The organism is Campylobacter concisus (assembly GCF_002092855.1).
Taxonomy (GTDB): Bacteria; Campylobacterota; Campylobacteria; order Campylobacterales; family Campylobacteraceae; genus Campylobacter_A; species Campylobacter_A concisus_AI.
This window is the reverse complement of record NZ_LVLC01000001.1, coordinates 575,970-633,640: the sequence shown is the minus strand read 5'-3', so window position 1 is coordinate 633,640 and position 57,671 is coordinate 575,970. Positions and strand designations below refer to the sequence as shown.

At 36.9% G+C, this 57,671-nt stretch carries 61 protein-coding genes, 1 tRNA gene and 1 pseudogene (2 of these 63 cut by a window edge); 48 read left to right on the top strand and 15 right to left on the bottom strand.

Annotated features, from left to right (window positions below; all coding sequences use genetic code 11):
- The 20 genes from A3223_RS03235 to A3223_RS03140 all read left to right on the top strand — a co-directional run.
- Positions 1-587, top strand: the 3' portion of a protein-coding gene (locus A3223_RS03235) for a biotin--[acetyl-CoA-carboxylase] ligase (protein WP_084108831.1). The gene continues 49 nt to the left of window position 1, outside the view; 587 of the gene's 636 nt are visible here — the last part of the coding sequence; the start codon falls outside the window, past its left edge; it ends in the stop codon at positions 585-587.
- Positions 584-1,366, top strand: coding sequence for a ParA family protein (locus A3223_RS03230; RefSeq protein WP_084108828.1), 783 nt, complete (start codon positions 584-586; stop codon positions 1,364-1,366). Before A3223_RS03235 ends, A3223_RS03230 begins: the two co-directional genes overlap by 4 nt.
- 15 nt (positions 1,367-1,381) lie before the next feature.
- Positions 1,382-2,242 (top strand): ParB/RepB/Spo0J family partition protein, encoded by an 861-nt coding sequence (locus A3223_RS03225; protein WP_084108825.1) that lies wholly within the window; start codon positions 1,382-1,384, stop codon positions 2,240-2,242.
- A gap of 95 nt (positions 2,243-2,337) precedes the next feature.
- Complete coding sequence (locus tag A3223_RS03220) at positions 2,338-2,760, top strand: FoF1 ATP synthase subunit B' (protein WP_084108822.1); 423 nt, start codon at positions 2,338-2,340, stop codon at positions 2,758-2,760.
- A gap of 9 nt (positions 2,761-2,769) precedes the next feature.
- Positions 2,770-3,282, top strand: coding sequence for a F0F1 ATP synthase subunit B (locus A3223_RS03215; protein ID WP_084108819.1), 513 nt, complete (start codon positions 2,770-2,772; stop codon positions 3,280-3,282).
- Entirely contained in the window at positions 3,282-3,812 is a 531-nt protein-coding gene (locus A3223_RS03210) for a F0F1 ATP synthase subunit delta (RefSeq protein ID WP_084108816.1), read from the top strand. The genes A3223_RS03215 and A3223_RS03210 overlap by 1 nt, the downstream gene beginning before the upstream one ends.
- 14 nt (positions 3,813-3,826) lie before the next feature.
- A complete protein-coding gene (atpA, locus tag A3223_RS03205; protein WP_084108813.1) occupies positions 3,827-5,344 on the top strand; it encodes a F0F1 ATP synthase subunit alpha in 1,518 nt (505 codons plus the stop codon).
- Between the two features lie 9 nt (positions 5,345-5,353).
- Positions 5,354-6,241 carry an ATP synthase F1 subunit gamma gene (atpG, locus tag A3223_RS03200; RefSeq protein ID WP_084108811.1) on the top strand — a complete coding sequence of 296 codons (888 nt, stop codon included), beginning with the start codon at positions 5,354-5,356 and terminating at the stop codon, positions 6,239-6,241.
- Positions 6,242-6,252: 11 nt separating this feature from the next.
- Entirely contained in the window at positions 6,253-7,650 is a 1,398-nt protein-coding gene (atpD, locus tag A3223_RS03195) for a F0F1 ATP synthase subunit beta (RefSeq protein WP_002939420.1), read from the top strand.
- An 18-nt stretch (positions 7,651-7,668) separates the two neighbouring features.
- On the top strand, positions 7,669-8,058 hold the full coding sequence (gene atpC / locus A3223_RS03190; RefSeq protein ID WP_084108809.1) for an ATP synthase F1 subunit epsilon: 390 nt from the start codon (positions 7,669-7,671) through the stop codon (positions 8,056-8,058).
- Positions 8,059-8,643, top strand: coding sequence for a MotA/TolQ/ExbB proton channel family protein (locus A3223_RS03185; protein WP_051288435.1), 585 nt, complete (start codon positions 8,059-8,061; stop codon positions 8,641-8,643).
- Positions 8,644-9,042 carry a biopolymer transporter ExbD gene (locus tag A3223_RS03180; protein ID WP_021090535.1) on the top strand — a complete coding sequence of 133 codons (399 nt, stop codon included), beginning with the start codon at positions 8,644-8,646 and terminating at the stop codon, positions 9,040-9,042.
- Between the two features lies 1 nt (position 9,043).
- The gene (locus A3223_RS03175) at positions 9,044-9,991 is read left to right on the top strand and encodes a TonB C-terminal domain-containing protein (RefSeq protein ID WP_084108806.1); all 948 of its coding nucleotides are present in this window, start codon (positions 9,044-9,046) and stop codon (positions 9,989-9,991) included.
- A 24-nt stretch (positions 9,992-10,015) separates the two neighbouring features.
- Positions 10,016-11,272 carry a Tol-Pal system protein TolB gene (gene tolB, locus A3223_RS03170; RefSeq protein ID WP_084108803.1) on the top strand — a complete coding sequence of 419 codons (1,257 nt, stop codon included), beginning with the start codon at positions 10,016-10,018 and terminating at the stop codon, positions 11,270-11,272.
- A gap of 64 nt (positions 11,273-11,336) precedes the next feature.
- Positions 11,337-11,843, top strand: a complete 507-nt coding sequence (locus tag A3223_RS03165) for an OmpA family protein (protein WP_021090913.1) — start codon at positions 11,337-11,339, stop codon at positions 11,841-11,843.
- Positions 11,844-11,950: 107 nt separating this feature from the next.
- The gene (locus A3223_RS03160) at positions 11,951-12,703 is read left to right on the top strand and encodes a tetratricopeptide repeat protein (RefSeq protein WP_257639232.1); all 753 of its coding nucleotides are present in this window, start codon (positions 11,951-11,953) and stop codon (positions 12,701-12,703) included.
- Positions 12,704-12,759: 56 nt separating this feature from the next.
- Positions 12,760-13,362, top strand: a complete 603-nt coding sequence (locus A3223_RS03155; protein ID WP_223154487.1) for an FKBP-type peptidyl-prolyl cis-trans isomerase — start codon at positions 12,760-12,762, stop codon at positions 13,360-13,362.
- Between the two features lie 9 nt (positions 13,363-13,371).
- Positions 13,372-14,301, top strand: a complete 930-nt coding sequence (fabD, locus tag A3223_RS03150) for an ACP S-malonyltransferase (protein WP_084108797.1) — start codon at positions 13,372-13,374, stop codon at positions 14,299-14,301.
- Positions 14,298-14,981, top strand: coding sequence for a 5'-methylthioadenosine/adenosylhomocysteine nucleosidase (locus A3223_RS03145; RefSeq protein WP_084108794.1), 684 nt, complete (start codon positions 14,298-14,300; stop codon positions 14,979-14,981). The genes fabD and A3223_RS03145 overlap by 4 nt, the downstream gene beginning before the upstream one ends.
- Entirely contained in the window at positions 14,978-15,736 is a 759-nt protein-coding gene (locus A3223_RS03140; protein ID WP_021090654.1) for a tRNA 2-thiocytidine biosynthesis TtcA family protein, read from the top strand. Before A3223_RS03145 ends, A3223_RS03140 begins: the two co-directional genes overlap by 4 nt.
- Positions 15,737-15,967: 231 nt before the next feature.
- Here A3223_RS03140 and recO read toward each other — a convergent pair whose 3' ends face one another.
- The 7 genes from recO to bamA form a co-directional block, all read right to left on the bottom strand.
- Positions 15,968-16,582 (bottom strand): recombination protein RecO, encoded by a 615-nt coding sequence (gene recO / locus A3223_RS03135; RefSeq protein WP_084108792.1) that lies wholly within the window; start codon positions 16,580-16,582, stop codon positions 15,968-15,970.
- Positions 16,583-17,506, bottom strand: coding sequence for a tRNA dihydrouridine synthase (locus A3223_RS03130; RefSeq protein WP_084108789.1), 924 nt, complete (start codon positions 17,504-17,506; stop codon positions 16,583-16,585). It abuts the gene before it with no gap.
- Positions 17,503-18,501, bottom strand: coding sequence for a uroporphyrinogen III synthase HEM4 (locus A3223_RS03125; RefSeq protein WP_084108786.1), 999 nt, complete (start codon positions 18,499-18,501; stop codon positions 17,503-17,505). Before A3223_RS03125 ends, A3223_RS03130 begins: the two co-directional genes overlap by 4 nt.
- A gap of 9 nt (positions 18,502-18,510) precedes the next feature.
- Positions 18,511-18,867 (bottom strand): RNA polymerase-binding protein DksA, encoded by a 357-nt coding sequence (gene dksA, locus A3223_RS03120; RefSeq protein ID WP_035167251.1) that lies wholly within the window; start codon positions 18,865-18,867, stop codon positions 18,511-18,513.
- A 10-nt stretch (positions 18,868-18,877) separates the two neighbouring features.
- A complete protein-coding gene (locus A3223_RS03115) occupies positions 18,878-19,333 on the bottom strand; it encodes a 23S rRNA (pseudouridine(1915)-N(3))-methyltransferase RlmH (protein ID WP_084108783.1) in 456 nt (151 codons plus the stop codon).
- Positions 19,334-19,335: 2 nt separating this feature from the next.
- A complete protein-coding gene (accD, locus tag A3223_RS03110; RefSeq protein ID WP_084109277.1) occupies positions 19,336-20,250 on the bottom strand; it encodes an acetyl-CoA carboxylase, carboxyltransferase subunit beta in 915 nt (304 codons plus the stop codon).
- Between the two features lie 129 nt (positions 20,251-20,379).
- A complete protein-coding gene (gene bamA / locus A3223_RS03105) occupies positions 20,380-22,635 on the bottom strand; it encodes an outer membrane protein assembly factor BamA (protein WP_084108780.1) in 2,256 nt (751 codons plus the stop codon).
- Positions 22,636-22,724: 89 nt separating this feature from the next.
- Here bamA and A3223_RS03100 point away from each other — a divergent pair, with 89 nt between their 5' ends.
- From A3223_RS03100 to ribD, 12 genes are all read left to right on the top strand, one after another.
- On the top strand, positions 22,725-23,555 hold the full coding sequence (locus A3223_RS03100; RefSeq protein WP_084108777.1) for a prephenate dehydrogenase: 831 nt from the start codon (positions 22,725-22,727) through the stop codon (positions 23,553-23,555).
- Positions 23,556-23,617: 62 nt separating this feature from the next.
- Entirely contained in the window at positions 23,618-24,988 is a 1,371-nt protein-coding gene (locus A3223_RS03095; RefSeq protein ID WP_084108774.1) for a M23 family metallopeptidase, read from the top strand.
- Positions 24,989-25,049: 61 nt separating this feature from the next.
- On the top strand, positions 25,050-25,934 hold the full coding sequence (gene lpxC / locus A3223_RS03090) for a UDP-3-O-acyl-N-acetylglucosamine deacetylase (protein WP_084108771.1): 885 nt from the start codon (positions 25,050-25,052) through the stop codon (positions 25,932-25,934).
- Positions 25,935-25,975: 41 nt separating this feature from the next.
- Positions 25,976-26,377 (top strand): glycoprotease, encoded by a 402-nt coding sequence (locus tag A3223_RS03085; protein ID WP_084108768.1) that lies wholly within the window; start codon positions 25,976-25,978, stop codon positions 26,375-26,377.
- 8 nt (positions 26,378-26,385) lie between these two features.
- Complete coding sequence (gene thrB, locus A3223_RS03080; RefSeq protein WP_084108765.1) at positions 26,386-27,270, top strand: homoserine kinase; 885 nt, start codon at positions 26,386-26,388, stop codon at positions 27,268-27,270.
- Positions 27,271-27,291: 21 nt separating this feature from the next.
- Complete coding sequence (locus A3223_RS03075; RefSeq protein WP_084108762.1) at positions 27,292-27,546, top strand: hypothetical protein; 255 nt, start codon at positions 27,292-27,294, stop codon at positions 27,544-27,546.
- Positions 27,533-30,181: a translation initiation factor IF-2 gene (infB, locus tag A3223_RS03070; RefSeq protein ID WP_084108759.1), complete on the top strand. Its 2,649-nt coding sequence runs from the start codon at positions 27,533-27,535 to the stop codon at positions 30,179-30,181. The genes A3223_RS03075 and infB overlap by 14 nt, the downstream gene beginning before the upstream one ends.
- The gene (gene rbfA, locus A3223_RS03065; protein WP_084108756.1) at positions 30,178-30,543 is read left to right on the top strand and encodes a 30S ribosome-binding factor RbfA; all 366 of its coding nucleotides are present in this window, start codon (positions 30,178-30,180) and stop codon (positions 30,541-30,543) included. Before infB ends, rbfA begins: the two co-directional genes overlap by 4 nt.
- Positions 30,536-30,952 carry a ribosome maturation factor RimP gene (rimP, locus tag A3223_RS03060; RefSeq protein WP_084108753.1) on the top strand — a complete coding sequence of 139 codons (417 nt, stop codon included), beginning with the start codon at positions 30,536-30,538 and terminating at the stop codon, positions 30,950-30,952. The genes rbfA and rimP overlap by 8 nt, the downstream gene beginning before the upstream one ends.
- 1 nt (position 30,953) lies before the next feature.
- Positions 30,954-32,603 (top strand): formate--tetrahydrofolate ligase, encoded by a 1,650-nt coding sequence (locus A3223_RS03055; protein WP_084108750.1) that lies wholly within the window; start codon positions 30,954-30,956, stop codon positions 32,601-32,603.
- A gap of 11 nt (positions 32,604-32,614) precedes the next feature.
- Positions 32,615-33,166 carry a hypothetical protein gene (locus A3223_RS03050; protein WP_084108747.1) on the top strand — a complete coding sequence of 184 codons (552 nt, stop codon included), beginning with the start codon at positions 32,615-32,617 and terminating at the stop codon, positions 33,164-33,166.
- A gap of 15 nt (positions 33,167-33,181) precedes the next feature.
- A complete protein-coding gene (gene ribD / locus A3223_RS03045) occupies positions 33,182-34,243 on the top strand; it encodes a bifunctional diaminohydroxyphosphoribosylaminopyrimidine deaminase/5-amino-6-(5-phosphoribosylamino)uracil reductase RibD (RefSeq protein ID WP_084108744.1) in 1,062 nt (353 codons plus the stop codon).
- Here the strand turns inward: ribD and A3223_RS03040 are convergent.
- The 3 genes from A3223_RS03040 to A3223_RS03030 all read right to left on the bottom strand — a co-directional run bounded on the left by A3223_RS03040 (position 34,240) and on the right by A3223_RS03030 (position 35,592).
- Entirely contained in the window at positions 34,240-35,103 is an 864-nt protein-coding gene (locus tag A3223_RS03040) for a VIT1/CCC1 transporter family protein (protein ID WP_084108742.1), read from the bottom strand. The genes ribD and A3223_RS03040 overlap by 4 nt on opposite strands.
- A 55-nt stretch (positions 35,104-35,158) precedes the next feature.
- Positions 35,159-35,243: transfer RNA gene (locus A3223_RS03035), tRNA-Leu, on the bottom strand.
- Positions 35,244-35,289: 46 nt separating this feature from the next.
- Complete coding sequence (locus A3223_RS03030) at positions 35,290-35,592, bottom strand: F0F1 ATP synthase subunit C (protein WP_004317263.1); 303 nt, start codon at positions 35,590-35,592, stop codon at positions 35,290-35,292.
- 205 nt (positions 35,593-35,797) lie between these two features.
- Between A3223_RS03030 and A3223_RS03025 the strand changes: the two genes are divergently transcribed.
- The 7 genes from A3223_RS03025 (at position 35,798) to pckA (ending at position 45,325) form a co-directional block, all read left to right on the top strand.
- Complete coding sequence (locus A3223_RS03025; RefSeq protein ID WP_084108740.1) at positions 35,798-37,144, top strand: sodium-dependent transporter; 1,347 nt, start codon at positions 35,798-35,800, stop codon at positions 37,142-37,144.
- A complete protein-coding gene (locus A3223_RS03020) occupies positions 37,141-38,472 on the top strand; it encodes a sodium-dependent transporter (protein ID WP_084108737.1) in 1,332 nt (443 codons plus the stop codon). The genes A3223_RS03025 and A3223_RS03020 overlap by 4 nt, the downstream gene beginning before the upstream one ends.
- The gene (locus tag A3223_RS03015) at positions 38,472-39,812 is read left to right on the top strand and encodes a sodium-dependent transporter (protein ID WP_084108734.1); all 1,341 of its coding nucleotides are present in this window, start codon (positions 38,472-38,474) and stop codon (positions 39,810-39,812) included. Before A3223_RS03020 ends, A3223_RS03015 begins: the two co-directional genes overlap by 1 nt.
- Positions 39,813-39,821: 9 nt before the next feature.
- Positions 39,822-40,331: a TRAP transporter small permease subunit gene (locus tag A3223_RS03010; protein WP_021090735.1), complete on the top strand. Its 510-nt coding sequence runs from the start codon at positions 39,822-39,824 to the stop codon at positions 40,329-40,331.
- Positions 40,331-41,719, top strand: coding sequence for a TRAP transporter large permease (locus tag A3223_RS03005; RefSeq protein WP_084108731.1), 1,389 nt, complete (start codon positions 40,331-40,333; stop codon positions 41,717-41,719). The genes A3223_RS03010 and A3223_RS03005 overlap by 1 nt, the downstream gene beginning before the upstream one ends.
- Before the next feature lie 122 nt (positions 41,720-41,841).
- A complete protein-coding gene (locus A3223_RS03000) occupies positions 41,842-43,644 on the top strand; it encodes a biotin/lipoyl-containing protein (protein WP_084108728.1) in 1,803 nt (600 codons plus the stop codon).
- A 106-nt stretch (positions 43,645-43,750) separates the two neighbouring features.
- The gene (gene pckA / locus A3223_RS02995; protein WP_180378694.1) at positions 43,751-45,325 is read left to right on the top strand and encodes a phosphoenolpyruvate carboxykinase (ATP); all 1,575 of its coding nucleotides are present in this window, start codon (positions 43,751-43,753) and stop codon (positions 45,323-45,325) included.
- A 353-nt stretch (positions 45,326-45,678) separates the two neighbouring features.
- Here pckA and A3223_RS02990 read toward each other — a convergent pair whose 3' ends face one another.
- Genes A3223_RS02990 through A3223_RS02980 form a run of 3 tightly spaced genes read right to left on the bottom strand, consistent with a single transcriptional unit; the run spans position 45,679 to position 48,259 of the window.
- Entirely contained in the window at positions 45,679-47,034 is a 1,356-nt protein-coding gene (locus A3223_RS02990) for a cation:dicarboxylate symporter family transporter (RefSeq protein WP_084108722.1), read from the bottom strand.
- Positions 47,035-47,045: 11 nt separating this feature from the next.
- Positions 47,046-47,540: a peptidylprolyl isomerase gene (locus tag A3223_RS02985; protein ID WP_084108719.1), complete on the bottom strand. Its 495-nt coding sequence runs from the start codon at positions 47,538-47,540 to the stop codon at positions 47,046-47,048.
- An 11-nt stretch (positions 47,541-47,551) separates the two neighbouring features.
- On the bottom strand, positions 47,552-48,259 hold the full coding sequence (locus A3223_RS02980) for a YebC/PmpR family DNA-binding transcriptional regulator (RefSeq protein WP_021090734.1): 708 nt from the start codon (positions 48,257-48,259) through the stop codon (positions 47,552-47,554).
- Between the two features lie 152 nt (positions 48,260-48,411).
- Here A3223_RS02980 and A3223_RS02975 point away from each other — a divergent pair, with 152 nt between their 5' ends.
- The 4 genes from A3223_RS02975 to A3223_RS02960 are packed head-to-tail and all read left to right on the top strand — an operon-like array spanning position 48,412 to position 51,888.
- Positions 48,412-48,966: a GNAT family N-acetyltransferase gene (locus A3223_RS02975; protein ID WP_084109275.1), complete on the top strand. Its 555-nt coding sequence runs from the start codon at positions 48,412-48,414 to the stop codon at positions 48,964-48,966.
- Positions 48,963-49,166, top strand: a complete 204-nt coding sequence (locus tag A3223_RS02970; RefSeq protein WP_084108716.1) for a heavy-metal-associated domain-containing protein — start codon at positions 48,963-48,965, stop codon at positions 49,164-49,166. Before A3223_RS02975 ends, A3223_RS02970 begins: the two co-directional genes overlap by 4 nt.
- A gap of 1 nt (position 49,167) precedes the next feature.
- A complete protein-coding gene (locus A3223_RS02965) occupies positions 49,168-51,345 on the top strand; it encodes a heavy metal translocating P-type ATPase (RefSeq protein WP_084108713.1) in 2,178 nt (725 codons plus the stop codon).
- Positions 51,346-51,348: 3 nt separating this feature from the next.
- Entirely contained in the window at positions 51,349-51,888 is a 540-nt protein-coding gene (locus tag A3223_RS02960) for an oxidoreductase (RefSeq protein ID WP_084108710.1), read from the top strand.
- 2 nt (positions 51,889-51,890) lie between these two features.
- On the opposite strand, the gene A3223_RS02955 is transcribed toward A3223_RS02960, so the two are convergent.
- Positions 51,891-52,280 carry a hypothetical protein gene (locus A3223_RS02955; protein ID WP_084108707.1) on the bottom strand — a complete coding sequence of 130 codons (390 nt, stop codon included), beginning with the start codon at positions 52,278-52,280 and terminating at the stop codon, positions 51,891-51,893.
- Between the two features lie 205 nt (positions 52,281-52,485).
- Between A3223_RS02955 and argH the strand changes: the two genes are divergently transcribed.
- From argH to A3223_RS09985, 3 genes and pseudogenes are all read left to right on the top strand, one after another.
- The gene (argH, locus tag A3223_RS02950; RefSeq protein ID WP_084108704.1) at positions 52,486-53,898 is read left to right on the top strand and encodes an argininosuccinate lyase; all 1,413 of its coding nucleotides are present in this window, start codon (positions 52,486-52,488) and stop codon (positions 53,896-53,898) included.
- Between the two features lie 446 nt (positions 53,899-54,344).
- A pseudogene (locus A3223_RS09990) lies at positions 54,345-54,638 on the top strand (methyl-accepting chemotaxis protein); the annotation flags it as partial.
- 69 nt (positions 54,639-54,707) lie between these two features.
- A complete protein-coding gene (locus A3223_RS09985; RefSeq protein ID WP_374048490.1) occupies positions 54,708-55,016 on the top strand; it encodes a CZB domain-containing protein in 309 nt (102 codons plus the stop codon).
- Between the two features lie 40 nt (positions 55,017-55,056).
- Here A3223_RS09985 and A3223_RS02940 read toward each other — a convergent pair whose 3' ends face one another.
- The gene (locus A3223_RS02940) at positions 55,057-55,410 is read right to left on the bottom strand and encodes a histidine triad nucleotide-binding protein (protein ID WP_021091047.1); all 354 of its coding nucleotides are present in this window, start codon (positions 55,408-55,410) and stop codon (positions 55,057-55,059) included.
- Between the two features lie 118 nt (positions 55,411-55,528).
- On the opposite strand from A3223_RS02940, the gene pheS reads away from it, so the two are divergent.
- Entirely contained in the window at positions 55,529-56,524 is a 996-nt protein-coding gene (gene pheS, locus A3223_RS02935) for a phenylalanine--tRNA ligase subunit alpha (protein WP_084108699.1), read from the top strand.
- A protein-coding gene (gene pheT, locus A3223_RS02930; RefSeq protein WP_084108697.1) for a phenylalanine--tRNA ligase subunit beta crosses the window boundary here: on the top strand, positions 56,521-57,671 show its beginning. 1,186 nt of this gene lie beyond the right edge of the window; only the first 1,151 of its 2,337 coding nucleotides appear in the window; the start codon lies at positions 56,521-56,523; the stop codon falls past the right edge of the window. The genes pheS and pheT overlap by 4 nt, the downstream gene beginning before the upstream one ends.

Genomic DNA, 57,671 nt, shown 5'->3' with positions numbered 1-57,671 from the left:
TAGACGCCCTAAAAAATGGCGAGATAAAGCCCCCACACATGATCGTGGCGTATAATCAAACAAAAGGTGTTGGTAGTCGCGGCAACAGCTGGGAGGGGCTTGGCGGAAATTTATTTATGTCATTTTGCATAAGTGAAGATGGGCTACCAAGCGACATACCACCGCCATCTATCTCAATATATTTTTCTATGCTGATGCGTGAGGTCTTGAGCGAACTTGGCTCAAAGTGTTGGCTAAAATGGCCAAATGATTTTTACGTGGACGAGCGCAAAATAGGCGGTACTTTGACAAATAAAGTGGATGAAATTTACATTTGCGGCATGGGGATAAATTTAGCTAGCGCACCCGAAAACGCGGGCATTTTGGATATAAAAACTAGCGTAGATGAGCTAGTTTGGGGCTTTGTTAGCATGCTTGATAAAAAGATTTTATGGAAGCCAATTTTTAGCAAATTTAGGATAGACTTTTGCAAGTCAAAAGGTTTTATTACGCATATTGCAAATAGAGCTGTTTCGCTTCAAGATGCTGAAATTTGCGATGATGGAGCGATCTTACTAAATGGGGAAAAGGTATATTCGTTAAGATGAGCGAGATAATAACAATAGCTAATCAAAAAGGCGGTGTTGGCAAGACTACAACAGCCGTAAATTTAGCCGCGTCACTGGCAGTTGCTGAGAAAAAAGTATTATTAATAGATATTGATCCACAGGCAAATGCGACAACCGGACTTGGCTTTAGTAGAAGTGACTATGAGTTTAATATCTATCACGTATTAACAGATAGAAAAAAGCTATCGCAAATCGTGTTAAAAACTGAGATCCCAACACTTTTTTTAGCTCCATCAAACATCGGACTTGTCGGCATTGAGCAAGAATTTAACGATCAAAATAAGGATTATAAACTAATCCTTAAAAATAAAATTTCAGAAGTTGTAAACGATTATGATTTTATCATCATCGATAGTCCTCCGGCACTTGGTAGCATTACGATAAATGCTCTTAGTGCAAGTGATAGTGTTATCATCCCGATTCAATGTGAATTTTATGCACTTGAGGGGCTAGCGCAGATCCTAAATACAGTCAAGATTATTAAAAAAACGATAAATCCAAAGCTAAATATAAAAGGCTTTTTACCGACCATGTTTAGTTCGCAAAATAATCTCTCAAAAGAGACAATTGCAAATTTAAAGCAGCATTTTGAAAATAAGCTCTTTAAGAGTAAGGACAACAAAGAGGAATTTGTGGTCGTTCCAAGAAATGTGAAACTTGCTGAAAGCCCAAGTTTTGGTAAGCCAGTGATACTTTATGATATAAAATCACCAGGCTCGATCGCATATCAAAATTTGGCATATTGTATTTTAAACTAAAAAATAAGGAAAAAAATGGCTAAAAAAGGTGGATTAGGGCGTGGACTTAGTGCGATACTTGAAGATGTAGAGCAGGCCTACAGCAAAGAGATTGCAAATTTAAACGACTCTGAGATAGTCGAAGAGATAAATATAGATGAAATTTTACCAAACCCATACCAGCCAAGAACGCATTTTGACGAAGAAGCTTTAAAAGAGCTAAGTGCCAGCATCAAAAGGCACGGACTGATCCAGCCAATAATCGTCATCAAAAAAGATGATGGCTATATGCTAATAGCCGGTGAGCGAAGATACCGCGCTACAAAGATGCTTGGAGCAAGCAAGATAAAGGCGATCATCGCTGACATCAAGTCTCAAAATTTAAGAGAGCTTGCACTTATCGAAAATATTCAACGTGAAAATTTAAATCCGATCGAACTCGCAAAGTCGTATAAAGAGCTTATAAATGAGTATAAGATCACACAAGATGGCTTGGCAAATATCATTCATAAAAGTAGAACACAAATAACAAATACGATGAGGCTTTTGCTTCTTAGCGACTATACGCAAAAACTTTTACAAGAAGATAAGCTAACGCAAGGTCACGCTAAAGTTATAGTTGGGCTTAGCACTGAAGAAGAAAAGATGGTTGTTGATACGATCATCGGTCAAAAGCTAAGCGTTAGAGACACAGAAATTTTAGTAAAAAAGATAAAAAATAAGGAAGAGATAAAAGACAAAAAGCCAAAAATTTCTGAGGAAATGAGTAAAAAACTATCAAATTTACAAGAAGTTTTTAAAAATTTAAAGATAAAAGCAAAAGTAAAATCTAGCAATCTAGTTTTAGAATTTAATAATATTTCACAGGTGGAAGAATTTATGGCTAGGCTAAAATAGAATTACAAATTTATTTTTATTTTTAGTAATTTATTGTAAAATCAGACTTTAATTTGAATATTAAATAAAACTTAATGATAAAATAAGGAGAGTGGATGTTAGAAATAGATGTGCCATTGATGCTTTTAACGGCTGTCGTTTTCTTGGTATTGATCGCTATTTTGAATTCCTTGCTTTATAAGCCAATGCTCAAATTCATAGATGCCAGAAATGCCTCTATAAAAAATGATGAAGAGAGTACTAGTAAAAATGCAAGTGATCTAAGTGTTCATGAAAAAGAGATTGAAGAGATTATATTAAACGCAAGGACTGAGGCCAATAAAATAAGGCAAGAAGCCTTAAATTTGGCAAAAGAAGAGTCTTTAAAAGAAGTAAATGCTATAAAAACTAGTTTAGAGGCTGATTACAATGAATTTTTAAATGCTCTAAGCTCCCAGAAAGATAACTTAAAAGCAGATCTATCAGCTAAACTACCTGAACTTAGAGCGGCTTTAAATGCCAAGCTCTCTAAAATTTAAAGGAATTTTATGAAGATAAAAATTTTATTTTTTCTAGCACTTCCATTTTTAGCATACGCTAGCGAGCATGGTGGAACAAACTACGACATAGTCGAGAGAACGCTAAACTTCTTACTTTTCTTTGCTATTTTGGTATATTTTGCAGCTAAGCCACTAAAAGCTCTTTATCAAAGCAGAATTGACAGGATCGCAAATAAGCTTGAAAGTATCCAAGAGAAGCTACGCGATTCTAAAGCCAAAAAAGATGATGCTCTAAAACGTGTTGAGGAAGCTAAACAAAATGCAAATTCCCTAATCGAAACTGCTAAAAAAGAGGCTTTAAATTTAGCTGCTAAGGTTAAAAGCGACGCTCAAAATGATATAGCAAATCTTCAAAAGAGCTATAAAGAGCAAAAAGAATTTGAAGAGCGCAAGATGACAAAAGGCGTTGTAAATGAAATTTTGAGCGACATTTTCTCAAGCGATAGCCTAAAAGTCGATCAAAAAGAGCTTGTAAATATTATACTTAAAAAGGTTAGCTAATGAATGAAGTAGTAGCTAAAAAATACGTAAAAGCGATCTTAAGCGATGTAAAATCCAATGAACTTAATGCATTTGTTGAAAATTTATCAGAGCTAGCTGCTGCTTTTGCTAGCAATAAATTTAAAAGCATTATAAGTTTGCCTACTTTAAAGGCTTCACAAAAGGTTAATTTTGTACTATCTTTGGTTAAAAGTCAAGATGTCAAATTTGCAAATTTTATTAAGCTTCTTGGCGCAAATAAAAGACTGGAGCTTATCCCAGCGATCTTAAACGAGATGAAGATAGAGCAATCTTTGCTTGAAAATACATATCGTGGCGAGATTATTGGAAATTTTGACCTAAGCGCTGAGCAGCTGAAAGCTTTGGAAGAGAATTTCTCTAAGAAATTTGACTCTAAGATCAAGCTTAATGGCTCAAAGAGCGAATACAACGGTGTAAAAGTTGAGTTAGATGATTTAGGTGTTGAGGTAAATTTCTCTATCGACAGACTAAAAAGTCAAATGAGTGAATATATATTAAAAGCAATTTAAAAAGGAGTGAAAGCGTGAGTGCAAAAATTAAAGCTGACGAAATTAGCACGATAATCAAAGAGCGTATTGAAAATTTTGATTTAAGTGTTGATGTAGAAGAGACCGGTAAAGTCATCTCAGTCGCTGATGGCGTTGCTAACGTTTATGGTTTGAAAAACGTTATGGCTGGTGAGATGGTTGAGTTTGAAAGCGGCGAAAAAGGTATGGCTCTTAACCTTGAAGAGAGTAGTGTTGGTATAGTTATCCTTGGAAAAACTAGCGGTATCACAGAAGGAAGCTCTGTAAAAAGGCTTAAAAAACTTCTACGCGTTCCAGTTGGTGACGCATTAATTGGTCGTGTTGTAAATTCACTAGGTGAGCCAATCGACGCAAAAGGCCCAATTGACGCTACTGAATCTCGCTTTGTCGAAGAAAAAGCAAAAGGTATCATGGCAAGAAAAAGCGTTCATGAGCCACTTCAAACAGGTATCAAAGCGATCGACGCACTTGTGCCAATCGGTAGAGGTCAAAGAGAGCTAATTATCGGCGACCGCCAAACTGGTAAAACAACAGTTGCAATCGATACTATCATCAACCAAAAAGGTCAAGATGTCATTTGTATCTATGTAGCTATCGGTCAAAAACAATCAACCGTTGCTCAAGTCGTTAAAAAACTTGAAGAGTACGGCGCTATGGACTACACGATAGTTGTAAATGCTGGTGCTAGTGATGCAGCTGCTCTTCAATACCTTGCTCCTTATGCTGGTGTAACAATGGGTGAATACTTTAGAGATAACTCTCGCCACGCATTAATCATCTATGATGACTTATCAAAACATGCGGTTGCTTACCGTGAGATGTCTTTGATCTTAAGAAGACCACCAGGCCGTGAAGCTTATCCGGGCGACGTTTTCTATCTTCACTCAAGACTTCTAGAAAGAGCAAGTAAGCTAAATGACGCACTAGGTGCGGGATCTTTAACAGCTCTACCTATTATTGAGACTCAAGCAGGAGACGTTTCAGCTTATATTCCAACAAACGTTATTTCTATTACAGATGGTCAAATTTTCCTTGAGAGTGACCTATTTAACTCAGGTATCCGTCCAGCGATCAACGTTGGTCTTTCTGTTTCTCGTGTCGGTGGTGCAGCTCAGATCAAAGCTATCAAACAAGTTTCTGGTACACTAAGACTAGACCTTGCACAGTACCGCGAGCTACAAGCATTTGCTCAGTTTGCAAGTGACCTTGACGAGAGTTCGAGAAAACAACTAGAGCGTGGTCAGAAGATGGTTGAAGTACTAAAACAACCTCCATATTCTCCACTTCCAGTTGAGAATCAAGTAGTTATAATATTTGCTGGTGCTAAGGGTTATTTAGATGATGTTGCAACTGCAAATGTAACAAAATTTGAGGCTGAGCTATATCCATATATTGAGGCGAAATACCCTGAAATTTTTGAGCAAATCAGAACTAAAAAGGTTCTTGATAAAGAAGTAGAAGAAATTTTACATAAAGCGTTGAAAGATTTTAAAGCGACTTTTGCCGCTAACTAGGGCTAAGATATGTCAAATTTAAAAGATATAAAACGAAAGATTAAGAGCGTCCAGAACACTCAAAAGACGACGCGTGCGATGAAACTTGTCTCAACAGCAAAGCTTCGCAAAGCCGAAGAGGCTGCTCGCTACTCTAGAGTTTACGCACTTAAGATCAATGAGGTTTTATCGGAGATAGCTTATAAGATCAATCAATATGCTTCAGTTATGACTGAGAGTAAATTTTTTAATACAACAAAGAGTGTAGAAAAGGTTGATATTATATTTGTTACCGCTGATAAAGGGCTTTGCGGTGGCTTTAATGTCCAGACTATAAAGACAGTTAGGCGCATGATTGATAAGTTAAAAGCAAAAAAGATCAAAGTCAGACTAAGAGCTGTTGGTAAAAAAGGTATAGAATTTTTCAATTTCCAAGGCGTTGAACTACTCGAGACTTATGTCGGAGCTAGCTCTTCACCTACATATGAAAAAGCTCAAAAGATCATAAAAGATGCTATTGATGACTTTACAAACGGCATAACAGATAAGGTTGTGCTAATACACAATGGCTATAAAAATATGATTTCTCAAGAGATTAGAGTAAATGATATTGTGCCTATTGAGCCGTCTAAGATAGTTGCGGTTGAGACAAATTCTTTGATGGAATTTGAGCCAGAGGACAACTATACTAAGATTATGGATGAATTGCTCAATAAATATTTTGAGTATAGTATGTATTATGCTTTAGTTGACTCTTTGGCAGCTGAGCACAGCGCTAGAATGCAAGCTATGGATAATGCAACAAACAATGCTAAACAACGCGTCAAACAGTTAAATCTTGCTTACAATAAAGCAAGACAAGAGTCTATTACCACTGAGCTTATCGAGATCATCAGTGGTGTTGAATCAATGAAATAAAAGGAGTATGAATGAAGGGTGTTATTAGTCAAGTTATGGGCCCTGTGGTCGATGTTGACTTTAATGACTACTTGCCAAAGATCAATGAAGCTATCGAAGTTTTCTTTGAGGTTGAGGGCAAGAAACATAAACTAATATTAGAAGTTGCTGCTCACCTAGGCGATAATAGAGTCAGAACGATCGCTATGGATATGAGTGAGGGCTTGACTCGTGGCTTAGAGGCTAAAGCACTTGGTGCACCTATTAGTGTGCCAGTTGGTGAAAAAGTTCTAGGTAGAATTTTTAACGTAGTTGGTGATTTGATCGACGAGGGCGAGGGTATAAATTTTGATAAGCATTGGTCTATCCACCGCGATCCTCCTCCATTTGAAGAGCAAAGTACGAAAAGTGAAATTTTTGAAACTGGTATCAAGGTAGTTGACCTTCTAGCTCCTTACGCAAAGGGTGGTAAAGTAGGCCTATTTGGTGGTGCTGGAGTTGGTAAAACGGTTATTATTATGGAGCTTATCCACAACGTTGCGTTTAAACACAGCGGTTACTCTGTATTTGCAGGCGTTGGTGAGAGAACTCGTGAAGGAAACGACCTTTATCATGAAATGAAAGAAAGTAATGTTTTGGATAAAGTTGCCTTGTGCTATGGTCAAATGAATGAGCCACCAGGAGCAAGAAACCGTATCGCACTAACTGGTCTTACAATGGCTGAGTACTTCCGTGATGAGATGGGACTTGACGTTTTGATGTTTATCGATAACATCTTCCGTTTCTCTCAATCAGGTGCAGAAATGTCAGCTCTACTTGGACGTATCCCATCAGCTGTTGGTTATCAGCCAACTCTTGCAAGTGAGATGGGTAAATTCCAAGAGAGAATCACATCAACTAAAAAAGGTTCAATCACATCTGTTCAAGCTGTTTACGTTCCTGCGGACGACCTTACGGATCCAGCTCCTGCTACTGTTTTTGCTCACCTTGATGCTACGACAGTTCTTAACAGATCGATCGCAGAGAAAGGTATCTATCCAGCTGTTGATCCGCTTGATTCTACTTCAAGAATGCTCGATCCTCAAATTTTAGGAGCAGATCACTATAAGGTAGCTCGCGGCGTTCAAGCTGTTCTCCAAAAATATAAAGATCTTCAAGATATCATCGCTATCCTTGGTATGGACGAGCTTAGCGAAGAAGATAAGTTAACAGTTGATAGAGCAAGAAAGATCGAGAGATTTTTATCTCAGCCATTCTTTGTTGCTGAAGTATTTACAGGTAGCCCTGGTAAATATGTAAGTCTTGACGAAAATATAGCTGGCTTTAAGGGAATTTTAGAGGGTAAATATGATCACTTACCAGAAGCAGCATTTTATATGGTTGGAAATATAGATGAGGCTTTAGCTAAAGCTGAGAAACTTAAGGCTTAAATTTAAAAAGGAAGCGTAATGGATAAATTACATTTAGAGATCGTAACTCCTCAAGGTCAGATATTTAATGATGACGTGAGCAGTGTAGTGCTTCCAGGTAGCGAGGGTGAGTTTGGTGTTTTGCCAAACCATGCCTCATTAATATCTCTTTTAAAAGCAGGTATTATAGATATAGAACATAAAAATAAAAAACATGATGTTGTTGCAATTAACTGGGGCTATGCAAAGATTGACGAAGGCAAGGTAGTAATACTTGCTGACGGTGCGATTTATGTCTCTGGCGATAGTGAAAGTGAGCTTGCAAATTCATTGGAAGCTGCTAGAAATTTGATAGAGAGCATGAGTAGTGATACAAATGCTTTTGCAGCAACTATATCTAAAATGGAAAATGTAGTGAGAGCTAGATAAGTGGGCGGTATAGATTTATTTTTAAATTACATTCAAAGAAGTAGTTTTATTACAATTATTGTTTTAACTTGGCTGTCAATATATTTTATAGTTAGTTTTACAATTCTTTTTTCAAGAATGGCTGGTATTGGAGCTTGGCAAAAACGTGAGCAAAATGCACTTGAAGCACTGCTTATGGGTGCTAAAAATATTCCAAATGATTCGTCTTTGAGAAAATGTGCAAATGGAAGAATCTCAAGAGAAAAGCTAAATGTATGTATAAGCATAGCCGAGAAAAATGCTACAAGTGGACTAACGTGGCTAAGTGTAATAGCATCTACTTCGCCTTTTATCGGTCTTTTTGGAACCGTTGTTTCTATTTTAGAGACATTTTCACAGCTTGGAAATGGCGGAGGTTCATCACTTGGTATTATCGCTCCAGCTATTTCAGAGGCACTTGTTGCAACTGGTTGCGGAATTTTTGTTGCCATCCCAGCATATACATTTAACTTACTCATAAAAAGAAAAGCTTATGAATTAATGAGTGTTATTGAGCGTCAGGCTGATGTAATGATAGCACTTAAAAAAGATGATGAGATACTATAAATGGCCGTTAAATTTACCGATGAGACACCAGAGCTAAATATAACTCCTCTTGTTGATATTATGCTTGTTTTACTAGCCATTTTGATGGTTACTATGCCAACCATAACATATCAAGAGGATATTACTCTTCCGGATGGTTCAAAGGCAAAAACTTCAACATCTAAGCAAAAAGACCTTATAGTATCTATAAATTCGCAAGGACAAGTTAGAGTTGATCAGAGTACTATGAGCCTTGCTGAGTTTCCTGATAATATCGCATTAATGAGTACAAAATACGATAAAACCTCGCCTATCTATATAAAAGCTGACAAAAATTTAAAATACGATGATGTTATGTTTGTATTAAAGACTTTGAAAGGTGCTGGTTTTAATAAAGTAGCTTTAGAGACAAACGGTTAAAATGTCAAATAAAGTTAAATTTCCAACGCTTAGTTCGTTTCTTGTAGCGTTTTGTATTTACGTTACTATTATACTTATTTTATTTATAAAGCTTACATTTTTTGTAGAACCTCCTAAAAAATATACTGATGATAAAGATGCTATTATGGATGTGGTTATGGTTGATAGAGAAGTTGATCAAACCATTAAAGCTCCAAAACAAGCAGATGAAGTAGTTAAAGAGACAAAGCCTGAACCTAAAAAAGAATCTGAAGAAGATAAGCAAGAGACTACAAATAAGCCTGTTGTACCAGATGAACCATTACCTACGCCAAGCTTACCAATTCCTCCAAAAGAGGAACCAAAACCTGAGCCTAAAAAACCAGAACCAAAACCAGAAATTTTAAAACCAAGTGAAGAACCCAAAGAAGATGTTAAGCCAGAGCCAAAACCTGAGCCTAAGCCTACACCAAAGCCAGTTGAAAAGCCAAAACCAAAAGAGCCAAATATAAAAGACCTCTTTAGTGACATAGATCCTACGAAACTTAAAAAAGATGATGGTATAAAAAAGGCTGAAAATAAAGTGCAAAGCCGTAAAAAAAGCGAAGCTTCTAGTTCAAAAGCCGCAAAAGAAGCTAGTGATATAATAAAGAGTTTAAAGATAGATCAAAATCCAACTGCTCCAAAATCACAATCTACCGGTACTTACGATCCACTAATGGGTGCGATAACAAAACAAATTCAAAGAAGATGGCAAAGCTATAAGGCTGATTCTGCAAATTTGGCTAAAGTTAAAGTTATGATAGATCAAAGCGGAAATTTTAGCTATGAAATTTTAGAGCTATCATATAATGAAGAATTTAACGCAAAAGTAAGAGAGTGCTTAGAAAAACTTACAACGGAGAAATTTCCATTCAATCCAGACAAAAGCACTACTTTTAATTTAAATTTAGAAGATAAAATAAACTAAAATTTATAAAATTATGGAGTAGAGATGAAGAAAATTTTTCTTTTTTTATGTGTTGCTCTAGGGCTTTATGCTGCTGATGCAACCATATCTGTTGTAAATCAAGGTATTGCCTTGCCAAAGATAGCTTTGCAAGATGCAACAACTGCTGTTAGCGATGCGGGTTTTAAAGATAAATTCTTTAAAATCATGCTAGGAGATCTAAAGGTTAGTTCTGATTTTGAAGTAATCGAAGATCATGTGCCTTCTACCTATGAAGGAGATGCGACTACTAATACAATGAGTGATAAAGGCGTCGAGCTTATCTTTAGATATGCTCTTGAAGGCTCTATGGGCTCACCTCTTACTTTGAGAGTAAAACTGATAAACGCTAAGACAGCAACTACAAGATATGAGAAGGTTTACACTATGCCAGATGGCGCAAAGTATCCGTTTTTGGCGCATAAAAGTATAGTTGAGCTTACCAACGAGCTAAATTTACCACCAGTTGGCTGGATGGAAAAATTTATTATTCTTTCAAAATATACTTCAGCTCGCCAAAGCTCTATCATAGTTGCTGATTATACACTTACATATCAAAAGACCATAGTAAGTGGTGGTCTAAACATTTTCCCAAAATGGGCAGGAGCCGATCAAAGTAAATTTTACTATACATCTTATGTGAATAATAAGCCAACTTTATTTAGATATGATCTAAATTCTGGCACAAAAACAAAGATAATTGATAGCATTGGCATGCTTATAGCCTCAGATGTTAGTAAAGATGGAAGTAAAATTTTATTAACCATGGCACCAAAAGATCAGCCAGATATTTTTATCTATAATACAAATAGTAAAAGTTTGACGCAGATTACCAATTATCCAGGTATAGATGTAAATGGAAATTTTGTAGATAATGATAGTAAGATAGTTTTTGTATCAGATAGGCTTGGTTATCCCAACGTTTTTGCAACTCCTGCGATTTCTGGCGGAAGCGTTGAACAAATGGTATTTCATGGTAAAAATAATAACTCTGTAAGTACATTTGAAAATTATGTTGTTTATTCAAGCAGGGAAGCAAGCGGTAGTTTTAATATATATCTAATTTCAACTCAAACGGATTTTATACGCCAGCTTACAGCAAATGGCAAAAATAACTATCCAAGATTCTCAAGCGATGGGCAAAGTGTCGTCTTTATAAAAGAGCTTGGTGGTCAAAGTTCACTAGGCGTTGTTAGGCTAAATGAAAACAGAAGTTTTCAGTTTCCTTTAAAAGTAGGAAAAATTCAATCTATAGATTGGTAAGATTCTGATAAAATTTAAAATTTTTGTGATATAATTCGACCAAATTTCTAAAAAAGGATAAGGAATGAAAAAAGTAGTTCTAGCAAGTGTTGCAGTTGCAACTTTATTGTTGAGCGGTTGTAGCTCAAAAAACCCTGAAGTTGATATGAATTCAAATTCAAATCAATCTGCAGACAATTCAGGTAGCATGAGCGATGCTGATAGATTAGCAGCTCTTATTGCTAACATCGAGAGTCAAGTTAAAAGTGTATACTTTGACTTTGATAAATTTAATATCAAAGCTGATCAACAAGGCGTTGTTAGCTCAAATGCATCAGTATTTAACCAAGCTGACGCTCAAGCTCTTTCTATAAAAGTAGAAGGTAACTGCGATGAGTGGGGTACAGATGAGTATAACTATGCTCTTGGTTTAAAACGTGCTAAAAGCGCTAAAGATGCTCTTGTAAGAAATGGCGTTAGTGCTGATAGAATCGCTGTAGTTAGCTTTGGTGAAAGCAATCCAGTTTGCACAGATAAAACAAAAGCTTGCGATGCTCAAAATAGACGTGCAGATTTCAAAGTACTTCCATAATTTATAATTAAATAATAATGAACAAAAAATTAATTATAGTGGCTCTGATTGGAGCCGCTATCTCTATTACCTCCGGTCAAGAGATTTCAGCTTTTGATGCAGGCAATATGGATAGTGCTAATCCATACGGTCTAACTGACAATGAAAAAGTTACCTTAAATAATAAGCGAAGTGTTCAAAATATCGAAGAGAATATGAATAGTGTTTTAGAACAACTTCAAGGTTTGCAAAGCTTGTTTGAAAGCATGAGTGCTAGAATGAATAAGCTTGAGCAAAGAATAAATGATATAGAGACGAAGGTAAATGGTGGCATAAGTGATTCTGATGTAAGTTTGACATCATTGAAGGCTTATGTTGATGAAACTAGAGATATACAAGACAAAAACTACAAAAATATTACTGCTGCCTTAAATAAATTAGGTGCAATAATGGATAAAAATGCTGCCCAACCAAAGCAAAATACAAATCCAAAACAACAAAGTAAGCCAACTTCAAATTTTAGTGGAAAAAGCGATAAAGATATTTTGGCTGATGGCATTAAACTTTTAAATTCTGGCAATAGCACAGAAGCAGCTGGATATTTTGAATATTTAAATAAAAAAGGCTATAAAACTGGTGCAACAAATTATTATTTAGGTGAAGTTGCTTACAGTCAAAAATCATACAGCACAGCTATACAATACTACAAAAAAAGCATACAGAACGAAGATAAGGCTGACTATACACCAAAACTTCTATATCACACAGCTATAAGCTTTGATAAGATAGGTGATACGCAAAGTGCAAATAGATTTTATAAGGCTCTAAAAGTCGGCTATCCAGATAGCAAAGAAGCCAAAGCCTCTCCCAATAGAAACTAAATTTTAATCTTTTTTAGATATAATCCCACATTAATCAAAAAACCAAATCTAAGGAGATTATTGTGAGTAAAGATCAAGTTATAACTATGTTTTACGAACTAAAAGATGCCAACACTGGTGAAATTCTAGAGTCAAACATGCAAGAAGGTGGACAAATTTCATTTATAACAGGGCATGGTCATATTATAGAAAAGCTTGAGGAAGAAGTAAGCAAGTTAAAATCAGGTGAAAGAGCAACTATAAGCGTAAAGGCAGCAGAAGGTTGTGGTGAATATAATAACGAAGCCATTCAGTCGTTACCAAAAGAGCAGTTTGCTGGTATAGATTTACATGAAGGAATGGAACTTTTTGGTCAAAATGAGGATGGCTCAAGCGTTCGTGTTATTGTTAAAGAGATCAAAGATGACGAAGTAACAGTTGATTTTAATCACCCATATGCTGGTAAAGATTTACTATTTAATGTTGAAGTTTTAGAAGTTAGAGATGCGACAGAAGATGAAAAAGCAACAGGTATGGTAGCTGGGGCTCATACTTGTGGTTGCGGTGGTCACGATCATGAGCATGAACATGAGTGCTGCGGTGGTCATGGACACGGGCATGGACACGGACACGAGGATGGTGGTTGCGGTTGCGGTGGACACGGACATCACCATCACTAAGAAGCTAAAATGAAAAAATTTGCTTTTGTTTTTGCGGGCCAAGGCTCGCAAAGTATTGGTATGGGAAAAGACTTTTACGAAAATTTTTCTACTGCTAAGTTACTTTTAAATGATGCTTGTAATGACACTGGCATTGATTACAAAGAGCTTTTATTTACACAAAACGATAAGTTAGATAAAACAGAATTTACTCAGCCAGCTATCGTTTTAAACTCGCTAATGACTTATTTGGCTTTTTCAAATTTTATTAAAGAAAAACCAGAATTTAGTCTTGGGCACTCACTTGGAGAATTTACTGCTCTTGCAGTTAGTGGAGCATTTAATTTTATTGATGCGATTAGGCTTGTAAATTTACGTGGTAAATTTATGCAAGAAGCCTGCGTTGGCAAAGATGCCGGCATGATGGTAATTCTTGGACTTAGTGATGAAGTAGTTGAAGAAATTTGTAAAAAAGCAAGAGAAGAAGGTTTACAAATTTATGCTGCAAACTACAACTGCGATGGACAAATCGTTATCGCTGGCGTAAGAGCTGATCTTGCTAGCTATGAAGCAAAATTTAAAGAAGCTGGTGCAAAAAGAGCAATGCTTTTAAATATGTCAGTAGCAAGCCATTGTCCGATACTTGAGCCAGCTAGTGTTAGGTTGGCAAGCGAGCTTGAGAGTACTTTAACTACCAATTTTTCTCCAGTTGTCTCAAATGTAAATGCTAAAATTTATACCGATAAAAGTGAAGCGCTAGTCCTGCTAAAAGAGCAGCTAATAAAACCAGTTTGCTATAAACAGAGCATTAAAAACTATGAAAATAATGTTGATTGTTTTATCGAGCTTGGTGCTGCGACGTTAAAGGGCATCAATAAAAAAATTACCGAAAAGCCAACTTATAGTATTACGGATATGGCAAGTCTTGAAGAAGTTGTGAAAATTTTGGAGGAGAGATGATAGCGATACTTGGAGCTATGCAAGAGGAGATAACACCGATCCTTGAAATGGTTGGTGAATATAAAACTGTTCAATATGCAAATAATAAATTTTACTTAGCAAACTATAAAGAAAAAGAGCTAGTCATTGCCTATTCAAAGATAGGTAAAGTAAATGCAGCCATAACGGCAACTTTAATGATAGAAAAATTTAAGGCCTCAAAGTTGCTCTTTACTGGCGTAGCTGGCTCGCTTGATGAGAGTTTAAAAATAGGCGATATGCTTTATGCTACTAGCTTAGTGCAACATGATCTTGATATTACGGCTTTTGGCCATCCTTATGGCTATGTGCCAGGCACAAGTATCTTTGTCAAAAGCGATGAAGGGCTAAATGAACTGGCAAAAAAGATAGCTGATAAAAAAGATATGAGCTTAAGTGCTGGTATTATTGCGACTGGAGATCAGTTCATCTGCGATAATGAAAAGAAAAATTGGATAAAAAAGATATTTAATGCGAGCGCTACCGAGATGGAAGGTGCTAGCGTTGCACTAGTTTGCGAAACACTTGGTGTGCCATTTTTTATACTAAGAGCTATCAGCGATGGAGCTGGTGATGCAGCAGAGTTTGACTTTGATAATTTTTTGCAAGATTCAGCAAATGTTAGTGCAAAATTTATACTTGAAATGGTAGAAAGCTTATGATAGAGCTTAGTAAAAGGCTTCTTAGGCAAGTTGGTCAGACAAATGCTAGATACAAAATGATAGAGGGTGGAGATAAGATATTGCTTGGCCTTAGTGGCGGTAAGGATAGCCTCGCACTCGCTCACGTACTAAAGCATATTCAAAACGTTACACCTGAGAAATTTGAGTTTAAAGCAGTAACACTAAGCTACGGCATGGGTGAGGACTACGCTTATCTTACGAAGCATTGCAATGAGCACGGAATAGAGCATGAAGTGATAGATAGCTCAATCTTTGAAATTTCAAAAGAGAAAATCCGTAAGAATTCCAGTTTTTGTAGTTTCTTTTCTCGTATGAGAAGAGGTTATCTTTATACTTACGCCTTAAAACATGGTTTTAATAAACTTGCGATTGCTCATCATTTAGACGATGCAGCGGAGAGCTTTTTTATGAATTTTACCTATAATGGTGCACTAAGGACGCTTGCTCCAAAATATACTGCAAAAAATGGAATCACGGTTATTAGGCCATTTATCTTCGTTCGCGAGAGACAGCTTCGCGAAAATGCTATCAAAAATGAATTAAGAGTCATTGGCGATGAAGCATGCCCTGCAATGAGATTTGACGTAAAGATGCCGCATGCTAGATATGAAACTAAACAGCTTCTAGCGACTTTAGAAAAAGAAAATCCAAAACTTTTTACTTCGCTAAAAGCAGCATTTGAAAATATTCATACTGATACTTTTTTTGCTCTCAATAGCAGTAGTGAAGAGTAAAATTTTACTTGCTTCTTGAGACTAATCTCAAAAAGCAGGTTATAAATATTTCTATTTTAATTAGCTCGTATCAAAATAAATAAAAAAATGTATGAATAGATGAAATTCTTGTACTTGTGCATGAATCAAAAGTGTCATATACAACAAATACAAAAGCATTTAGTACAAAAACTACTGGTTAGAATTTTATAACTTAGAAAATTGAAGCTTAAAAAATAGTCATAATAGAGTTTAAAGTCCGTCAAGTAAAATTTTATAAAGGCGGTTTATCTCATCGTCATTTAGCTCGATCGTGCTTTTTGTATCAAACAAATTTTTGATCTTGCTAGTGTCAAATTCGCTCCTATCAAGACAGTGCTTGTGAGAGGGTAAAAAACCACGAGTTAAGCAAAGCTCGCTCTCTATCTCCTCGTCGCAGATGAAGCACTCAAGCTCGCTGTGAAGCCTACCTTCATACTCTAAAATTTTAACGTAGCTTTCGATGATAAGGCGTTTTGGATTTTGCAGCTGCATCTGTTTGGCGCAGCGATCAAGCTCGTTAAAGTAAATTTCATCGAGCTGCTCGACCTCTTTTAGATGATCATAAAGTAGGCGCATGAACTGCTGCCAAATGATGAGCTTGTCTCGCTCTAACAGCCATTTAAAGCCAAGATGAATTATGCTTCTAAGTTTTGGTAGAAATTTCGCCTCTTGCTCGAGCTCAAAGTCGATCTTATAGCCAGTCATGATATTTGAGTGGCGTGCGCCAAAAAATCTATACGACTTTACGAGCAAATTTGGCGTTAGCACAAAGACTAAAAGGTCCTCGTCTCTGACCTTTTGCACGCGCAGGATGTAGCCTTGCATCTAGGCAAAAAACTCCCTTATGCGCTCTCTCATCGCTGTCGCGTCTTTGATGAAATTTACATCGTTTCTAAAGGTTGTTGCACCGTCGATGCCCTTGCTGTACTGGTGCAAATGTTTTCTAAATATGCAAAGTCCGTGCTCACCGTAATGCTCGATCATCGCATCAAAGTGAGCTAGGATGATCTTTTGTTTTAGCGCCTTATCCACGCTAGTTTTAGTCTTTATCTCGTGAAATATCCAAGGGTTACCGATGCTTGCTCTACCGATCATTAGGGCGTCGCATTTTGTAAGGTTTAAAATTTCATCTGCATTTTGCGCATTTATATCGCCATTTGCCACGACTGGAATTTTTACACTAGCCTTTACTCTAGCGATCGCTTCGTAATCAACCTTTGCGCTGTATCCACCAGCTCTGGTGCGCCCATGTACTGCGATGTAGTTTGCGCCGGCTTCTTCGCAGGCTTTTGCTATCTTTTCTTCATTTTTGTCGTTAAAGCCAAGTCTAAATTTAACACTCAGGCTCTCTTTGTTTGAGATGCTTTTTATGGCTGAGATTATATTTTGAAGTTTATCAAGATCATTTAGTAAGGCTGAGCCTGCACCTTGTCTAACGACCTTTGGTACGGGGCAGCCGCAGTTTAGATCGAGCCCATAAATTCCATCAAATTTATTGATTATCTTCACAGCTTTTTTTATATTTTCTATGTCGCTACCAGCTATCTGGACGACGTAAGGCTCTTCGTTTGGGGATTTTTTAAGCATTTCAAGAGTTTTGTCACTGCTCTCATAGACCAGAGCATTTGCGCTGATCATTTCGCTAACAGTGACATCGCAGCCAAATTTCTTAACTACGCTTCTTAATGGCAAGTCAGAAAAGCCAGCAAGAGGTGCTAAGAAAAGTGGCTTTTTACTAAAGTCTATCATTTAAAAAATAACGAGCTAGGGACCATTTTGCCGTTATCTCGTAAAAACAGTAAGACCTTTATCTCTTTAAACTCATCTGGATCGCTACCTTCGATAGCTTCTCTTACTTTATCAAGCATTTGAAGCTCAAACAGTGCATATACGTAAGCCTCATCAGCGTCAGCATGGATGCTTTTTAGTTTTTCAAAGATGCCAATAAATGCATCTGGTTTTAGTTTATTTTTAAGCATTACAGCGGCTTTATCGTATTGAGCTTTTGTCACTTTTGCGTTGTTTAAAAGATCAAAAATTTCATCACTGCTTAGATCGATCTCGTCATTTACAAATCGGGTAATAATAAGCATTATATCTTCACTTGCTAGCTCAAAATTTAATCTTTTGATCTCGCTAAAAGAAGCTACTTTTATGAGTTTATCAAATGCAGCTTTTTTAAGACTCTCGTTTTGATCTTGGTTTTTAAGTACGTCAAGATAGTAAGTTGGTAGTTGCTCGATTTTATTTAGCTCATTTAGGATATTTAACTTGCTATCTTTTGCTAGTCTAAATTTCTTTAGATCGACGATCTCTTTATTTTTTATACTTTTTATAGTTTGTAAGATATTGTTTATCTCAGCATCATCTACACCGACATCTTTAAGCTCGCCTACTGGTGAGATAGAGCGAGTAAGCTGTGAGGCGATCTTGTAAGTGTCGGTTTTGAAGTCTTTATTGCTCTCAAAGCCAAGAAGCGTCTCTTTGGCTAAGTCTTTATAAAGCTGGCTATCTTTTTTGATCCATTTTTTATATCTATAAAAAGCATATCCATGATAAGCGATATGAAGTAGGGCAAGAAGCGCTAAAACAGCTACTGGAAGAGCGACCCAAATAGCAATTGGCAAAGTTATAGTTTGGCCTAAAAGCTCAAATGTGTAATCAGAACTATTAAGAGAATAAGTGAGTCCTGCAACAACTACTATATAGATTATGCAATAGACGAGAAATTTTCTAGTTTTCATATTTTCTCCTTAGTTTTTTGCTGTTTTTTCGATTATTTCACGGCAAGTTATGCAGTATTTTGCATGTGGTTTTACTTTTAGTCGCGGTATGCTGATCTCCTCTTCACACATATCACAAATTCCATAAGTTTTATTTGCTATCTTCTCTAGTGCTTCATCTATCTCTGATAGCTCTGCTCTTTGTTGCGTCGAGATGGAATGCTCTATTAACTGGTCTGTATTTACTGAGGCTATATCAAACTCATCGCTTACACCACTATCTCTTAAGCCATTTACTTCAACAGATGAATCATAGATATTTTTTTTGATCTGTAATTTTCTTTCTTCAAGTAATTTTTTAAAAAAATTTAGCTCAGTTTGTGTCATTTATATTCCTTTATTTGTGGTATGGGTGGTTTGCATTTATGCAAAGTGCTCTAAAAATTTGCTCAAAAAGTACAAGCTTGGCAACCTTATGTGCCATTGTCATCTTGCTCAAACTTATGATTTTTTGCGCTTTGTTCTTTAAATTTTGACTAAGGCCATAAGCTCCACCTATGAAAAAGTTAATTTGTGAATTTGAGTTTAAAATTTGTGCAAATTCTTGACTATCAAGTTGTAAGCCATTTTCATCAAGCATTACGCAAAAGCCCTTTAAATTTGGCTCATAAATTTCATCATAAGCTCTTAAAGCTTCGCTTTTTCCAGCACTTTGAGCTTTTGCTATTTTTTCATTAAAAAAGACTTTATCGTTTATCTTGGCAAATTTTGCACTCATTTTTATATATTCTTGTATTTCGTTTTCAAAGTTGTCATGTGATGATTTTTGAATACTAAAAACTGAAATTTCCAAATTTAGCCTTTGGTTTTTAGCTTTAGTTCAAAGTTATTTCCGCTCTCATCTTGTTTATCTTTTTGATGTATTGTCTTATTATTTGTGAGAAATTTAACCATATCGCTTATATATTTTTTATGTTCGCTTCTTGGCACAATAGCATCGATTAAGCCATGTTCTAATAAAAACTCAGCTCTTTGAAATCCCTCTGGAAGGTCAGCACCAATGGTTTGTTTGATGACCCTTTGACCGGCAAAGCCTATCAATGCGCCAGGTTCAGCAATTATTAGATCTCCAAGCCAAGCAAAAGAGGCACTAACGCCACCCATCGTCGGATCAGTAAGTATTGAGATGTAAGGTAGTTTCGCTTCATCAAGTAGTTTTAAAGCAGCTGATGTCTTTGACATTTGCATCAAAGAAAATGTACTCTCTTGCATTCTAGCTCCACCTGAAGCGCTCACTATGACTAAAGCTTGGCGTTTTTCTATTGCCCGTTTTATCGCTCTTACGATCTTTTCACCCTCAACTGAAGCTAGCGAACCACCCATGAAGCCAAAGTCAAAAACAACTAGCTGGATCTCTTGTCCGTCGCATTTACCTTCGCCACATATCACTGAGCTTGTGCGTCCTGTTTTTTCTTTATTTTCTGTGATTCTTTTTTTGTATGATTTTTTATCAACAAAATTTAATGGATCTACCGGTTTTAAATTCGCATCAAATTCTACAAAGCTATCTTCATCACAGATCAAATTTATACGATCGGTAGCTTTTAATCTCATATGATAGCCACATTTCGGGCATACATTAAAACAAGCTTCAACTTCTTTGTAGTACATCAGTGAGTGACAATTATCGCATTTTACCCAGTGTGTAGGTGCTTCTTCTGGACGAGGTTGAGCTTTTCTTATCTTTGAAAAAATGTCTGAGAAATTCATATTTTTACCCACTTATATTAAAAATTGTGGGATTATATCTAATGTTTGCCTTGCTTTTTCTTATATGACTTAAAGTTTGTTTATTTGTGGAGGTTTAAAGGGGCAAGTTAGCCCCTTTAAAGTATCTTGTTAGAATCGTCTTCCGATAGTAAATTCAAATGTATTTGTATCATCGCCCTCTTTAGGTTTAAGAGCTTTTGCAAAGATTAGTTGAAGTGGTCCGATAGGAGTTATCCATTCTATGCCAGTACCAACTGAAGATCTTTTTATCTCATTTAGGCTATTCTCACCGATCATGCCGTAGTCATAAAATACAACGCCACGCATTTTGACACGATCTATTATAGGGAAGCTTATTTCAGCTGAATTATTAAACGAAGTTTCGCCGCCATATTCGTAGTAGTCGCCATTATATTTTACCTTTGGAGATACGGTTCTGCTCTCGTAACCACGCAAGCTTCTTATACCACCAAGGTAAAGTCTTTCGTTGATCGGGGTATATCCTCTTTCCCAAATTTTGCCAAAGCTAGCCTTGTATCTTAAGATAAGATCGTAGTCGATGTACTCTCTAAGGCCTAGGTAGTAGTTGAAATTTGTGCGATTTTTGATAAAGTCTATATCGCCACCAAGCCCAGCTATCTCAAATGATGTGCTAGCTATGATGCCACGTCTTGGCAAGTAATAATCATCGGTGCTATTATATGTTAAAGCCGGAGTTATAGCGCTTTTTATAGCTTTACCTTCTCTATAAATTTCTTTTTTGGTTTTTGTGTTGATATCTCTTAGTTCATCATCTTTTAAGGTAATTTTGCTTTGCTCAATGTTATAAGTAAGTGATGCACTTAAATTTCTAGTTAGTTTTCTACCTAGTGTTGTGCTAAAGCCATAGCTTCTCTCTTTATATGTTCTCCAGTCATAGTCATTTGCGTAAAGTGTTCCACCAAGGCTATACTCTGAGTCAAAAATTCTTGGGTTTGTAAGACTTATCTGGCCTGAAAGCTCTCTGTCACTTTTATCAACACTTACTTGTCCTTGAAGGCCAGAGCCAAAGATATTTGTGTCAGAAAGTGCTGCATTTAATAATAGTCCGTCACTACTGCCGTATCCGATACCGCCGCTTATTGAGCCAGTCGAAGCCTCTTTTACTTTTACTTTTAGATCGACAGTATTTTTATCAACTGGATCTTCTTCTATCTCAACATCGTCAAAGTAGCTTGTTCTTTTTAATGCATCTTTTGAGTCTTGAAGGTCGGTTCTGCTATATAAATTTCCTTCAGTTAGATAAAGTTCGCGTCTTACAACGCGGTCAACAGTCCTATCGTTTCCTGAAATTTGAACATTTCTTATATATACTTTTTCACCAGGATCTACTTCATAATCAATATCGACAGTTTTGTTTTCATCAAATTTATCAGTCTTTGGATAGACTTTTACAAACGCATAACCTTTATCAGCAACCATATCATCGAGCTTTTTCATATCTTGGCGAAGTCTTGCTGAGTTCATTGTATCGCCAGCCTCAAGCCTAAAGTCATCTATAATCTTTTTAGTGTCAAGCTCTAGCTCTTCAGGTGCTGTAATACTTACATTTGAAACCTTATAAGGCTCACCCTCATGAACATAATAAGTAAGATCAGCTGTGTAGTTATCAAACGATGAATTTAAATAAGGTGACGAAATAGTCGCGTCTAAATAGCCTTTTTGGAAATATTTGTCTTGGATCCTTGCTGGGTCATTTTCAAGCTCAAAAAGTTTAACTTTACCATCATTTCTGCCCCAAAGCCAGCCCATAAATTCTCTACTTTTATTTGCAACTACTGGCTCAATGTCGTCATAATCAAACTCTTTTGCACCGACTAAATTTACATTTTTGATTATCATATTTTCGCCGCGGTTTATGTTGAGCGTTATGAAAAGTGAGCTGTCGTTATCTGCAACTGGTTGTTTTTCTACGTCTACAACGGTATCAAAATAACCCTTTGACTCATAATACTGACGAATTCTCTCTTTAGTTTTTTCTATTGTAAGCTCATCATACATATTGCCTGGTTTGATGTTGATTAGCGACTCTATGGCAGTTTTATCATTTGTTACGACGCCTTTTAGATCGACTCTCGCAACACTTGGCTTCTCTTTTACAGCTACTAAAAGATTGCCATTGCCTGTATCTTCTATGTAGATATCGTCGAAATAATTTTGTTTGTATAAATTTGTGATCGCCTTATCGCTAAGCTTTGGAGTCAAATCCTGACCGACTTTTAGGCCCATTATTTGGCTTGCTACTTCAGGCGAAAGGTGAATTAGGCCTTTAAAATTTATTGACTGGATTGTTTGTGCGCTTAGGCCACTGAAAGCTAATGCTAATAAAAATAATTTCTTTTTCATTAAATTTAACCTAGAGTTTTAGTATAAGTGCGTATAATATCATATTTTATTTTTAATAAATTTAAATTTTATAATTTTGAAGGTTTTTTATGAAAATAGGTATCATCGGACTTGGTCTTATGGGTGGCTCACTTGGGCTAGCATTAAAAGATGAAAAATTAATCTCTTGTGTTAGCGGATACGATAAAGACGAAAATCATAGCAAAAAGGCCTTAGAGCTTGGCTTGGTGCATGAAATTTTAAGCATTGACGAGATGAAAAAGAAGTGTGACATCATCTTTTTGGCTGTGCCAGTCGAGGCTATCGTGAGCATCGTGCAAAATTTAACCGATATTAGCGAAGATACAACTATCATTGATTTTGGCTCAACCAAACAAAAGATAATAGAAGCTGTGCCAGAAAAAATTCGTAAAAATTTTATCCCAGCTCATCCAATGGCAGGTACCGAGTATTCTGGTCCAGAGGCTGCTTTCAAATCACTTTACACAGGGGCAACTGTTATTGTTTGTGACTTTGCAGAAAGCGCAGAAAAACATGTAAAAAGAAGCGTTGAGTTATTTTCTTGCCTTGGTATGAAGATTATTTTTATGAGTGCGAAAGAACATGATCATCACGTGGGTCTTATTTCGCATTTGCCTCATGCGATTGCATTTTCTCTAGCGAGTGGAATTTTAAAAGAAGAGGATAAAAGGCATATCGTAGCACTAGGTGGACCTACATTTAAGGGAATGATACGTGTCGCAAAGAGTTCGCCTTTTATGTGGAGTGATATTTTTAAGCAAAATAAAAATAATGTTGTTGAAGCTATAAATATGTTTGAAAAAGAGCTAAATTTGTGCAAAGATCTCATCAAAGATGAACGCTGGGATGAACTTTTTGCTTGGATGAGCGACGCTAGAGCTGTAAGAGAAATTTTGTAATTAACTAAAAATTTATTGATTTACGTGTAAAATTTCGCAAATAAAATTTAAGGTAAAAATATATGTATAGACGTGGAATTGGCGGTTTTGGTATTGTTGTGCTTTTGCTAATTTTAATTTTAGCCGGTAGTTTTGGCTATGCTTTGATGTCAAAAGATTTTGAGCGAAATGAGCCGATAATCGGTGTTGCTGATAAGGTTTATTGGAATCTTAGAACCCCAATGAATATCAAATTTAAAGATGATAGTGGTATAAAATTTGTACGAATTAGTATGAATGATGGGAAAAATGATCTAAATTTATTAAATCAAATCATACAAAATCCAAGTACTGAACTTGATGTAAATTTAACCTTTCCAAAGACTGGCTTTTTTGCTCAAAAAGATACCTATGAGATGAATATCGAAGCTGTAGATACTAGCAAATGGAGCTTTTTTACTGGCAATAAAGCTAGTAAAAAAGTCGAAGTAGTGCTTGATACTTCAAAACCTGATCTTTACGTGCTTTCACAGTCTTATTCTATCTCAAAAGGTGGTAGTGCTGTTGTGGTCTTTAGAGCAACTGATAATCAGCTAAAAGAGGTCTATGTACAGACAAATTTTGGTAAGAAATTTAAGGCAGTGCCATTTTATAAAGAGGGCTTTTATGCAGCACTTGTTGCTTGGCCAGTTCAGGTTGAAAATTTTAGTGCTGAGGTCATTGCAAGAGACTTTGCAGGCAACGAAAGCAAGTCACATGTTAGATATTTTTACGAAAATGTAAAGTATAAAACTTCAACTATTGCATTAAATGATAGATTTTTAGATGGTAAGATAGTTGATCTAACTGATCAATATGCAAAAGATCCGAGTGCGCTTTCAAGGCTTGAAAAAATGAGATTTGTCAATGAAACGCTTAGAAATTCAAACGAAGAAAAAATAACAGCACTTACTACAAATCCTGGCGATAAGATGTTATCTGGCTTTAGTGTGACACCATTTTATCCACTAAGAAATGGTAAAAAAGTGGCTGACTTCGCCGATCACCGATACTATACATATAATAACGAGCAAGTAAGCGAATCATGGCATATGGGAATAGACTTTGCAAGTGTGGCAGCAGCCCCTATAATAGCTAGTAATGCCGGTCGTGTTGTGCTAGCATCTGAAAATGGAATTTATGGATTAAATATTGTGATCGATCATGGATTTGGGCTTTATTCGCTTTATGGACACTGCTCAAGCGCTAGAGTAAAAGAGGGCGATATGGTGGCAGCTGGCGATCAGATAGGTACTACTGGAACTAGTGGTCTTGCACTTGGCGATCACCTTCACTTTGGAATTTTGGTTCAAGGCGAAGAGGTAAGACCACAACAATGGATGGACAAAAAGTGGATAAAAGACAATATCACAAGTGTCTTAGATGTTGCAAAAGCGATGATAGACAAGAACTAAAAATTTGCAAAATTGATTTTTTAGTGCTATCATAAGCAGATTAAAAATATAAGGAAAATTCTTGAAACAAACTACTATCGCAAGACGCGTTGAGACCGTTGGTATAGGGCTTCATAAAGGTGAGCCGATAAGACTTATACTAGAACCTCTTGATGCAAATTCTGGTATTATTTTGCACCGAGAAGATCTTGGTATTAGTTTTAAAGCTGAACCTAAAAATGTTATAAATACGCAGATGGCAACTGTTGTTGGCAATGAAAAGGGCTTTATTAGTACGATTGAGCATCTAATGTCAGCCATAAATGGTTATGGCATTGATAATATTAGAATCTCTGTTGATGCAAATGAAATTCCAGTGATGGATGGCAGTGCAATAAGCTTTTGCATGCTACTTGATGAAGCTGGCATAAGATATCTTGATGCTGGCAAAAAAGTAATTCTTGTTAGGCGCGAAGTTGAAGTCGTTGAGGGTTCTAAATTTGTACGAACTTCACCTTCAAGAAGTCCAAAATTTGACTATACGATAAAATTTGATCATCCAGTTATTGGTGAACAAAGATATGTTTTTGATTTTAGTAAAAGCTCTTTTATAAAAAATATAGCTCGTGCTAGAACTTTTGGCTTTTTAAAAGATTTACAACGTTTACAAGCTCAAAATTTAGCCCTTGGTGCATCACTTGATAATGCCGTGGCAATCGATGATACACATATCCTAAATCCAGAAGGCTTGAGATTTGAAAATGAGTTTGTAAGGCACAAAATTTTAGATGCGATCGGTGATTTAAGCTTGCTTGGAGCGCCTTTGTTGGGCGATTATACAGCATTTGCTGGAAGCCATGACCTAAATCACAAATTAACTCTTGCTTTGATGTCCGATGAGAAAAACTACGAGATCGCAACTCTAAATGGCGAACTTCTAAAAGAGTATCAAAAGGTATTTGCATAGAAAATATTGAAATTTTAGTTGTCTCTTTATCGACTCCGCTCTTGGTTGGAGTTTATAAAGACGGCGTAAAATTTGATGAAATTACGACTGATGAACATGTCAGTGAAGCTTTGATAAAAATCTTAGAAAATTTATCCTCTAAATTTAATATCACAAAAATTATCTATGCAAATACGCCTGGAAGCTTCATGGGGCTAAAGGTGGCCTATGTAATATTAAAAACATTTTCTTTGGCTAAAGGCTGCAAATTTTACGCCGTTAGTGGCTTTAGTTTAAATGGTCACCAAGCTATAAGAGTAAATAAAAATTTAAGTTTTGTTTTAAAAGATGGCAAAATTTCACTTGAAAAAGTGGAGCCAGTAGGATTTAGGTTGCCTTTAAATTTAGATGAATTAAAACTAAATTCAGATACACTTCCAGATTATATCATCCAAGCAGTTTAGGAGAAATTTTGAACATCTTAGTGCCTGCAACAAGTGCAAATTTGGGTCCTGGTTTTGATGCTTTGGGGCTTAGTTTGAAGCTTTTTAATAGTGTGAAAATCGAGTCAGCAAAATTTAGCTCAGTGTCGATAAACGGCGAAGGCAGTGGAAGTGTAAATTTAAAGAGAAACAATATATTCTTAAGTATTTTTAATGAAATTTTTTTTGAGCTAACTGGTAAAAATGAAAATTTTAGAGTCGTTTTTGAAAATAATATCCCATTTTCAAGGGGGCTTGGCAGTAGCTCTGCTGTTATCGTTGGGGCCATTGCTTCAGCGTACGAAATGGCTGGCTTTAAGGCAAGCAAAGAGACAGTTTTAAATAAAGCTATCATCTATGAAACCCATCCTGATAATATCTCGCCAGCAGTTCACGGTGGATTTATCAGCGCGATCGTAAAAAATGGTAATGTTTACGCAAATAAAATAAGTTTAAGCGATGAGATAAAAGCAGTAGTTGTTATCCCAAATAAACCGATGAGCACATCCTCGTCAAGACAAATTTTACCAAAGAACTATACGATGAAAGAATGCGTAAATAACTTATCTCATGCCGCTTTTTTAACGTCTTGTTTTTATGAAAAAAAGTATGATCTCTTAAAAATAGCAAGCAAAGATTTGATGCATGAAGAGCGTAGAATGCACGCTTTAGAAGAACTTTTTGAAGTTAGAAAAATAGCTTATGAAAATGGTGCTTTAATGAGCACGCTTTCAGGCTCAGGTTCAAGCTTTTTAAACATCGCTTACAAAGATGATGCTAAAAATTTACGAGATATTTTAAAGAGTAAATTTGGTGATTTTAGGGTTGAGGTTTTTTCATTTGATAACGATGGATACGAAATTACGCAAAGCTAAAAACAAGTTTAAAAAGATATAATGAACAAAAATAATCCTGTAAGGACATGTGTCGCTTGTAAAATTAAAATTTCTCAGAGCTTGCTAAAAAGATACCGCTTGGTAGGTAAAAATTTAGAGCATGGCAAAGGAAATGGTCGTAGCTTTTATCTGTGTGACAAATGTATACAAAAAGATATAAAAATTTTAAAAAAAATAATTGATAAACAAACTAAAGGTGCTTTTATTTGTGATGCACCGAAGTTAAAGGAGATACTCTTAAATGAGCAATGTTAGGATTTCAGAGATCGCAAACGAGCTTGGCTATCCAAGTAAAGAGATAGTAGAAAAAGCTCAAGAGCTAGGATTAAAAGTCAAAACTCACTCAAATGCAGTTAGCCTTGAAGAGGCCGAAGCTATATATGAATATGTTCAAACTGGCGTGATACCAGATAAATTTAAAAAGAAAAAGAGTGAACCTAAACCAAAAAAAGAGCCTAAAAAAGAAGTAGAAAAAGAGTCAGTAAAAAAAGAAGAAAAGCAAAAGAGTGAACCTAAAAAAGCTACTACTAAAACTGAGTCAAAGTCGGTAAAAGCTGAGCCTAAGAAAGAGGCACAAATTTTAGAAGAAAAACAAAAAATTGAGCCTAAAAAAGAAGAAATCAAAGTAGAGCAAAAACAAGTCGAAGCTCCAAGACCAAAAGAGAGTTTGGCCGATGTGACTCAAAAAAGACGTGGCCTTGTGATAGTAAAAAAGAAAAAAGATTATGAAGCACCAATTGCTACAAAAGAAGAGAAAAAGCCTGAACCAAGCATAGCTAACATAAGCGATTTTAAAAGTATGTTTTCAGCAAGTGATGAAAATTTAGCTAAGAAAAAGAAAAAAGATAAAAAAGTAGTTGTTGCAAGTAAAAAGGATAGCGCCCAGAAGATGGATCTGCTTGACGGAAGTTATTTTGGTGACATAGTGCTAGAAGATGAAGATGTAGTCGTTCTTCCTGATTTTAGTTTTAAAACTCCGGCACCAGCACCAGCTCAAAAGACAAAACAGCCAAATGTTATGAGAACTACGGTCAATAATACAATAAATTCTTTTGGCGAGGGCGGCATTCAAAGAAGAGCTAGAAAAAAACACAAAAAGCCTGAAAATAAACAAAATAATGAAGCTGTGACGTCTATAAATATTCCAAAAGAAATTCGTGTTTATGAATTTGCTGAAAAGCTAAACAAACAGCCAAGCGAGATCATTGGTAAGCTTTTCATGCTTGGCATGATGACAACAAAAAATGACTTTTTGGATGAAGATGCGATAGAAATTTTGGCTGATGAGTTTAATGTAGAGGTTAATATCATCGATGATCAAAAAGAATTTGACTACGTAGCAGCCTATGAAGAAGAGATAAAAGACGATGAAAATCTCCAGCCAAGAGCACCAGTCATAACCATCATGGGTCACGTTGATCATGGTAAAACTTCATTGCTTGATTACATAAGAAAATCACGTGTAGCAGCAGGAGAGGCCGGTGGTATCACTCAGCATGTTGGTGCTTATATGGTAAATAAAAACGGCAAAAACATCACATTTATTGACACCCCAGGTCACGAAGCATTTACTGCTATGCGTGCAAGAGGTGCTGGTGTAACTGATATAGTTATCATTGTTGTTGCAGCAGATGATGGCGTAAAACCACAAACAAAAGAGGCGGTCAGCCACGCAAAAGCTGCTGGTGTACCAATAATCATCGCTATAAACAAAATGGATAAAGAGTCAGCAAATCCTGATCTAGTAAAAACTGGTCTTGCCGAGCTTGATATCATGCCAACAGAGTGGGGCGGAAAATATGAATTTGTGCCAATCTCTGCAAAAACAGGCATGGGTATAGATGATCTGCTTGAGATTGTACTTTTACAAGCTGATCTTTTAGAGCTAAAAGCAAATCCAAAGGCAAACGCAAAAGCAACTGTCATCGAGAGCTCACTTCAAAAAGGTCGTGGCCCAGTCGCTACTATTATCGTTGAAAATGGCACGCTTCATGTTGGAGATACTGTCGTAGCTGGTGTTGCATATGGAAAGATAAGAAGCTTGCTTGATGACCAAGGTAAGCCTTTGCAAGATATAAAACCAGGCGAATGCGGTGTTATAGTAGGTCTTAGCGAGATAGCAGAGGCAGGCGAGACATTAATAGGCGTAAAAACTGACAAAGAGGCTCGTGAATACGCACAGAAAAAAGCCGAATACATCCGCCAAAAAGAGCTCAGCAAGAGTACGAAAGTTAGTATCGATGAGCTTAGTGCTAAGATCGCTGAGGGCGAGCTAAAGACACTTCCAGTCATCATCAAAGCTGACGTTGGTGGCTCACTTGAGGCACTAAAAGCAAGTCTAGAAAAACTAGCAAATGATGAGATCAGAGTAAATGTCATCCACTCAGGTGTTGGCGGCATCACGCAAAGCGACGTGGCACTTGCTAGTGCGAGCGAAGACTGTATAATCCTTGGTTTTAACATAAGACCAACTGGCGAGATAAAAGAAAAGGCAAAAGAGAGCGGTGTTGAGATAAAGACTTATAATGTTATCTATAATTTAATTGACGATGTGAAGGCGATTTTAGGTGGATTAATGTCACCGATCATCAGAGAAGAGCAGCTTGGTCAAGCTCAGGTTCGCCAAGTGATCCATGTGCCAAAAGTTGGAACTATTGCTGGATGTATCGTCACTGAGGGCACGATAAACAGAGGGGCAAAAATTCGCCTTATTAGAGAAGGAGTGGTTGTTTATGAGGGCTTGGTAAGTTCGCTAAAACGCTTCAAAGATGATGTCAAAGAGGTCGCTAAAGGTTATGAGTGTGGCGTTGGTATTGAAAATTTTAACGACATCAGAGAAAACGACTATATCGAAAGCTTTAAAGAAGTCAAGGAGAAAGCTACTCTATGAACGCTAACGAAATAAAGCGTATGAGAACAGAGAGTGTGCTAAAAGAGCTCATTCCAGAGGCTCTAGCTACTCTTGAAGATGGTATTTTAAAGGGGCTTTGCGTCACTGATGTCGAGTGTAAAAAGGGCAGATACGACGCCTTTGTTTATCTTGACAAAATGGCATTTGATGAGCGTGAACAAGAGTATATTTTGGGACATTTGAAGCGAGTTTGTAGGCACTTGCAAAACCACTGCATGGCAGCTGAGGGCTGGTATAGATGTCCAAATTTTCACTTTAAATTTGACGATAGATTAGAGTATCAAAACCATATGGATAAGTTGTTTGATAAAATTTCAAAGGATTTAAACAAAAATGGATAATTTAGACAAACTAGTACGCGAATGCGGTGTCGAGCTTTACGACAGCGAGATTACAAATGAAAATGGCAGGGCTATTTTTAGAGTTTATATCACAAAAAATGGTGGAGTGAGCCTAGATGACTGCGAAAAAGTGAGCCGTCTGCTCTCGCCTATCTTTGACGTGACACCACCAGTTAGCGGGGATTATAACCTTGAGGTTAGTTCACCTGGCCTTGAGAGAAAGCTTAGTAAGCCATCTCACTTTAAAGCGAGTGTTGGCGAGCTTGTAAAAGTTCAAACCGAGGCTGAGAAATTTGCGGGAAGGCTCGTAAAAGCGGACGAAGAAAGTATCGCAGTTGAAAACGAAGAGGGAATTTTTGAGATCAATATCAGTGAGATAAAAAAAGCAAAAACATATTTGGAGTGGTAAAATGCTAAGCGACATCGAGATAACTCACCAAACAAAACTTGAACACATCAGTAAGGTTGCCGCAAAACTAGGCTTAAACGAAGACGAGCTTGAACTTTACGGTAAATATAAGGCAAAAATTTCTCCAAGGCTTGAGACGTCAAACTCAAAGCTCATCTTAGTCACCGCTACCAATCCAACCCCATACGGCGAGGGTAAAACGACTATGTCGATCGGTCTAGCTGATGCGCTAAATTCACTTAATAAAAAGGTCTGTTTGGCACTTCGTGAGCCATCTTTGGGGCCAGTTTTTGGCATAAAGGGTGGAGCAGCAGGTGGTGGCTACTCGCAGCTAGCACCGATGGAAGATCTAAATTTACACTTCACCGGCGATTTTCACGCGATAACATCGGCAAATAACCTGATTTCAGCGATGATAGATAATAGCCTCTATCAAGAAAACCCGCTAAAAATCGAGAAAATTTTATGGAAGCGCTGTATGGATATGAACGACCGCGCGCTTAGATTTATCACTGTGGGTCAGGGCGGTAGAACAGATGGCGTGCCAAGAGAAGATGGCTTTAACATCACCGCTGCAAGCGAGATCATGGCTGTGCTTTGTCTAGCTACGAGCCTTTCTGATCTAAAAGAGCGTGTGGCAAATATCATGGTTGCCTACGATAGCGATAAAAAGCCTATCTACGTGCGTGATCTAGGCTGTCAAGACGCTGTTTGTATACTTTTAAAAGATGCGATCAAGCCAAATTTATTTCAAACATTAGAGCACACACCTACGCTCGTGCATGGCGGCCCATTTGCAAACATCGCACACGGCTGCAACTCCGTCATCGCAACAAAAACGGCTCTAAATTTGGCCGACTATGTCATCACTGAAGCTGGCTTTGGCTCGGAGCTTGGCGCTGAGAAATTTTTAGATATAAAATGCAGGATCGCTGACATCAAGCCAAGCGCTGTGGTGCTTGTAAGCACGATCAGATCGCTAAAATATAATGGCGAAGCAAATAAAGATGAGATCACAAAACCAGATATGAACGCCCTTAAAAAAGGTATCGAAAACCTTGGCGGCCACATCGAAAATTTAAAAGTCAAATTTGGTCAAAACGTAGTTGTGGCGCTTAATAAATTTGGCTTTGATACTGGTGAAGAGATAAATTTCGTAAAAGAGTACTGCCGTGAGCTTGGTGTAGAAGTGGCAGTTTGTGAGAATTTCTTAAAAGGTGGTAAAGGTGCGCTTGAGCTTGCCGATCTAGTTTTAAAAGCGTGCGATAAGCCAAGCAAGATAAATTTCACATACGAGATGAGTGACGATACGAAAACTAAAATAGAAAAGGTCGCTAAGGAAATTTATGGAGCTGGCGAGGTAGTCTTTGAAGAGGCCGCTCTTAAAAAGCTTGAGATGATAAAAGAGCTAAATTTGAGCCATTTGCCAGTTTGTATCGCAAAAACACAGTACTCATTTAGCGACGATGCGAAACTTTTGGGTAGAGCAAAGGGTTTTACTTTTAGTGTAAAAGACCTTGACATTAGAACGGGGGCTGGCTTTATCGTCGCAGTCTGCGGTAAGATCATGCTAATGCCAGGACTTCCAAAAGTACCAGCCGCTGTCAATATGAGGATAGACGCAGACGGCAAGATCGACGGCTTATCGTAAATTTAGAAAATATGAAATTTGTAAAAATACTCTTTTTAATAGTTTTAAGTGTTTTCTTCGTTGGATGTGGGGGAAGATATAAATATAATGTTGAGCCAACGCCGATACAAAAAAGCGTGGCTAAATATATTGTTAGTGATTTTAACCTAACATTGACAAATCAACCAACTAGATACGAGCACAACACTAACTATAAAAATGAAAGCGAACTTCGTGATGAGTTTGTGGAATTTATAAACAAACATCTAAAAGAGCAGGGCATTTTATGGGACGAAAATAGCTTCAAGATAAAAATACAAATGGACTATGAAAGATGGTTTAACTGGGATGGCAAGGCGTTAAACAAGCCACACTTTCGCTATAGCGTGAAAATTTATGATAACGCTGATAGGCTTTTGGTCTCTTACACTATACCACTCTCTACAACGAAATATAGCTATTTTAAAGAGATCGCTGTTTTGGCGGAAATTGCTGCATTTAGGTGGGACGCGGAGGATGAGCCGACCGATATCGACTTGATCTCAAAAACTCTTGTTGATGAGATAAAAGATATAGGAAAATAAAAATAGTCTGCTAAGATGAACGACGAATTTTACATGGATCTTGCTTTAAGCGAGGCTTGGAAATTTCAGATCCTGACCTATCCAAATCCAGCCGTTGGATGTCTTATTCTTGATGAAAATGGTCAAATTTTATCTTGCAAGGCTCATGAAAAGGCTGGATATTTACACGCTGAACCGACAGCGATATTCTTTGCGCTTTGTAAAAAAAGTGAAAAATTTAAAGATGATTTTATAAAAGCGTATAACGATAAATTTAGCTCTAATATAAAAGAGGGCGAATTTGGCCTTTTGGAGCCAAAATTTACCTATGAATTTATACTAAAAAATCACTCAAATTTACTAAAAAATGCAAAGGCTTACGTCACTCTTGAGCCTTGCTCGCATCATGGCAAAACGCCACCTTGTGCAAATTTACTAAAAGAGCTTGGTTTTAGAGAGGTGATAATAGGTAGCCACGATAAAAATAAAATCGCAAGTGGTGGCGCTAATTTACTTAAAAGCGCTGGAGTAAAAGTTAAATTTGGCATTTTAAAAGAGCGCTGCGATAAGCTGCTTGAGCCATTTTTAGCCTATCAAAATGGTGGATTTAGTTTTTTAAAAATAGCTCTTAGTAAAAATGGCGTGGCAAGTGGTGGCATCATCACAAATGAGCTTAGCCGCACGCACGTCCATAAACTAAGAAGCGTCATAGATACGCTAGTGATCGGCGGCAACACGGTGCGAGTTGATGGCCCAAAGCTTGATAGTAGGCTAGTAAGTGGCGGCAAAAACCCAGACGTCATAATCTACTCAAGAAGTGATAAATTTGATGAAACATTGCCGCTTTTTAGCGTGCCAGGTCGCAAAGTTAGCATTCAAAAAAAGCTTAGCTTAAAAGGGCTTAGCATGTTTGAAGGCGCTGGTGAGTTTTTAAAACTTGCAAAAGATGGCAAGCTAGCAAACGTAAAATGGCTACTTATCTATCAAAGCTCAAATTTTAAGGATGGTAAAAGCTTGAGCCTTGATCTAAATTTAAAGCCACTATTTAGTGGGAATTTTGGAAACGATAGCTACACTTGGTATGAAATTTTGGATTAAATATCTAGTCCAAAATAGTGCTTAACTAAAAACCCAATGCCAAATGAAATGATCGCAACACCAAAAGTTATCACACACATCTCAATCACTCTTGGTAAAAATTTAAGCTCTTTTGCCACGCTTATGTAAAAGTTGTAAGTGATGATGGCAACTAGCGCAAAGAAAAACATCGACAAAACAGCGTAAAGACTGCTTGAAAAAATAAAAAATGGAAGTATCAAAAACGCCGTTGTTATGATGTACGAACCGCCTGTGTAGAGCGAATAGGTAAGCGGTTTGATCTCGTCGCTTGGATTTTCTTTTGACTCAAGATAGGCCGATCCTGCCATAGAAAGAGCAGCTGCAATACCCATTATAAGGCCTGTCGCACCAACTGATTTTGTATTTGAAAAAGCAAGTGCAATACCACTTAGTGTGCCAGTTAGCTCAACTAATGCGTCATTCATACCAAGAACAATGCCACCAGCATTGACTAGTTTCGTATCTTTTAACATAGAGATTAAATTATTTTCATGATTTACTTCTTCATCATAAATATCTTTAGCTTCAGGATACTCATCAACGATATCAAGATAAAATTGCTCTGCGTCTTCTTCACGTGACTCCATAAATTTTAAAGTAAAAGATGTTCCAAAAATTTTAACTAGTATCGTATAGAAAATGACTTTGAATAAATTTGCAGTTCTACTCTCACCTGTTATCTTTTGGCAAAAAGCATAGTGTCGTTTTTCTTCAGTGATTAATTTACGAAGTATTTTTTTATTTTCTTCGATTTTTTCACTAGCTTCGAGTAATGTATAGATAGCGGTATCATCTGCTTCATTTTGTAGCTGTTTTAAAGCACGCTTTTTATCTAGCATAAATTCCCCCTTTTTAAATTTTGTAAGATTTTGGATTTTGAAGTGTAAGATTAGATGGTGCGATCAGCGAGACTCGAACTCGCACACCTAGCGGCACTACCCCCTCAAGATAGCGTGTCTACCAATTCCACCATGATCGCAAAAAGAGTAAAAGCCCCAAAAAGGGGCTAAATTTAAGCTTTACGCTTAGCCAAGCATTGGGTTTGCGTAAAGAACAATAAGTGTAATAACAAGTGCGTAGATAACTTGTGCTTCGATCATCGCAAGAGCGATAAACATTGTAGTCATAAGTTTGCTACCAACACCTGGGTTTCTAGCTGTTCCACTAATTGTTGCAGCAGCTGTATTGCCCATACCAATAGCGCCACCAAGAGCTGCAAGGCCAAGGCCAATACCACCAGCGATAACTGAATATGATCTAATCATCTCGCCATCAGCGCCAAATGCGAATGCAGCAAGACCAAGAATTAAAAACACGATCTTTTTCATCGTTGCTCCTTTAAAATTTTAAAGCTCTTTCGGATCTGTCCCCTACTTAAACTTTATGAGCCGTAATATTACAAAAACAAAACTTTGTTTCAAATAAAAACACTAAAAATTTAAATTGCCCATAAAAAATTCTTGGCTTAGAAAAATAAAAGTTTTTTTATGTTATCTTTGAAAAAATTAATTTATTCTTAATCTCAGGTAATCAATGATAAATGAAAAATTTTCAAAAATAGGCTTTGTTCTTGCTATGGCGGGATCGGCTGTTGGACTTGGTAATGCATGGAAATTTCCAACAATGGTAGGAAACAATGGCGGTTCAGCGTTTATAGTTTTATATTTACTTCTCACGTTTGCTATCGCTTTTGTAGCGTTTTTAGCAGAGCTTAGCATTGGTAAGCTTGGTGAGAGTGACGTTGTAAGCTCCATTTATAAACTTGCTCCAAAACATAAAAAAATATGGTCTTTTTCAGGCTTTTTTATGATAGGAGCGATACTTATTGCTTCGTTTTATATGGTTGTCATTGGCTGGATATTAAAATACATTTATCTTAGTTTTTCGCCACTTTTGAGCAATCAAGAAGAGGCGGCCCAGCAGTTTAATACGCTTTTATCGAATGACCTAAGTAGTGCTATTGTTTGCTTTAGCTTGGTCTTTTTGATGGTATTTTTTGCTGTTTCAAAAGGTGTGAAAAGTGGCATTGAAAAGCTAAATATCTGGATGATGCCAGGTCTTTTTATACTGCTTGTTTGTATACTTTTTTATGCAATTAGCATGGGTGATGGTTTTGTTAAGGCGGCTAAATTTTTATTTGTGCCAAATTTTAGTGCGATCACGCCAGATGTTGTTTTGCAAGCTCTTGGACTTGCGTTCTTCTCACTATCTATGGGCGTTGGTGTAATACCGACATATGCTGCAAATTTACCAGAGCAGACAAATCTTATAAAATCAACGCTTTCTATCATCTTTATAAACATATTAATAGGCATTATGATGGGGCTTGTGGTCTTTACATTTATATTTGCTTATGGAGCTGATAGTACGGCAAGTGGCCCGGGTCTTATCTTTATCTCACTTGTTACGCTCTTCGCAAAACTTGGGATAGTTGGCAATATTATGGCCATCGCATTTTTTGTTTCACTTTTATTTGCTGGTGTTACAAGTGCTGTTTCGATGATTGAACCATTTGCTTATTATTTGGTTAGAAAATTTGAAATTTCACGAAAAATGGCTCTTGTTTATATTGGAATTTTTGTCTATATTTTAGGCCTTTTTTGTATTTTTTCATATTATGCACATACGGCTAATATCTTTAGTATTTTTGGTAAGCCAGTCTTTGATGCACTTGATTTTCTTACTTCAAATATAATGATGCCAATAGGTGCCATAATTTTTAGTTTTTTTGTTGGCTATAAACTTAAAAAAGAGAGCCTATATCTACTCTTTGGCGAATTTATGGGAAAAGTATTTTTTGAAATTTGGTATTTTGCTTTAAGATACATCGTACCAATCGCAATTTGTGCCATCATGATCTATCAAATAGCAGGTAAATGATGGATAGATTTAGTAAAGTTGGTTTTGTTCTTTCTATCATTGGAGCGGCTATTGGCCTTGGTAATGCATGGAAATTTCCATATATGGTCGGTAGTAACGGTGGTTCAGCATTTATTCTTATATATCTATTTTTTGCTTTTGTGGTTGGCCTTAGCATATTTTTTGCTGAGATGGCAATGGGTAAAATTTCACGCCTTGATACGGTTGGGGCATTTAAAAGTCTAGCTACAAAGGGGGCAAATTCTTGGAAATTTGCTGGTGTTGTGATGGTGACAGGGCTATTCATCGCATCTTTTTATACGCTCATTATTGGCTGGGTTTTAAAATATGTTATCTTAAGTCTTGGCGAGCTTCCAAAAAATATGGCAAGCTCAGAAGCGCTTTTTGTAAATTTTACTTCAAAGGGCATAGAGGAGCAAATTTTATATTTTAGCATCGCTTTTTTTGCATACTTTTTTATACTTACAAAAGGTATAAAAAGCGGAATAGAGCGTATAAATGTATATCTTATTCCAGCACTTTTTATTTTACTTTTGCTTATGCTCGGCTACTCTTTTGGTATGAATGGATTTGATGAGGCGGCTAAATTTTTACTAGTGCCTGATTTTTCAAAGATAGATCAAGGCGCTATCTTAAATGCTCTCGGGCTAGCTTTTTTTACGATGTGTATTGGCATTGGCTGCATTTTAACCTACTCATCAAGCCTAGGCAATGATACAAATTTGTTCACTTCATCGCTTTATGTAGTCTTTGCAAATATAATTATTAGCGTAATTATAGGGCTTATAGTTTTTACATTCACCTATGAATTTGGCTCAGAGCCATCAAAGGGTGCAGGGTTAGCATTTATCTCGCTTCCAACGCTTTTTGCAAAGCTTGGTTTACTTGGAAATTTCTTAGCTTTTGCATTTTTTACATCTTTATTTTTTGCTGGTATAACATCGGTTATTTCGCTAGTCGAGCCATTTATATTTTTCTTAAATAAAAGCTTGGGATTTAGTAGAAATAGATCAATTATTATTGTTGGCACCGTAGTTTATGTTTTAGGGATTTTATGTGCATTAAGTGGTATTGGCGATTTTAAAGAAGCACTTACATTTTTTGGTAAGAGCTTTTTTGATTTGCTTGATTATCTTAGCTCAAACATTATGCTCCCACTTGGTGGCATTATATTTGCCATTTTTGTTGGGTACTTTATGAAATTTGAGCTTTTAAAAGAGCTATTCTTGCCTTATATGGGTGAGATTGTTTTTAAAATTTGGTATTTTTTAATAAGGTTTGTAGCACCAGTTCTAGTTTTTGTGGTGTTAGTAAGGGAGATTGCATAATGGCAAAAGAACAGTTTTCTAAAATAGGTTATGTTTTAGCAGTTGCAGGGTCAGCTGTTGGACTTGGCAATGCGTGGAAATTTCCATATATGGTCGGTGAAAATGGTGGATCGGCATTTGTTATTTTATATCTTTTGATAACGTTTTTAGTTGGTATACCTATCTTTATGGCAGAGCTTAGTATTGGCAAGCTTAGCGAAAGTGATAGTGTAAATGCCTTTAGAAAGTTGGCAAATAAAAATAAAAATTTATGGCAGTTGGTTGGAATTTTAGCTATGGTAACCGCAGCTATAATCTCATCTTATTATATTGTTATCATCGGCTGGGTCTTTAAGTATTTCAGCCTATCTTTTACCGGTCTTCCAAATGATATAGAAAGTTCAAAAGTAATATTTAACGAGCTTCTTACACATGGTCTTGGTGAGCAGACACTTTATTTTGTTATAGCATTTGTAGCTTGCTTTTTTATCCTTTCAAAAGGAGTGAAAAGTGGCATTGAAAAGCTAAATGTTTGGATGATGCCAAGCCTATTTATCATGGTTTTAATCATGCTTATCTTTTCTATGACGATGAATGGCTTTACAAAATCGGCTGAGTTTTTACTTGTTCCTGACTTTAGCAAAATTTCATTTAACTCGCTCTTGCTTGCTCTTGGGCTTGCTTTTTGGACACTATCTCTTGGTATGGCAGCGATCATTACATATTCAGCCAGTCTAAGCGATGATACAAATTTAGCTACTTCTACGCTAAGTATCGTCTTTATAAATATCGTCTTAGCCATCATGATGGGTCTTGTTATCTTTACATTTATATTTGAATTTGGTGCAGAGCCATCTCAAGGACCAGGACTTGTCTTTATCTCTCTTCCAACGCTCTTTGCTAAGCTTGGTGTGATAGGTCAAATTTTAGCTGTGGCATTTTTTGCAGCACTTATCTTTGCTGGCATTACTTCAGCCATCTCTATCGTAGAGCCGTTTGTATTTTTCTTGATCAGAGAGTATGGCATTAGCAGGATAAAAGCTCTTAGCATAGTTGGAGCCGGTGTTTTTGTTTTAGGATTTTTGTGCCTTTTATCAAATATAGAAAATGTTGGCGATAAATTTATGCTCTTTGGTAAAAATTTCTTTGATTTTCTTGATTTTACTGCTTCAAATGTTCTGCTTCCAATTAGTGGTATAGGTGGAGCGATATTCGTTGGATATTTTATGAAAAGAGAGGCACTTTATGTGCTATTTAGTCCATATATGAGTGACTTTGTATTTAGTGCATGGTATTTTTTATTAAGATATGTGGCGCCAGTTTGCGTCTTTATCATCATGATAAATAAATTGTTTTTTTAAGGGTTGTTTATGCAAAAAGTTGAGAAATTTTTTGATAAGGTCGGTGATATAGTCGGCTATATTTGCATGTTTATTATGGCTTTGATGATAATAGATGTTTTTTTTAACGTTGTGGCAAGATATTTTTTCTCTTATGGAAACGTTGCATTTCAGGAGCTTGAGTGGCATTTTTTTGCTGTGATATTTTTGCTTGGCATGAGCTATGCATTAAAAGAAGATGCACACGTTAGAGTTGATATCTTTTATGCTAAATTTTCACCAAAAAATAAAGCTCTTGTAAATATGATAGGAACTGTTATTTTTGTAATCCCATTTGCACTTTTGGTTTCAAATTTATCATTTGAATTTGTGAGTGATGCTTATACTTCAGCTGAAGCTAGTGCAGATCCAGGCGGTCTTACTCACAGATGGATCATAAAAGCACTTATTCCTTTTTCTTTTTATCTACTTGTATTTTTTGCGATTGGCTTTTTTATAAGAAATTTTAATCTTTACAAAAAAGCTAAAAAGGGGGAATAATGGCTGGTTTGATAATGTTTATAGCTGCGCTTTTAATGCTAGGTATTGGCTTTCCAGTAGCCTTTACCTTTGGTGCGGTTTCTATGATATTTGGCATGATTGGTAGTATTGTTGAGAGCATTGGAGACGGAGACGGACTACTTGGAAGTATTGAAGTTTTCAAAGATATGTTTAACTTCATGCCTTATAGAATTTTCTCTATCATGGAGAGTAGAATTTTTATAGCAGTTCCACTTTTTGTCTTTATGGGCGTTGTTCTTCAAAAGTCAAAACTAGCTGAGAGGTTACTTGAGAGCATGGGTATGCTTTTTGGGGAAATTCGCGGAGGTATTGCTATTAGCACTATCTTGGTTGGAGCACTTCTTGCAGCTTCAACTGGTGTTGTTGGTGCAAGTGTCGTTGCAATGGGTGTTATAAGCTTGCCTGTTATGTTAAAGTATAAATACGACCAAGCGCTAGGTTGTGGCACTATATGTGCCGCTGGTACGCTTGGGCAGATCATTCCACCTTCTATCGTGTTGATTATTTTGGGTGATATATTTTCAGTGCCAGTTGGTGAGCTTTTTCATCAAGCCATCATCCCAGGACTCACGCTAGTAGCAGTTTATATCATTTATATTTTGATTGTTGCTTATTTGAAACCAGATACTGCACCGGTAGTAAAAGATGAGAGCGGTGTTAGTAAATTTAAGCAGATCATGAGAGCACTAATTGCTATCTTTCCACCGCTTTTACTTGTTATTTGTGTATTGGGTTCTATATTTGCAGGTATCGCTACACCAACTGAAAGTTCAGCTTTTGGCTGCGTTGGAGCCATTATTTTAGCTATTTTTTATAGGACATTTTCATCTTCTATGATAAAAGAGGCATTGGCAGAAAGCGTAAAAACCACAGCACTTGTCTTTGCTATACTTGTTGGTGCGACAGCCTTTTCTATGGTATTTAGTTACACTGGTGGCGATGAGATTGTTGAAAAATTTATGACAAATTTGCCAGGCGAGAAGTGGGGCTTTATCATTTTTAGTATGGTTGTCATCTTTGTGCTTGGCTTTTTTATCGACTTTGTTGAGATTTCATACATTGTGCTTCCTATCTTGGTACCAATAGCCGCAAAGCTTGGTATAAATCCAATTTATCTAGCAATCTTAGTTGCGATGAATTTGCAAACTTCATTCCTAACGCCGCCATTTGGTTTTAGCTTATTTTTCCTAAGATCAGTCGCACCAGCTGAGATAAAAACGACTGCTATTTATAAAGGCGTTGTGCCTTATATTTTTATTCAACTTGCTGTACTTGTATTTTTCTGCGTCTTTCTAATGGAATTAAAGCCAATGCTTGATGCGAGCCACGGCGGATTATTAAACTTCTTACTCTCACTTTTTAAATGATATAAAAGTTTTTGGTTGTAAAATACCAAAAAACAAGCAAAATGGCTAATTTGAGTTTCTTACCAATTTAGCCATTTTCTATGAACTCTTTAAATAAATTTATAAAATTAATGAGGTGGGTGATGGCGAAGAAATTTATCGATGTTATGGATACGACCTTTAGAGATGGCTTTCAGTCAGTTTATGGCGCTAGAGTGCTTATGAATGATTTTTTGCCTGCGCTTGAAGCGGCCAAAGAGGCCGGCATAGAGCATTTTGAATTTGGTGGCGGAGCGAGATTTCAAAGCCTTTATTTTTACCTAAATGAAGACGCTTTTGCGATGATGGATAAATTTAGAAGTATCGTAGGACCAAAAGCAAATCTTCAAACCCTAAGCAGGGGCGTAAATACCGTCACACTTGATACTGGTAGTCGTGAGCTAATCGACCTTCACGCAAAGCTTTTCAAAAAACACGGAACCACCACCATTAGAAATTTTGACGCACTAAATGACGTTGAAAATTTAAAATATTCAGGCGAGAGGATTGCTCATCACGGGCTAAAACACGAAGTAGTCGTTACGATGATGGATCTGCCTAGTGGCTGTGTGGGAGCACATGATGTTAAATTTTATGAAAAAATTTTAAGAGAAATTTTAGACGCAAATATCCCTTATCATAGCGTTTGCTTTAAAGATGCAAGTGGCACAAGTAGCCCACAAAAGGTCTATGAAACCATAAAAATGGCTAGAAAGCTACTTCCAGAAAAAACTCATATCAGACTTCACACACATGAAACCGCAGGCGTAAGTGTGGCTTGCTATCTTGCAGCGCTTGAGGCTGGCGTTGATGGCATAGATCTAGCCGCAAGCCCAGTAAGTGGCGGTACAAGCCAGCCAGATATCTTAACTATGCTTCACGCAGTAAAAGGCAAAAACTACGATCTTGGCGGACTTGACGTGGAGAAAATTTTAAAATATGAAAGCGTTTTGAATGATTGCTTAAAAGAGTATTTCTTGCCACCTGAGGCCGTACAAGTAAGCCCACTCATACCATTTTCACCGATGCCTGGTGGTGCGCTCACTGCAAATACCCAGATGATGAGAGATAACAACATCTTAGATAAATTTCCAGAGGTTATCCTTGCGATGCGTGAAGTGGTGCAAAAGGGTGGATACGGTACTTCAGTAACCCCTGTTAGCCAGTTTTACTTCCAACAAGCGTTTAATAATGTAATGTTTGGCAAGTGGAAGAAGATCGCTGAGGGATACGGTAAAATGGTGCTTGGCTACTTTGGCAAGACACCAGTTACGCCTGATAAAGAGATCATCAAGCTTGCAAGCGAGCAACTAGGCTTAAAACCAACTACAAAACACGCTGTTGATATAGCTGATAAAGATGAGAGCAAGTCACTTGCGCACGTAAAAGAAATTCTAAAGCAAAACAATATAAAAACTACCGAAGAAAATATATTTATAGCAGCTGCTTGTAAAGAAAAAGGCATCGCATTTTTAAAAGGCGAAGCCAAAGTAAATGTAAGAAAGATCGATCCAAACGCTAAGGCAAACGAGGGAAGACAAACTCAAAGTGGCAGATATAGCGTTGTAGTAAATGGTAGCCGCTACAATGTCGAAGTAAGCGAAGGCTTTAATGATAGCATCCAAGTAAAATCAATCACTGAAGTTGAAGGCAAGAGCGTAAAAAATACCAAAAGTGCAGTAGCAGGCGCAACTGAAAATGATATCGTTGCAAGCTTGCCGGGCGCTGTGCATAAAATTTTAGTAAGCGCAGGAGACCATGTCAAAAAAGGGCAAGCTGTAGTCGTGCTTGAAGCAATGAAGATGGAGATAGAGGTCAAAGCTCCAAAAGATGGTGTGATAGGCTCTATTGAAGTTAGCAAAGGTCAAAGCGTCGCAAACAATCAAGTGGTGGCTAAATTTAAATAAATTTGCCCATTTTAAAAAGAGAGTGTTAAGCGAAATTTGATTAACATTTTGATGACTTTTAGGTCAGAATTTATAAAAAATGAAAATTTTAAAAGGAAATAACATGATAAACAAACTAGACGAACTAGGTCTAAAAGAGATCAAAAAGATAAATCACAATCTAAGCTACGACGAGCTTTTTGAGCTTGAAAAGGCAAACAACGAAGGCAGGGTTTCAAGCAACGGCACATTTATGGTTGATACGGGAATTTTTACTGGAAGAAGCCCAAAAGATAAGTATTTCGTCAAGCAAGATCCAAGCCAAAAATACATCGCTTGGGGTAAGATAAATCAGCCTATCACAAAAGAGCTTTTTGACAAGCTTCTTAAAAAAGCAAAAGAGCAGCTAAGTGGCAAGGAAATTTTTATCCAAGACGCATTTTGTGGAGCTAGCAAAAAGAGCCAAAAATCAGTTCGCTTTGTCACCGAAGTAGCGTGGCAAGCGCACTTTGTAAAAAATATGTTTATCCGCCCAAGTGAAGCGGAGCTAGCTAAATTTGAGCCTGATTTTGTAGTATATAACGCTTGTAAGACAAAAAATGAGGACTATAAGGCTGATGGGCTACATTCAGATGTCTTTGTTATCTTTAATGTCGAGGAAAATGTCGCTGTGATCGGTGGCACATGGTATGGTGGTGAGATGAAAAAAGGCATTTTTTCTATGATGAACTACTGGTTGCCACTTGAAGGTAAACTAAGTATGCACTGCTCTGCAAACGTAGGCGAGAAGGGCGACACGGCGCTATTTTTTGGCCTATCAGGTACTGGCAAAACGACACTTTCAACCGATCCAAAACGTAAGCTAATAGGTGATGATGAGCACGGCTGGGACGATGATGGCGTGTTTAATTTTGAGGGCGGCTGCTACGCAAAATGTATCAACCTTGATCCAAGCAGTGAGCCAGAAATTTACGCAGCGATTAGGCGTGATGCGCTACTTGAAAACGTCGTGGCTGACGAAAAGGGTGTGGTTGATTACAAAGATGGCTCAAAGACTGAAAACACACGCGTGAGCTATCCGATCTATCACATCGACAATTACGAGCCAAGCTCAAGCGCTGGACATCCAAAAAATATCATCTTTTTAAGTGCTGACGCTTTTGGCGTGCTTCCCCCAGTTGCAAAGCTGACAAAAGAACAGGCGATGTATTATTTTTTAAGTGGCTATACAGCAAAAGTTGCTGGTACAGAACGCGGTATCACTGAGCCAGTAGCTACTTTTAGCGCTTGCTTTGGCGAGCCATTTATGCCACTTCATCCAACCGTCTATGCAAAACTACTTGGCGAGAAGATCGATAAGCATGGCGTTAATGTCTATCTTGTAAATACAGGCTGGAGCGGTGGTGCTTACGGCGTTGGCAAGCGTATGAGCATAAAAGCAACTCGTGCTTGCATAAATGCGATCCTTGATGGCAGCATCACAAAATGCGAATTTGAAAATTTTGATAAATTTAACTTTGCTATACCAAAAGAGCTTGATGGTGTCGAGACAAAACTGCTAAATCCTATAAACACATGGATGCATCCGGCTGAGTATAACGCTTCACGTGATAAACTCGCTAAAATGTTTGTTGAAAATTTCAAGCGTTATGAAGATGTAAAAGAGGGCGTTGAGTACGCTAAAGCTGGTCCAAAAGCTTAATTTGTATAGCCTTGCAAAGCTTCTTGCAAGGCTAGTCTTTTTGGTTGATATTTTTGATATGACTAAATTTAAAGTATCTCTCTTCTAAATTCCAATCTCAAGTGTTACATTTGTAAATTTATTCTAGTAAGTAACAAAATATTAGATATTGCCAAATATATTAGTTACTAATAAAATTTTCTTATTACACTTAGCTCCTAGTTTTTCTTTTTGTGCTTGAACCAGTTATCAAATATTGTTTATTGCGATGCTGTTTTTAAAAATTTTTATAGGTTTGAGGAGGAGATATGTCACATTAAATTTAGAATAAAAAATAATAAGGGCAAAGTTGCCCTTATAGTTATAAAGTTATATTATGAGTGGAAGTGAAATTCCTCTGGATGATCTAGTGCGTATCTAAATTTATCCATATCGACTTTTTTATCCCAGATAGACACGATCATGCAGCCAACAGCGTTACCGCAGAGATTGCCAACAGCACGCATTTCTGACATAAATTTATCAACGCCAAGTAGCACAGCCACGGTGACGACTGGTATGCCAGTGCTTGGAAGTGCGCTTAGTGTTCCAGCAAGGACGACAAAGCCTGATCCTGTCACGCCAACAGCGCCTTTGCTTGTGATCATTAGTACGATTAGTATACTTATTAGATGCTCAAAGCTTAGCGGGATGTTGAAAGCTTGAGCTAGGAAAATAACGCTTAAGCTCAGATAGATGTTGGTGCAGTCAAGGTTAAATGAGTAGCCAGTTGGAATGATAAGACCAACAGCACCTCTATTCATACCAGCTGATTCTAGCTTTTGCATAAGTGGCGCAAGAGCTGTTTCGCTCGAGCTTGTCGCAAAGACTACCAATACCTCTTTTGAAATAAAACGCATAAATTTAAAGACATTGATTTTCGCAAAATAGCAGATAACGCCAAGCACCACAAAGATAAAAAAGCAACTTGCAAGTGCCATAACGACCAAAAGCTCCATCATGCCAAGAAGCGTTCCGATACCAAATTTGCCGATCAAGTAAGCCATCGCTGAAAATGCTGCCACTGGGCTAAATAGCATAAGCCAAGTAAGTAGCTTTAAGACGTAGTGCTGGATAAATTCAAGCGGTTTTAGACAAGCTTGCTTTTTATCATGAGCAAGTAGCGAAAGCACGATAGCTACGACTATCGCCATGAAAAGGACTTGAAGTGTGTTTGACTTTATAAATGGATCAAGTATGTGCACATAAGGGAAGATATCATCTACTGGCACAGCGCCTCTTAAAAGATGAAGTGTGTGTGCTAAAAAGCCGCTATTTGCGTCCATATTTCCAGCTTGAGATGTAAATTTAGCCACACTTGAGGCGTCAAGCTGAGTGTAGTCAAGGTTCATGCCGTGTCCTGGACGAAGCGTCTCACCAAAGATGATACCAACAGCAAGCGCAAGTGTGCTAACTATCTCAAAGTAGATAAATGCCTTTAATCCAATAGATCCAAGATCTTTTAAACTCTCAAGCCCAACGATGCCTGAAACGATTGTTAAAAAGATGATAGGGCCGATTAAAATTTTAAGAGCTTTTATAAAGTAATCAATGCCTGGCTTGCTTGCTATACCAAGCTCAGGTGCGACCATGCCAACGATAACACCACCAACAATACCGATCACAACCCAAAAGGCAAGATTGGTAAATAATCTTACAGCAAGATTTCCTTGCTTTTTAGTATTATTCATAAATTTCCCCTTTATAGGCTTTCTCTAATCTTAGCAGAGATGATCTTATCGCCTTGTCTTATAGCGTCAAGCACCTTTAGGCTCTCTTCGTCAACGCATTTTCCAAAGACTGTATGCACGCCATCAAGATGAGGTTGCTTGCTATGACAGATGAAAAACTGTGATCCGCCAGTATCGCGACCTGCATGAGCCATGCTAAGGCTACCGCGCTCGTGCTTTACCCCTTGCTTATCGCATTCACACTTTATCCTCCAGCTAGGACCGCCTGTACCCGTGCCATTTGGGCAGCCGCCTTGGATGACAAAATTTGGTATAACTCTGTGAAAATTTAGTCCATTATAAAAGCCTGATTTTATCAAATGGATAAAATTTGCGACAGTTTGTGGAGCTTCTTCTGCAAAAAGTTCAAGTCTGATCTCGCCTTTGTCTGTCTCTAAAACTGCAAATTTATCTTTTTTAAGCTCGTCTAAATTTATATCATAAACTTTTAATTCATCAAAACGCATGTATTTCCTTTTTATTCGATATTTGTATAAACTGCTTGAACGTCATCATCGTCTTCTAACTTATCAAGAAGTCTCTCAACCTCAAGCATTTGCTCTTCGCTTAGATTCACGGTTTGATTTGGTAAGTATTGAAGTGAAGCTTTTTTAACCACTAAATTTAGCTTTTCGATACCTTCATGAAGTGTGCCAAAATTTGCATAATCGCCATAAACAAATAGCGTCTCATCGTCAGCCTCGATATCACTTAGTCCATAATCAATCAGCTCAAGTTCGATCTCTTCGATGTCTGCGCTTGGCTTTTCAAGCTCAAAAACGCTCTTTCTTGTAAACATAAAGCTAAGGCTACCACTTGGCAAAATTTCTCCGCCATTTTTGCTAAATATCGCTTTAACATTGGCAACTGTTCTAGTTGGATTGTCAGTCGCACACTCAACGATGATCTGCACGCCGTGAGCTGCTTTGCCGTCATAAAAAATAGTCTTGATATCGGCGCTATCTTTGCCATTTGCTCTTTTTATAGCTGCATCGATGTTATCTTTTGGCATATTTTCAGCTTTTGCCGCTGCGATAGCTGCGCGAAGTTTAGGGTTCATATCTGGATCACATCCACCATCTTTTGCAGCTACTGTTATAGCTTTTGCAAGTTTTGGAAATACCTTGCTCATCTTATCCCATCTAGCTTCTTTTGCCGCTCTTCGGTACTCAAATGCTCGTCCCATAAATATCCTTAAATAAATTTTTTACGGATTATAACTAAAAAAATTTTATACTTTTTTAAAACATTTTTAGTTTGCCTATTGCGGGTTATTAATTTGTAAATCGCAGGTTGATATTTGGTAAAAATTTAAGCTAGAGTTTTATAATGACGCACATGATACAAAATGCTCAAAAACAAGATGCAAAAAGCTGCATAAAGCTACTAAATCTAGCAATGGAAGATATCGCCTACAAGCTAAGTGGCTACGATGATCCCATTAAAAGTGATGAAATTTTAGAAATTTTTTTCAAAAGTGAGACAAATAGACTTAGCTATAAAAATGTCTTTGTTTATAAAAACAACGAGGAAATTATTGCAGCGATGTGTGCTTACTTTGGTGGCGACGCGGAGCAGCTTGATAGAGAAATTTCACAGCATTTAATGGCTCTTGGCAAAGATGACAAGGTAGAAAAAGAGTGTTTTGACGATGAGTTTTATATAGATAGTATCGCTGTTGATGAAAATTTTAGAGGCCAAGGGCTTGCAAAAGAGCTCATAAGGCATTCATTTGTCAAGGCAAAAGAGCTAGGGCATAAAAAGGTTTCATTAATAGTAGATACAAACAAGCCAAAAGTTCGTAAATTTTACGAGAGTTTGGGTTTTAAATTTAATGTCAAAAAAATTGTAAATTTACATGAATACGATCATATGATAAAGGAGATAATATGAAAACATTTGAAGCAAACAATATCCACTGCCAAAACTGTGCAAATACAATAAAAAACGCACTTGAAGATGACTTTGGCAAGATAGAAGTTGATCTTAGCAAAGAGCCAAGACAAGTTAGTCTTGATATAAAAGATAGCGATGTTGAGAAATTTAAGTCTGAAATGGCTGATTTGGGATTTGACATAATAAAAGAGCTCTGATATGTCTTTAAAAGTCAAACTAAATATAGCGGGAATGAGCTGCGTAAACTGCTCAAATGCTATCGAAAAGGTTTCTAAAAAGATAGATGGAGTACTTGAAGCAAATGTAAATTTTGCAAACGCAAGCGGCGAGTTTGTTCTAAAAGACGCTAGTGTACGTGAAATTTTAGAGCAAAAGATAAAGAAACTTGGCTACTTTGTAGCAACTGATATTGATGAGTTTGAAGCAAAAAGAGACGAGCATATAACTTCTATAAGAAATAAATTTATATTTGCATTTATCGCAAGTATCGTAATAATGGCACTTGAGATGTTCGCACCTTACAGCATGCTAGTAAATTTAGCTATGCTAGCTTTGGCATTTTTAGTTCTTATCTTTAGTGGCAAAGGCTTTTTTACTCATGCCTACGAAGCGGTAAAAAATAGAAATTACGATATGAATGTGCTTGTCGCTCTTGGAAGTGGTAGTGCGTTTTTATACTCGCTTTTTGTGGTGCTTTTTGAAAAATTTTTACCAAATGATCTAAAAAATATCTATGTCTCAGGCGTAGCGATGATAATAGCTTTTGTGCTTCTTGGCAAGTATCTTGAAGAGCGTTCGAAGGCAAAAGCAGGGGATTATCTAAAGAGACTACTTAAAATTTCTCCAAAAACTGCATTTTTACTTATGCCAGATGGAAGAAGCAAAGAAGTACCAGTAAATGAGCTAAAAATAGGAGATATCGTCGTTGTAAAGAATGGCTACAATGTTCCATGTGACGGTGTGATAGTCCAAGGCGGAGCTGAAATCGATGCTTCGATGCTAACAGGCGAGAGCCTGCCAGTTTATAAAGAGGTGGGCGATAATGTATTTGCAGGCACGCTAAATACAAATGGCTACATAAGCGTCAAGATGACAAAAAGCTCGTTTGAAAGCTTGTTGTCTCAAATTTTAAGCTTACTAAATGACGCTAGTACGAAAAAAATGCCAATAGGCAGGCTCGCTGATAAGATAGCAAATATCTTTGTGCCAAGCGTGGTGGCAATATCAGTGCTCACGTTTTTGGCTTGGATCATTTTTGATGGAAATTTTGCTTATGCGATCTCTTGTGCGATTTGTGTTCTTATCATATCATGCCCATGCGCTCTTGGACTTGCTACGCCAATAGCAATCGTAAGCTCGCTTGCACGTGGTGCAAAAGCTGGAATTTTAGTAAAAAATCCAGAAGTTTTAGAGCTAATAAAAGATGCTAAATTTGTAGCATTTGACAAAACTGGCACACTTAGTAAAGGGCAAATTAGCGTCAAAAGCTCAAATTTAAGCGAGCAAGATTTAGCACTTATCGCTTCTGCTGAAAATTTAAGTGAGCATCTCATCTCAAAAGCTATCGTTAGATATGCAAAGCAAAAATGTATAGATTTACAAAAGCTAAATGGCAAATTCCAAAATGTCGTCGGGCAAGGCATCGTCTATGAAGATGAGAATAATCAGATAATAATCGGAAACGAAAAGCTGCTTTTGGCAAATGAAGTTAGTTTAAATTTAGACGAAAGTAACGCTGTAAAAGATGCTACAAACGATGGAAGTGGCGTCATACTTTGTGCTATAAATAAAAAATTTGTTGGTTTTTTAACGCTTAGTGATGAGCTAAAAGACGAAGCAAGTGATGTTATAAATGAGCTTACACATCTAAATTTACAAAGTGTGATCCTTTCAGGCGATGATGAGAAGGTGGTTGTAAGTATCGCCAAGAAGCTAAATGTAAGCAAATATCACGCAAATATGTTGCCTGAAGATAAATTTAATGAGATAAAAGAGCTTGCAAGCCACGGTGGCGTTATCTTTGTTGGAGATGGCGTAAATGATTCACCATCACTTAAAGAAGCAAGTGTTGGCATCGCTATGAACTCAGGCTCAGATATAGCAAAAGGTGCTGGAGATATCGTGCTTGTTAAAAATGATTTGCGTGGCGTGACCGGGCTAGTTAGACTGGCAAATGCTACTATGGCAAACATAAAAGAAAATTTATTTTGGGCATTTATGTATAACGCGATTTGTATTCCAGTGGCTGCTGGCGTGCTTTACCAGGTCTTTGGGCTACTTTTAAGCCCAGTTTATGGCTCAATGGCAATGTGTCTTAGCTCTGTTACTGTCGTTTTAAATGCACTTAGACTTAGATATCTACGACTTAAGGATTAAAATTTGAAACTTGGAGAACTTTATAGTGTTGTAGCGGCTGCGCTTGCTGCAAATTTTAGTGGCATTTTAGACGTTTCATCTTTTATGCGTATCAAAAAGACAAATACGTGGATAACGCAGACTAATAGCGAAGCAAATAAAAAAGGTAACGAGCTTTATGCCAAATTTATCAAAGATGAAAGTAGTGCTGCTTTATGTGACGATTTTGTCATTTTAAAGTCAAAATTTGAGGCAAGCTACTATTTTTCTTCTGCAAAAGATGATCTAGTTCAATTTTATAAGGCTATAAATTTTCAGCCAAAAATGGGCGAGGTTGATAGTATCTCAAATCAGCTAATTTTAATAGCAAATATTTTAAAAAGTGAAGCATCTAAGGAGTCTATGAGACTTCTTGCAGCTTTTAGTATCTCATTTTTCTTACCTTATGCTAAACAGCTTTCAAAAGATATCCAAAAAGACGCGACTAGCAATTTTTATAAATCAATGGGATATTTTTTAGAGGATTTTTGCTTAGTTCTAGAAATTATTATTGGTAAGGCTTAGTTTTAAGCCTGTGCCATTTCTATCATTTGAGTTTTAATGCTTAAAATGTTATTTTGAATGGCTGACTGCTCTAAATTTAAGTAATGAAGCATTTGCATAGAATTACGATCTTTTAGGCTTTGGATGCTTGAAATCTTATGTGAAATATCTAGCTTTTGATCTTGTAATTTTTCTAAGTCTTTTTGTAACTGTATGGCACTTGCTTTATTAATAATTATAGGGGAAATTTTAGCATCTTCTCTTTGTTCTACATGTACTTCATTGCTTCTAACAATATCTTTCTTGTCATAGCCAGAAGATACTAACATGCTTGTTTTTGAGCTATTTGAAGAGATAGATGTATAGCCATCATGATAGAAAATATTTGAGTTCATATTCGCATCTATTTGCATATCATCCTTCCTCTTATAGATTATTTTTATTTTAAACTATATTCAATAGAAAATTAAAATAGTTTTTAAAAAGTTATATTTTGAATTATATTTCTATATCCTTAAAGATAAATTATATTTATAACTTTTTTGCAACTTTATAGTTAAAATACCCAGTTAAGTGCTATTTTGTTAAAATCACGCAAAACTAATTAAAGGTAAAGCTATGAAAAAAGATGAAAACGCACACAAAAAGATGTGGGAGGGTAGATTTAGCGAGGCTAGTTCGAAGCTGCTCGAGGAATTTAATGCTTCTATAAATTTTGATAAAAATCTTTTTAAAGAAGATATCGCCGGTAGCAAGGCTCACGCAAAGATGCTTGGAATTTGTGGAATTTTGAAAAAAAATGAGTCAGAGGCGATCATAAAGGGGCTTGATGAGGTTTTATCTGAGATAAGAGCGGGTAAATTTGAGTTTAAGTTAGAAGATGAAGATATACATATGGCAGTTGAGAAGCGCCTTAGCCAGATCATCGGCGCCGAGCTTGGTGGTAGATTGCACACAGCTAGAAGTAGAAACGACCAAGTTGCGATTGATTTTAAATTTTACGTATTGAAGAAAAATTTAGAAATTTCTTCATGTATAAAAGAACTCATCGCCACGCTTACAAATTTGGCAAAAAACCACAAAGATACGCTAATGCCAGGCTACACACATCTTCAACACGCTCAGCCAGTAAGCCTTAGCTATCACTTGCTAGCATATGCATTTATGTTTAAAAGAGATTTCGAGCGTTTTATTAGCTCCTATGAGCGAAATAACTTTAGTCCGCTTGGCTCAGCAGCCCTTGCAGGCACTCCTCATAAGATAGATAGAACTATCGTTGCAAGCGAGCTTGGCTTTGCAGATTGCACACAAAATGCGATGGATAGCGTGAGCGACCGTGATTTTGCGCTGGAAATTTTATTTAACATTAGCGTTTTTATGACGCACGCTTCTAGGCTTTGCGAGGAGCTCATACTTTGGAGTTCGCAAGAATTTGGCTTTGTAAGCATCAGTGACGCTTATAGTACAGGCAGCTCTATCATGCCACAGAAGAAAAACCCTGATGTCGCCGAGCTTATACGAGGCAAAACTGGACGCGTAAATGGAAATTTAGTAGCGCTACTAACTACGATGAAAGGTCTACCACTTGCTTATAATAAAGATATGCAAGAAGATAAAGAGGGCGTGTTTGACAGTGTCTCAACCATTTTAAGTTCGACTACCATCCTAAACGAGATGATAAAAACAGCTAAATTTAATGAAAAAAACATGCTAAAAGCGACAAAAACTGGGCATCTAAGTGCTACTGATTTGGCGGATTATTTAGTACGTGAAAAAAACATCCCGTTTAGAACGGCTCATTTTATCACAGGCAAAGCTGTTGCAAAGGCTGAAAGTTTAGGACTTGATTTGAGTGAATTAAATGAAGAGCAGCTAAAAAGTGTCGATGAAAATTTAGACGAAAATGCTATTAAATTTTTAGATCTTCACGCTTCAAAAGAGGCTCGCACTTCAAAAGGCGGCACGGCAAATAAAAGCGTTGATGAGCAGATAGAAATTTTAGACTACTGGCTTAAGAAAAAAGAGTTATAATTACGCAAAATCTACAAAATTTTAAAGGATGAAAAATGTTTTTTGATGGCAAGAATAAAGAGCTTTCTAGTAAAAATGAAGCTTTACAAAGAGAAAATGAAGCTTTAAAGGCTGAAATTTTAGCACTTAAAGAGGAGCTAAAAAAAGTTAAAACTTGCGAGCCAAAAGAGCAAGCCAAGGATAAGCAAGAGGCTGTAAATTTATTGCTTTCAAGTTATCAAGATGGTATAAATTTCTTGCAATTAACAATGGAAGAAAACCTAAAAATGCTTGAAAGTATAAATGGACTGAATGAAAAGACTTTCAAAGAGACAGGCGAACTCAAGTCGCAAACGGCTGAAATTTTAAACTCGATCGAGCAAGTAAGTCAGATGAGCAATGACCTTTCAAATGACGCTTCTTCGCTTAATGGAAGCGTAAATTCGATTGCTGAGATTATAAATCTAATTAAAGACATCTCAGATCAGACAAATTTACTAGCTCTAAATGCTGCGATCGAGGCGGCCCGTGCTGGTGAGCATGGACGAGGTTTTGCTGTCGTGGCAGATGAGGTTAGAAAGCTAGCTGAGCGCACTCAAAAAGCGACACTTGAAGTAGAAGTAAATATAAATGGCCTTAAGCAAAGTGCAAATACGATGATCGAAATGAGTGAGAATTTCTCAAAAATTTCTGCAAATGCTATGAAAATTTTAGGTGGATTTGAAGGAAACATCTCAAGCGTAAACTCAAATACGCAAAATATCCTAAATCAGGCTCTAAATGTTACAAATGAAGTCTATGTAAGTAATGGAAAAATAGATCATATAAATATGAAGCTAAATGGATATAGAGGTGTGCTTTTAAATGAATTTAATAAAATTCAAGATGTTCATGAGTGTAGATTTGGCAAATGGTATGAAAAAGATGTGAAAAATACTCTTGTAAAAGATGCCAAAATTCTCTCAAGTATCGCAGCTCATCATGAAAATGTTCATCATGGACTAGAAAAAGCGATGGTTATTTTTGCTGATAAAGACAAAGGAAATTTACCTGGCGTTGAAATATTAAAAGATGTCGAAAACTCAAGTAAAGTAGGTTTTGAAGAGTTGCTTGAAGCTATTAAGTCTGCAAGAAAATAAAATCTTAGACTCATGCTTTGAGTCTAAGATTTAGAAGTTATTAAAATGTGCTTTGTGGATCAGCTACGCCTTCGCTCCAGCCAAGCTTTGCTCCGCCAAGTAGGTGAAAATGTAGGTGCATAACTTCTTGACCACCGTTTTCACCGCAGTTTGTGATGAGGCGGTATCCGCTCTTATCAACACCCATTAAGGTCGCTACTTCTTGGATAAATTTTGTCATCTCTCCCATTAAAACCGGATCCATCTCTTGGAAATTTTTATAGTGTTTTTTTGGGATAATTAGGATGTGGATCGGTGCTTTTGGATTTATGTCATTAAAAGCTAGAAATTTCTCGCTTTCAAGCACTTTGTTGCAAGGAATTTCACCAGCTACGATCTTTTCAAATATGGTCATTTTAGCTCCTTTGAAATTTTGCAAAATTATATCAAAGTGTGCTTAAATTTCGTGCTCTTTATCTTGATTTTAACTCTTTTTCTATAAAATCGACTCAAAAATTTATAAAGGCAAAAAATTGCAAGATTTCGTTAATAAAATCAAAAATGAAATTTCAACGCTTGATGATTTGGAAAAAGTCAGGGTAGAAATTTTTGGCAAAAAGGGCATCTTGGCGCAAGGCTTTGCAAAGCTAAAAGAGCTTGGTGAAGATGAGAAAAAGGAATTTGCAGCAAATTTAAACAAGCAAAGAGATGAGCTTGGCGCGCTAATAGAAGCTAAAAAGGCTGAGCTTAGCGAGCAAGAGATAGATAACAAGATGAAAAAAGAGGCCGCTGATATCACGCTATTTAATGAGCCTGTTGCTAGTGGAGCGCTGCACCCTGTTATGGCTACGATGGATAAGATAATTGAGTACTTTTTAGCTCTAAATTTCTCACTTGAAACTGGACCACTTATAGAAGATGATTTTCACAACTTTGAAGCGCTAAATTTACCAAAATACCACCCAGCAAGGGATATGCAAGATACATTTTACCTAGATGATTTTAGACTTTTAAGGACGCATACGAGCCCAGTTCAGGTGCGAACTATGCTAAATCAAAAGCCGCCTATTCGTATGATAGCGCCAGGTACTGTCTTTAGACGTGATATGGATTTAACGCATACACCGATGTTTCACCAAGTCGAGGGCCTTGTGGTGGAGGATGCTGAGAAAGTTAGCTTTGCAAATTTAAAATCAATGCTTGAAGATTTTTTAAAACATATGTTTGGCGATGTGCAAGTGCGTTTTCGTCCTAGCTTCTTTCCATTTACGGAGCCTAGTGCCGAAGTTGATATTAGTTGTATATTTTGCCATGGCAAGGGCTGCAGAGTGTGCAAGCAGACTACTTGGCTTGAAGTGCTTGGATGTGGAGTTGTTGATCCAAATGTATTTAAGGCGGTTGGCTATAAAAATGTAAGTGGATACGCTTTTGGTCTTGGCGTTGAGAGATTTGCGATGTTGCTTCATAGAGTGCCTGATTTGAGGTCACTTTTTGAGGGAGATTTAAGATTGTTGGAGCAGTTTAAATGATAATTTCAAAGCATTGGTTAAACGAGTGGATCGACCTTAGCGAGGTTAGTGGCGAGACACTTTCAAAGACATTAAATTCTATCGGGCTAGAGGTTGATAGCTATAAAGAGATAAATTTACCAAAGAGTATTGTGGTTGGCTACATAAAAAGTAGAGAGAAACACCCAGATGCTGATAAACTAAGCATTTGTCAAGTGGATGTTGGTGGAGAGACGCTTCAGATCGTGTGTGGGGCTAAAAACGTTGAAGCTGGCCAGTTTGTGCCAGTTGCACTTATTGGCACGACTATGCCAAATGGTCTTGAGATAAAAAAAGCAAAGCTAAGAGGTATCGAGTCAAGTGGTATGATCTGCTCTTCAAGTGAGCTGGGACTTCCAAAGGTAAACGATGGAATTTTACCGCTTGATGAGAGCATCGGTAAACTAAAACTTGGTACAAGTCTTAGCGAATTTGAGGTATTTAAAGATACGATAATTGAAGTTGATGTCACAGCAAACAGAGGCGATTGCCAAAATTTACATGGCATCGCAAGAGAAATTTGTGCAGCGCTTGATCTAAATATGAAAGATAGTCACGAAGACGATGAGAGCGAAAATTTACTAGGTATTGGCAGAATAGCTTCTGTGCGAGTAGAGGATAAAGTAAGTGGGTCATTTTTGTATAAGGCTTTTGAGCTAAAAGAAGGACTATATGAAAATCTAATAACTCGTATGCGTCTAGCATTAATAGAGTGCCAAAAGACAAATTTAGTTGAGAGACTGCTTGAATACGCGACATTTTGCACGGGTGTTTTATTTAGGGCTTATGATCACGCTAAACTTGTAAGTGAAGGCGAAAAGGCTGTTTTTGATATAAAAAATGGCGAAAATGGCGAATGTGTCGTTTATTGCGGTGATAAAAATTTAGGCATTGCTGGAATTTACCAAAGTGACGTAGCAAGAGTAGATGAGAAGTCAAAAGTGATCCTAGTAGAAGCTAGCTACGTAAAGCCAGATGTAGTTTCAAAAGCTATTTTTGAAAATAAAAATTTACCAAAGGGTGATCAAATTTATCGCTCAAGTCGTGGTAGCGAGCCAAATTTAGCTTATGGTGCGGATTATTTATTTAAAAGACTTGCTAATTTTAAAGATGCTCTAAATCTCTTTGC

Bases quoted from the DNA above. Each gene is read 5' to 3' on its own strand.
- A3223_RS03230 (WP_084108828.1), top strand. From the start codon at position 584: ATGAGCGAGATAATAACAATAGCTAATCAAAAAGGCGGTGTTGGCAAG.
- A3223_RS03225 (WP_084108825.1), top strand. From the start codon at position 1,382: ATGGCTAAAAAAGGTGGATTAGGGCGTGGACTTAGTGCGATACTTGAA.
- A3223_RS03220 (WP_084108822.1), top strand. From the start codon at position 2,338: ATGTTAGAAATAGATGTGCCATTGATGCTTTTAACGGCTGTCGTTTTC.
- A3223_RS03215 (WP_084108819.1), top strand. From the start codon at position 2,770: ATGAAGATAAAAATTTTATTTTTTCTAGCACTTCCATTTTTAGCATAC.
- A3223_RS03210 (WP_084108816.1), top strand. From the start codon at position 3,282: ATGAATGAAGTAGTAGCTAAAAAATACGTAAAAGCGATCTTAAGCGAT.
- atpG (WP_084108811.1), top strand. From the start codon at position 5,354: ATGTCAAATTTAAAAGATATAAAACGAAAGATTAAGAGCGTCCAGAAC.
- atpD (WP_002939420.1), top strand. From the start codon at position 6,253: ATGAAGGGTGTTATTAGTCAAGTTATGGGCCCTGTGGTCGATGTTGAC.
- atpC (WP_084108809.1), top strand. From the start codon at position 7,669: ATGGATAAATTACATTTAGAGATCGTAACTCCTCAAGGTCAGATATTT.
- A3223_RS03180 (WP_021090535.1), top strand. From the start codon at position 8,644: ATGGCCGTTAAATTTACCGATGAGACACCAGAGCTAAATATAACTCCT.
- A3223_RS03175 (WP_084108806.1), top strand. From the start codon at position 9,044: ATGTCAAATAAAGTTAAATTTCCAACGCTTAGTTCGTTTCTTGTAGCG.
- tolB (WP_084108803.1), top strand. From the start codon at position 10,016: ATGAAGAAAATTTTTCTTTTTTTATGTGTTGCTCTAGGGCTTTATGCT.
- A3223_RS03165 (WP_021090913.1), top strand. From the start codon at position 11,337: ATGAAAAAAGTAGTTCTAGCAAGTGTTGCAGTTGCAACTTTATTGTTG.
- A3223_RS03160 (WP_257639232.1), top strand. From the start codon at position 11,951: ATGGATAGTGCTAATCCATACGGTCTAACTGACAATGAAAAAGTTACC.
- fabD (WP_084108797.1), top strand. From the start codon at position 13,372: ATGAAAAAATTTGCTTTTGTTTTTGCGGGCCAAGGCTCGCAAAGTATT.
- A3223_RS03145 (WP_084108794.1), top strand. From the start codon at position 14,298: ATGATAGCGATACTTGGAGCTATGCAAGAGGAGATAACACCGATCCTT.
- A3223_RS03140 (WP_021090654.1), top strand. From the start codon at position 14,978: ATGATAGAGCTTAGTAAAAGGCTTCTTAGGCAAGTTGGTCAGACAAAT.
- recO (WP_084108792.1), bottom strand. From the start codon at position 16,582: ATGCAAGGCTACATCCTGCGCGTGCAAAAGGTCAGAGACGAGGACCTT.
- A3223_RS03130 (WP_084108789.1), bottom strand. From the start codon at position 17,506: ATGATAGACTTTAGTAAAAAGCCACTTTTCTTAGCACCTCTTGCTGGC.
- A3223_RS03125 (WP_084108786.1), bottom strand. From the start codon at position 18,501: ATGAAAACTAGAAAATTTCTCGTCTATTGCATAATCTATATAGTAGTT.
- dksA (WP_035167251.1), bottom strand. From the start codon at position 18,867: ATGACACAAACTGAGCTAAATTTTTTTAAAAAATTACTTGAAGAAAGA.
- accD (WP_084109277.1), bottom strand. From the start codon at position 20,250: ATGAATTTCTCAGACATTTTTTCAAAGATAAGAAAAGCTCAACCTCGT.
- bamA (WP_084108780.1), bottom strand. From the start codon at position 22,635: ATGAAAAAGAAATTATTTTTATTAGCATTAGCTTTCAGTGGCCTAAGC.
- A3223_RS03100 (WP_084108777.1), top strand. From the start codon at position 22,725: ATGAAAATAGGTATCATCGGACTTGGTCTTATGGGTGGCTCACTTGGG.
- A3223_RS03095 (WP_084108774.1), top strand. From the start codon at position 23,618: ATGTATAGACGTGGAATTGGCGGTTTTGGTATTGTTGTGCTTTTGCTA.
- A3223_RS03075 (WP_084108762.1), top strand. From the start codon at position 27,292: ATGAACAAAAATAATCCTGTAAGGACATGTGTCGCTTGTAAAATTAAA.
- infB (WP_084108759.1), top strand. From the start codon at position 27,533: ATGAGCAATGTTAGGATTTCAGAGATCGCAAACGAGCTTGGCTATCCA.
- rbfA (WP_084108756.1), top strand. From the start codon at position 30,178: ATGAACGCTAACGAAATAAAGCGTATGAGAACAGAGAGTGTGCTAAAA.
- rimP (WP_084108753.1), top strand. From the start codon at position 30,536: ATGGATAATTTAGACAAACTAGTACGCGAATGCGGTGTCGAGCTTTAC.
- A3223_RS03055 (WP_084108750.1), top strand. From the start codon at position 30,954: ATGCTAAGCGACATCGAGATAACTCACCAAACAAAACTTGAACACATC.
- A3223_RS03050 (WP_084108747.1), top strand. From the start codon at position 32,615: ATGAAATTTGTAAAAATACTCTTTTTAATAGTTTTAAGTGTTTTCTTC.
- ribD (WP_084108744.1), top strand. From the start codon at position 33,182: ATGAACGACGAATTTTACATGGATCTTGCTTTAAGCGAGGCTTGGAAA.
- A3223_RS03040 (WP_084108742.1), bottom strand. From the start codon at position 35,103: ATGCTAGATAAAAAGCGTGCTTTAAAACAGCTACAAAATGAAGCAGAT.
- A3223_RS03030 (WP_004317263.1), bottom strand. From the start codon at position 35,592: ATGAAAAAGATCGTGTTTTTAATTCTTGGTCTTGCTGCATTCGCATTT.
- A3223_RS03025 (WP_084108740.1), top strand. From the start codon at position 35,798: ATGATAAATGAAAAATTTTCAAAAATAGGCTTTGTTCTTGCTATGGCG.
- A3223_RS03020 (WP_084108737.1), top strand. From the start codon at position 37,141: ATGATGGATAGATTTAGTAAAGTTGGTTTTGTTCTTTCTATCATTGGA.
- A3223_RS03015 (WP_084108734.1), top strand. From the start codon at position 38,472: ATGGCAAAAGAACAGTTTTCTAAAATAGGTTATGTTTTAGCAGTTGCA.
- A3223_RS03010 (WP_021090735.1), top strand. From the start codon at position 39,822: ATGCAAAAAGTTGAGAAATTTTTTGATAAGGTCGGTGATATAGTCGGC.
- A3223_RS03005 (WP_084108731.1), top strand. From the start codon at position 40,331: ATGGCTGGTTTGATAATGTTTATAGCTGCGCTTTTAATGCTAGGTATT.
- A3223_RS03000 (WP_084108728.1), top strand. From the start codon at position 41,842: ATGGCGAAGAAATTTATCGATGTTATGGATACGACCTTTAGAGATGGC.
- A3223_RS02990 (WP_084108722.1), bottom strand. From the start codon at position 47,034: ATGAATAATACTAAAAAGCAAGGAAATCTTGCTGTAAGATTATTTACC.
- A3223_RS02985 (WP_084108719.1), bottom strand. From the start codon at position 47,540: ATGCGTTTTGATGAATTAAAAGTTTATGATATAAATTTAGACGAGCTT.
- A3223_RS02980 (WP_021090734.1), bottom strand. From the start codon at position 48,259: ATGGGACGAGCATTTGAGTACCGAAGAGCGGCAAAAGAAGCTAGATGG.
- A3223_RS02975 (WP_084109275.1), top strand. From the start codon at position 48,412: ATGATACAAAATGCTCAAAAACAAGATGCAAAAAGCTGCATAAAGCTA.
- A3223_RS02970 (WP_084108716.1), top strand. From the start codon at position 48,963: ATGAAAACATTTGAAGCAAACAATATCCACTGCCAAAACTGTGCAAAT.
- A3223_RS02965 (WP_084108713.1), top strand. From the start codon at position 49,168: ATGTCTTTAAAAGTCAAACTAAATATAGCGGGAATGAGCTGCGTAAAC.
- A3223_RS02955 (WP_084108707.1), bottom strand. From the start codon at position 52,280: ATGCAAATAGATGCGAATATGAACTCAAATATTTTCTATCATGATGGC.
- argH (WP_084108704.1), top strand. From the start codon at position 52,486: ATGAAAAAAGATGAAAACGCACACAAAAAGATGTGGGAGGGTAGATTT.
- A3223_RS09985 (WP_374048490.1), top strand. From the start codon at position 54,708: ATGAAGCTAAATGGATATAGAGGTGTGCTTTTAAATGAATTTAATAAA.
- A3223_RS02940 (WP_021091047.1), bottom strand. From the start codon at position 55,410: ATGACCATATTTGAAAAGATCGTAGCTGGTGAAATTCCTTGCAACAAA.